The 53,727-nt window shown below is 64.9% G+C and carries 57 protein-coding genes and 1 tRNA gene (2 of these 58 cut by a window edge); 36 read left to right on the plus strand and 22 right to left on the minus strand.

The window, feature by feature from the left end:
- Together V6B08_RS09650 and gap are read right to left on the minus strand one after the other, a co-directional pair.
- On the minus strand, positions 1–647 hold the 5' portion of the coding sequence (locus V6B08_RS09650; protein WP_341980098.1) for a phosphoglycerate kinase. It extends 550 nt beyond the left edge of the window; the window shows 647 of its 1,197 coding nt (coding positions 1–647); the start codon lies at positions 645–647; the stop codon falls past the left edge of the window.
- A 13-nt stretch (positions 648–660) separates the two neighbouring features.
- Positions 661–1,665 (minus strand): type I glyceraldehyde-3-phosphate dehydrogenase, encoded by a 1,005-nt coding sequence (gap, locus tag V6B08_RS09655; protein WP_341980100.1) that lies wholly within the window; start codon positions 1,663–1,665, stop codon positions 661–663.
- A 216-nt stretch (positions 1,666–1,881) separates the two neighbouring features.
- Here gap and V6B08_RS09660 point away from each other — a divergent pair, with 216 nt between their 5' ends.
- On the plus strand, positions 1,882–2,502 hold the full coding sequence (locus V6B08_RS09660; RefSeq protein WP_341980102.1) for an acyloxyacyl hydrolase: 621 nt from the start codon (positions 1,882–1,884) through the stop codon (positions 2,500–2,502).
- Between the two features lie 137 nt (positions 2,503–2,639).
- On the plus strand, positions 2,640–3,443 hold the full coding sequence (locus tag V6B08_RS09665) for a hypothetical protein (protein ID WP_341980104.1): 804 nt from the start codon (positions 2,640–2,642) through the stop codon (positions 3,441–3,443).
- Here the strand turns inward: V6B08_RS09665 and gluQRS are convergent.
- Positions 3,440–4,342, minus strand: coding sequence for a tRNA glutamyl-Q(34) synthetase GluQRS (gluQRS, locus tag V6B08_RS09670; protein ID WP_341980106.1), 903 nt, complete (start codon positions 4,340–4,342; stop codon positions 3,440–3,442). The two genes, V6B08_RS09665 and gluQRS, sit on opposite strands and share 4 nt — an antisense overlap.
- Positions 4,343–4,405: 63 nt before the next feature.
- On the opposite strand from gluQRS, the gene V6B08_RS09675 reads away from it, so the two are divergent.
- The 3 genes from V6B08_RS09675 to V6B08_RS09685 all read left to right on the plus strand — a co-directional run bounded on the left by V6B08_RS09675 (position 4,406) and on the right by V6B08_RS09685 (position 6,490).
- On the plus strand, positions 4,406–5,080 hold the full coding sequence (locus V6B08_RS09675; RefSeq protein WP_341980108.1) for a DNA-3-methyladenine glycosylase family protein: 675 nt from the start codon (positions 4,406–4,408) through the stop codon (positions 5,078–5,080).
- Positions 5,077–5,805, plus strand: a complete 729-nt coding sequence (locus V6B08_RS09680) for an alpha/beta hydrolase (RefSeq protein ID WP_341980111.1) — start codon at positions 5,077–5,079, stop codon at positions 5,803–5,805. The genes V6B08_RS09675 and V6B08_RS09680 overlap by 4 nt, the downstream gene beginning before the upstream one ends.
- A 139-nt stretch (positions 5,806–5,944) precedes the next feature.
- Entirely contained in the window at positions 5,945–6,490 is a 546-nt protein-coding gene (locus V6B08_RS09685; protein ID WP_341980113.1) for an HNH endonuclease, read from the plus strand.
- Here V6B08_RS09685 and V6B08_RS09690 read toward each other — a convergent pair.
- Complete coding sequence (locus V6B08_RS09690) at positions 6,487–7,053, minus strand: demethoxyubiquinone hydroxylase family protein (RefSeq protein WP_341980115.1); 567 nt, start codon at positions 7,051–7,053, stop codon at positions 6,487–6,489. The two genes, V6B08_RS09685 and V6B08_RS09690, sit on opposite strands and share 4 nt — an antisense overlap.
- A complete protein-coding gene (locus tag V6B08_RS09695; protein ID WP_341980117.1) occupies positions 7,050–7,523 on the minus strand; it encodes a disulfide bond formation protein B in 474 nt (157 codons plus the stop codon). Before V6B08_RS09695 ends, V6B08_RS09690 begins: the two co-directional genes overlap by 4 nt.
- Positions 7,524–7,764: 241 nt before the next feature.
- On the opposite strand from V6B08_RS09695, the gene V6B08_RS09700 reads away from it, so the two are divergent.
- Positions 7,765–8,412, plus strand: coding sequence for an EF-hand domain-containing protein (locus V6B08_RS09700; RefSeq protein ID WP_341980119.1), 648 nt, complete (start codon positions 7,765–7,767; stop codon positions 8,410–8,412).
- A gap of 67 nt (positions 8,413–8,479) precedes the next feature.
- On the opposite strand, the gene V6B08_RS09705 is transcribed toward V6B08_RS09700, so the two are convergent.
- Together V6B08_RS09705 and V6B08_RS09710 are read right to left on the minus strand one after the other, a co-directional pair.
- Positions 8,480–10,042 carry a HAMP domain-containing sensor histidine kinase gene (locus tag V6B08_RS09705; RefSeq protein WP_341980121.1) on the minus strand — a complete coding sequence of 521 codons (1,563 nt, stop codon included), beginning with the start codon at positions 10,040–10,042 and terminating at the stop codon, positions 8,480–8,482.
- Positions 10,039–10,767: a response regulator gene (locus tag V6B08_RS09710; protein ID WP_341980123.1), complete on the minus strand. Its 729-nt coding sequence runs from the start codon at positions 10,765–10,767 to the stop codon at positions 10,039–10,041. The genes V6B08_RS09705 and V6B08_RS09710 overlap by 4 nt, the downstream gene beginning before the upstream one ends.
- Positions 10,768–10,957: 190 nt before the next feature.
- Between V6B08_RS09710 and V6B08_RS09715 the strand changes: the two genes are divergently transcribed.
- Complete coding sequence (locus tag V6B08_RS09715) at positions 10,958–11,518, plus strand: Spy/CpxP family protein refolding chaperone (protein WP_341980125.1); 561 nt, start codon at positions 10,958–10,960, stop codon at positions 11,516–11,518.
- A gap of 61 nt (positions 11,519–11,579) precedes the next feature.
- On the opposite strand, the gene V6B08_RS09720 is transcribed toward V6B08_RS09715, so the two are convergent.
- Positions 11,580–12,158, minus strand: coding sequence for a YqaA family protein (locus V6B08_RS09720; protein ID WP_341980127.1), 579 nt, complete (start codon positions 12,156–12,158; stop codon positions 11,580–11,582).
- Between the two features lie 159 nt (positions 12,159–12,317).
- Between V6B08_RS09720 and V6B08_RS09725 the strand changes: the two genes are divergently transcribed.
- From V6B08_RS09725 to V6B08_RS09805, 17 genes are all read left to right on the plus strand, one after another.
- Positions 12,318–12,404 (plus strand) — tRNA-Leu (locus V6B08_RS09725).
- 138 nt (positions 12,405–12,542) lie between these two features.
- A complete protein-coding gene (locus V6B08_RS09730; protein ID WP_341980129.1) occupies positions 12,543–13,778 on the plus strand; it encodes an acyl-CoA dehydrogenase family protein in 1,236 nt (411 codons plus the stop codon).
- Complete coding sequence (locus tag V6B08_RS09735; RefSeq protein WP_341980130.1) at positions 13,775–14,422, plus strand: TetR-type transcription factor C-terminal domain-containing protein; 648 nt, start codon at positions 13,775–13,777, stop codon at positions 14,420–14,422. The genes V6B08_RS09730 and V6B08_RS09735 overlap by 4 nt, the downstream gene beginning before the upstream one ends.
- Positions 14,415–15,749 (plus strand): phenylacetate--CoA ligase family protein, encoded by a 1,335-nt coding sequence (locus tag V6B08_RS09740; RefSeq protein ID WP_341980132.1) that lies wholly within the window; start codon positions 14,415–14,417, stop codon positions 15,747–15,749. The genes V6B08_RS09735 and V6B08_RS09740 overlap by 8 nt, the downstream gene beginning before the upstream one ends.
- Complete coding sequence (locus V6B08_RS09745; protein WP_341980134.1) at positions 15,746–16,534, plus strand: SDR family NAD(P)-dependent oxidoreductase; 789 nt, start codon at positions 15,746–15,748, stop codon at positions 16,532–16,534. The genes V6B08_RS09740 and V6B08_RS09745 overlap by 4 nt, the downstream gene beginning before the upstream one ends.
- Before the next feature lie 40 nt (positions 16,535–16,574).
- Complete coding sequence (locus V6B08_RS09750; protein ID WP_341980136.1) at positions 16,575–17,636, plus strand: ABC transporter substrate-binding protein; 1,062 nt, start codon at positions 16,575–16,577, stop codon at positions 17,634–17,636.
- A gap of 1 nt (position 17,637) precedes the next feature.
- Positions 17,638–18,528 (plus strand): isocitrate lyase/PEP mutase family protein, encoded by an 891-nt coding sequence (locus V6B08_RS09755; protein ID WP_341980138.1) that lies wholly within the window; start codon positions 17,638–17,640, stop codon positions 18,526–18,528.
- Positions 18,528–19,802, plus strand: coding sequence for a 3-isopropylmalate dehydratase large subunit (locus tag V6B08_RS09760; protein WP_341980140.1), 1,275 nt, complete (start codon positions 18,528–18,530; stop codon positions 19,800–19,802). The genes V6B08_RS09755 and V6B08_RS09760 overlap by 1 nt, the downstream gene beginning before the upstream one ends.
- Positions 19,799–20,308 carry a 3-isopropylmalate dehydratase small subunit gene (locus tag V6B08_RS09765; RefSeq protein ID WP_341980142.1) on the plus strand — a complete coding sequence of 170 codons (510 nt, stop codon included), beginning with the start codon at positions 19,799–19,801 and terminating at the stop codon, positions 20,306–20,308. Before V6B08_RS09760 ends, V6B08_RS09765 begins: the two co-directional genes overlap by 4 nt.
- Positions 20,305–21,069, plus strand: a complete 765-nt coding sequence (locus tag V6B08_RS09770) for an ABC transporter ATP-binding protein (protein WP_341980145.1) — start codon at positions 20,305–20,307, stop codon at positions 21,067–21,069. The genes V6B08_RS09765 and V6B08_RS09770 overlap by 4 nt, the downstream gene beginning before the upstream one ends.
- Positions 21,066–21,860, plus strand: a complete 795-nt coding sequence (locus V6B08_RS09775) for an ABC transporter permease (protein WP_341980147.1) — start codon at positions 21,066–21,068, stop codon at positions 21,858–21,860. Before V6B08_RS09770 ends, V6B08_RS09775 begins: the two co-directional genes overlap by 4 nt.
- A gap of 29 nt (positions 21,861–21,889) precedes the next feature.
- Positions 21,890–22,669: a glutaredoxin domain-containing protein gene (locus V6B08_RS09780; RefSeq protein WP_341980149.1), complete on the plus strand. Its 780-nt coding sequence runs from the start codon at positions 21,890–21,892 to the stop codon at positions 22,667–22,669.
- A 30-nt stretch (positions 22,670–22,699) separates the two neighbouring features.
- Positions 22,700–23,557: a TauD/TfdA dioxygenase family protein gene (locus tag V6B08_RS09785; RefSeq protein WP_341980151.1), complete on the plus strand. Its 858-nt coding sequence runs from the start codon at positions 22,700–22,702 to the stop codon at positions 23,555–23,557.
- 25 nt (positions 23,558–23,582) lie between these two features.
- Entirely contained in the window at positions 23,583–24,434 is an 852-nt protein-coding gene (locus V6B08_RS09790) for a TauD/TfdA dioxygenase family protein (RefSeq protein WP_341980153.1), read from the plus strand.
- Positions 24,434–25,789 (plus strand): MmgE/PrpD family protein, encoded by a 1,356-nt coding sequence (locus V6B08_RS09795; RefSeq protein ID WP_341980156.1) that lies wholly within the window; start codon positions 24,434–24,436, stop codon positions 25,787–25,789. The genes V6B08_RS09790 and V6B08_RS09795 overlap by 1 nt, the downstream gene beginning before the upstream one ends.
- On the plus strand, positions 25,786–26,577 hold the full coding sequence (locus V6B08_RS09800) for an HpcH/HpaI aldolase family protein (RefSeq protein ID WP_341980159.1): 792 nt from the start codon (positions 25,786–25,788) through the stop codon (positions 26,575–26,577). The genes V6B08_RS09795 and V6B08_RS09800 overlap by 4 nt, the downstream gene beginning before the upstream one ends.
- 51 nt (positions 26,578–26,628) lie before the next feature.
- A complete protein-coding gene (locus V6B08_RS09805; RefSeq protein WP_341980161.1) occupies positions 26,629–27,519 on the plus strand; it encodes a class I SAM-dependent methyltransferase in 891 nt (296 codons plus the stop codon).
- Here V6B08_RS09805 and V6B08_RS09810 read toward each other — a convergent pair.
- The 3 genes from V6B08_RS09810 to V6B08_RS09820 all read right to left on the minus strand — a co-directional run bounded on the left by V6B08_RS09810 (position 27,516) and on the right by V6B08_RS09820 (position 30,903).
- The gene (locus V6B08_RS09810) at positions 27,516–28,328 is read right to left on the minus strand and encodes a TrmH family RNA methyltransferase (RefSeq protein WP_341980162.1); all 813 of its coding nucleotides are present in this window, start codon (positions 28,326–28,328) and stop codon (positions 27,516–27,518) included. The two genes, V6B08_RS09805 and V6B08_RS09810, sit on opposite strands and share 4 nt — an antisense overlap.
- A gap of 89 nt (positions 28,329–28,417) precedes the next feature.
- Positions 28,418–29,875, minus strand: coding sequence for a DEAD/DEAH box helicase (locus tag V6B08_RS09815; RefSeq protein WP_341980164.1), 1,458 nt, complete (start codon positions 29,873–29,875; stop codon positions 28,418–28,420).
- 290 nt (positions 29,876–30,165) lie between these two features.
- On the minus strand, positions 30,166–30,903 hold the full coding sequence (locus V6B08_RS09820; protein ID WP_341980166.1) for an SDR family oxidoreductase: 738 nt from the start codon (positions 30,901–30,903) through the stop codon (positions 30,166–30,168).
- A 95-nt stretch (positions 30,904–30,998) separates the two neighbouring features.
- On the opposite strand from V6B08_RS09820, the gene V6B08_RS09825 reads away from it, so the two are divergent.
- The 9 genes from V6B08_RS09825 (at position 30,999) to V6B08_RS09865 (ending at position 40,306) form a co-directional block, all read left to right on the plus strand.
- Positions 30,999–31,487: a winged helix-turn-helix transcriptional regulator gene (locus V6B08_RS09825; RefSeq protein ID WP_341980168.1), complete on the plus strand. Its 489-nt coding sequence runs from the start codon at positions 30,999–31,001 to the stop codon at positions 31,485–31,487.
- A 24-nt stretch (positions 31,488–31,511) separates the two neighbouring features.
- On the plus strand, positions 31,512–32,099 hold the full coding sequence (locus V6B08_RS09830) for a 2-hydroxychromene-2-carboxylate isomerase (protein WP_341980170.1): 588 nt from the start codon (positions 31,512–31,514) through the stop codon (positions 32,097–32,099).
- A gap of 46 nt (positions 32,100–32,145) precedes the next feature.
- Positions 32,146–33,378 (plus strand): MFS transporter, encoded by a 1,233-nt coding sequence (locus V6B08_RS09835; protein ID WP_341980172.1) that lies wholly within the window; start codon positions 32,146–32,148, stop codon positions 33,376–33,378.
- Positions 33,379–33,421: 43 nt separating this feature from the next.
- Positions 33,422–34,807: a DHA2 family efflux MFS transporter permease subunit gene (locus V6B08_RS09840; protein WP_341980174.1), complete on the plus strand. Its 1,386-nt coding sequence runs from the start codon at positions 33,422–33,424 to the stop codon at positions 34,805–34,807.
- 87 nt (positions 34,808–34,894) lie between these two features.
- Complete coding sequence (locus V6B08_RS09845) at positions 34,895–35,332, plus strand: carboxymuconolactone decarboxylase family protein (protein WP_341980175.1); 438 nt, start codon at positions 34,895–34,897, stop codon at positions 35,330–35,332.
- Positions 35,333–35,401: 69 nt separating this feature from the next.
- Positions 35,402–36,295 carry a pirin family protein gene (locus tag V6B08_RS09850; RefSeq protein WP_341980177.1) on the plus strand — a complete coding sequence of 298 codons (894 nt, stop codon included), beginning with the start codon at positions 35,402–35,404 and terminating at the stop codon, positions 36,293–36,295.
- Between the two features lie 5 nt (positions 36,296–36,300).
- Positions 36,301–37,059, plus strand: coding sequence for a polyphosphate kinase 2 (gene ppk2 / locus V6B08_RS09855; protein ID WP_341980180.1), 759 nt, complete (start codon positions 36,301–36,303; stop codon positions 37,057–37,059).
- A 28-nt stretch (positions 37,060–37,087) separates the two neighbouring features.
- Complete coding sequence (locus V6B08_RS09860) at positions 37,088–38,221, plus strand: NAD(P)/FAD-dependent oxidoreductase (protein WP_341980182.1); 1,134 nt, start codon at positions 37,088–37,090, stop codon at positions 38,219–38,221.
- A 9-nt stretch (positions 38,222–38,230) separates the two neighbouring features.
- On the plus strand, positions 38,231–40,306 hold the full coding sequence (locus tag V6B08_RS09865; protein WP_341980184.1) for a molybdopterin oxidoreductase family protein: 2,076 nt from the start codon (positions 38,231–38,233) through the stop codon (positions 40,304–40,306).
- On the opposite strand, the gene V6B08_RS09870 is transcribed toward V6B08_RS09865, so the two are convergent.
- From V6B08_RS09870 to V6B08_RS09895, 6 genes are all read right to left on the minus strand, one after another.
- Complete coding sequence (locus V6B08_RS09870) at positions 40,303–41,097, minus strand: inositol monophosphatase family protein (RefSeq protein ID WP_341980186.1); 795 nt, start codon at positions 41,095–41,097, stop codon at positions 40,303–40,305. The two genes, V6B08_RS09865 and V6B08_RS09870, sit on opposite strands and share 4 nt — an antisense overlap.
- A gap of 2 nt (positions 41,098–41,099) precedes the next feature.
- Positions 41,100–42,455: a TldD/PmbA family protein gene (locus tag V6B08_RS09875; protein ID WP_341980188.1), complete on the minus strand. Its 1,356-nt coding sequence runs from the start codon at positions 42,453–42,455 to the stop codon at positions 41,100–41,102.
- Between the two features lie 10 nt (positions 42,456–42,465).
- Positions 42,466–42,747, minus strand: coding sequence for a hypothetical protein (locus V6B08_RS09880; RefSeq protein ID WP_341980191.1), 282 nt, complete (start codon positions 42,745–42,747; stop codon positions 42,466–42,468).
- Between the two features lie 4 nt (positions 42,748–42,751).
- Entirely contained in the window at positions 42,752–44,227 is a 1,476-nt protein-coding gene (locus V6B08_RS09885; RefSeq protein WP_341980193.1) for an adenylate/guanylate cyclase domain-containing protein, read from the minus strand.
- A gap of 64 nt (positions 44,228–44,291) precedes the next feature.
- On the minus strand, positions 44,292–45,803 hold the full coding sequence (locus V6B08_RS09890; RefSeq protein WP_341980195.1) for a UbiD family decarboxylase: 1,512 nt from the start codon (positions 45,801–45,803) through the stop codon (positions 44,292–44,294).
- Positions 45,803–46,726: a DMT family transporter gene (locus V6B08_RS09895; RefSeq protein WP_341980197.1), complete on the minus strand. Its 924-nt coding sequence runs from the start codon at positions 46,724–46,726 to the stop codon at positions 45,803–45,805. Before V6B08_RS09895 ends, V6B08_RS09890 begins: the two co-directional genes overlap by 1 nt.
- A gap of 55 nt (positions 46,727–46,781) precedes the next feature.
- On the opposite strand from V6B08_RS09895, the gene V6B08_RS09900 reads away from it, so the two are divergent.
- The gene (locus V6B08_RS09900; RefSeq protein ID WP_341980199.1) at positions 46,782–47,525 is read left to right on the plus strand and encodes a hypothetical protein; all 744 of its coding nucleotides are present in this window, start codon (positions 46,782–46,784) and stop codon (positions 47,523–47,525) included.
- Here the strand turns inward: V6B08_RS09900 and V6B08_RS09905 are convergent, their stop codons facing one another.
- Together V6B08_RS09905 and ubiA are read right to left on the minus strand one after the other, a co-directional pair.
- Entirely contained in the window at positions 47,526–48,275 is a 750-nt protein-coding gene (locus V6B08_RS09905; protein ID WP_341980202.1) for a hypothetical protein, read from the minus strand.
- A 20-nt stretch (positions 48,276–48,295) separates the two neighbouring features.
- Positions 48,296–49,234, minus strand: a complete 939-nt coding sequence (ubiA, locus tag V6B08_RS09910) for a 4-hydroxybenzoate octaprenyltransferase (RefSeq protein WP_341980204.1) — start codon at positions 49,232–49,234, stop codon at positions 48,296–48,298.
- A gap of 44 nt (positions 49,235–49,278) precedes the next feature.
- Between ubiA and V6B08_RS09915 the strand changes: the two genes are divergently transcribed.
- On the plus strand, positions 49,279–49,995 hold the full coding sequence (locus V6B08_RS09915; RefSeq protein WP_341980206.1) for a 16S rRNA (uracil(1498)-N(3))-methyltransferase: 717 nt from the start codon (positions 49,279–49,281) through the stop codon (positions 49,993–49,995).
- Between the two features lie 141 nt (positions 49,996–50,136).
- Positions 50,137–51,501 carry a glutamate--cysteine ligase gene (locus tag V6B08_RS09920; protein ID WP_341980208.1) on the plus strand — a complete coding sequence of 455 codons (1,365 nt, stop codon included), beginning with the start codon at positions 50,137–50,139 and terminating at the stop codon, positions 51,499–51,501.
- Here the strand turns inward: V6B08_RS09920 and V6B08_RS09925 are convergent.
- The 3 genes from V6B08_RS09925 to tldD all read right to left on the minus strand — a co-directional run.
- Positions 51,482–52,390, minus strand: a complete 909-nt coding sequence (locus V6B08_RS09925) for a hypothetical protein (protein WP_341980210.1) — start codon at positions 52,388–52,390, stop codon at positions 51,482–51,484. The genes V6B08_RS09920 and V6B08_RS09925 overlap by 20 nt on opposite strands.
- 52 nt (positions 52,391–52,442) lie before the next feature.
- Positions 52,443–53,255 (minus strand): serine O-acetyltransferase, encoded by an 813-nt coding sequence (gene cysE, locus V6B08_RS09930; RefSeq protein ID WP_341980212.1) that lies wholly within the window; start codon positions 53,253–53,255, stop codon positions 52,443–52,445.
- Between the two features lie 72 nt (positions 53,256–53,327).
- A protein-coding gene (gene tldD / locus V6B08_RS09935; protein WP_341980214.1) for a metalloprotease TldD crosses the window boundary here: on the minus strand, positions 53,328–53,727 show its 3' portion. The gene runs 1,037 nt beyond the window's last position; the window shows 400 of its 1,437 coding nt (coding positions 1,038–1,437); the start codon falls outside the window, past its right edge; it ends in the stop codon at positions 53,328–53,330.

Here is a 53,727-nt window from a genome sequence, read left to right on the forward strand (position 1 = left end):
AGCTTGTCGACCTTGCCGAGCAGATTGCCGAGCAGTTCGAGCTTGGTGGAGACCTTGGCGCCGCCGATCACGGCGGCCACCGGATGCTCCGGCTTTTCCAGCGCGGCGGAGAGGTGCTTCAGTTCCACTTCCATGTTGCGGCCGGCATAGGCCGGCAGCAGATGCGCCAAGGCTTCGGTGGAGACATGGGCGCGATGGGCGCAGGAGAAGGCGTCGTTGACGTAGATGTCGCCGAGATCGGCCATCATCTTCGCAAACGCGCTGTCGTTCTTCTCTTCCGCCGCGTGGAAGCGGGTATTCTCCAGCAGCACGATGCCGCCCTTGCGCAGCTTCTCGATCGCCGCCTTGGCGGCATCGCCGACGCAATCCTCGGCGAAGCCGACAGCCGAGCCGAGCGCGGTGGCAAGCGCTGCCGCCACCGGCTTGAGGCTCATCTCGGGCACCACCTTGCCGTCGGGACGGCCAAAATGCGACAGCACCACCACCTTGGCATCCTTGCGCGACAATTCGTGCAAGGTGGGCAGGATGCGGCTGATGCGCAGATCGTCGGTGATGCGCCCGTCCTTCATCGGGACGTTGAGATCGACGCGGACGAGCACGGTCTTGCCGGCAACGTCCACGTCATCCAGGGTGTGGAAATGAGCCATGGGGCTTACGGCCTCAGAGCTTCGCCATGGCGATGGCGGTATCCGACATGCGGTTGGAGAAGCCCCACTCGTTGTCGTACCAGCTCACCACGCGCACCAGATTGCCTTCCATCACCTGGGTCTGCTTCAGGTCGAAGGTGGAGCTGGCCGGGTTGTGGTTGAAGTCGCTGGAAACCAGCGGCTGGTCGTTGACGCCGAGGATGCCCTTCAGCTTGCCATTGGCGGCAGCAACGATGGCGGCGTTGATTTCCTCGGCGGTGGTGTTCTTCTTCGAGATGAACTTGAAGTCGATCAGCGACACATTCGGGGTCGGCACGCGGATCGAGGAGCCGTCCAGCTTGCCCTTCAGGTTCGGCAGCACCAGGCCGACAGCCTTGGCGGCACCGGTGGTGGTCGGGATCATGGAGAGCGCGGCGGCGCGGGCGCGGTAGAGATCCTTGTGCATGGTGTCCAGCGTCGGCTGGTCACCGGTATAGGCATGGATCGTGGTCATGTAGCCCTTCTCGATACCCACGGCGGCATCGAGGATGAAGGCGACCGGCGCCAGGCAGTTGGTGGTGCAGGAGGCGTTCGACACCACGGTATGCTCAGCCTTGAGCTGGTCGTGGTTCACGCCATAGACCACGGTGAGGTCGGCGCCGGTGGCCGGCGCGGAGACCAGCACCTTGCGGGCGCCGGCGGTGAGATGCAGCGCGGCCTTCTCCTTGTCGGTGAAGATGCCGGTGCATTCCATCGCGATATCGACCTTCAGCTCCTTCCACGGCAGCTTGGCCGGGTCGCGCTCGGCGGTCACCTTGATCGGGCCGCGACCGACATCGATGCTGTCGCCGTTGACGGTCACGGTGCCGGGGAAGCGGCCATGCACGCTGTCATAGCGGAACAGATGTGCGTTGGTCTCGACCGGGCCGAGATCGTTGATGCCGACAACCTCGATATCCGTGCGGCCGGACTCGATAATGGCGCGCAGCACATTGCGCCCGATGCGACCAAAACCATTGATGGCAACGCGAACCGTCATCTTTCGTCTCCAGGAGAGCTGACGCGGGCCGCAGGACTGGACCCGCAAAGGGGTGGTACCCGCAAGGTGAGCGGGTTTTCGGGCCTGGATGTAGCGGCTTTGGCCCCCCTTATCAAGGCGGCTAAGCCCGATAAACAGGCAACCGCTTCAAATCCGCGCGGAAGCCGGCTAGAGTTCCCGTTAGTGGGGTTAAGTACATGAAGTTGGGGGAATAATATGGTGGCGTCGATCCGGCAGGCGTGGCTTGCCGCTTTTCTGGTGCTGGGCTTCGGATTCGTCGGCGCTGCCCAGGCGCAACAGCAGCCGCGTGCGCCCTATCCGGGCCAGGCCCCTTCAGGCCAGGTCTATGCCCAGTCGACCCAGGCGATGGCGCCGGCCGGCACCAGCACCGCCAAGGCCGATGATCCGGCCTTCTGGGCTTTCTCGGCCGGCTGGTTTGATATCAACAAGCAGAAGAATGAGGCTTTCGAGGGCCGCATCGAGTATCGCGGTGCCGAAAAATATTGGATTTTCAAGCCTTTTGGCGGCATCATGGCCACCTCTGACCGTGCCGTGCATGGCTTTGCCGGCGTGCTGGTCGATCTCTATTTCGGCCGCCGCTGGGTGCTGACGCCGAGCTTCGCGCCCGGCCTCTACTACGAGGGCGACGGCAAGCATATCTCCAACGGCATCCAATTCCGCTCGCAGCTCGAATTGAGCTACCGCTTCGACGACCGCTCGCGACTCGGCATCAGCTTCAACCACATCTCCAATGCCGGCATCCGCGACCCGAATCCGGGCTCCGAGACCCTGGCCATCACCTACGCCATCCCGACCGACAAGCTGTTCAAGTGGTAGGGGCGTGATCCGGTGCCGCGCTCGATGCGGGCGCGGCATTTTATTTGATTTGAATGTTCTGTTTTTATTCGATTCTTGGCTTGGCAGGCCGGTACGGCCTAGAGTTTGGCTGCGGATAACGTGCCACCAGGGAGATCATGCGCCCCCTTTACATAATGCTGCTGTTGCTCTTGCTGCCGGGCTGGGCTCGGGCGGCTGAGCCGCTGCTGTGGCTGAAGGCGCAGTGGGTGCCGGTCTTCGTGGAGCAGGAAACCGGCTTCGGCGATGCGGCGCTGGACTGGCTGAAGCAGCGGCTGCCGGATTACCGACATGATACCCGCTTCCTGCCGTTGCCACGCCTGGAGCGGCTGCTGGCCGAGCAGCCGCAGGCCTGCACCGCCAGCCTGGCGCGTAATCCCGCCCGCGAGGCGCGCTTCCTGTTCTCGCGTGACTTCCTACGTCTGCCCGGCCTGGCCGTGGTGGTGCGTGAGGACAGCCTGAAGGCAGTGAAGGCGCATGGCGATGCTCAAGCTGGCATCGATATGGCGGCTTTGCTCAGCGATGCCGCGCTGGATGGCGTGATCAACGAAAACCGCAGCTATGGCACGGCGCTGGATGCGGTGTTGCAGCCGGTGCCGCCAGAGCGGCTGCTGCGGCTGCCGCGTGCCAGCACCATGGTGGCGATGCTGGGCGCCGACCGCGTTGACTGGCTGCTGCTCTATCCCTTCGAGGCCAATGCCCAGGCCCGACTGCTCAAGCCACCGCCCGTGCTGCATATGCTGCCGATCCGCGGCCAGCGGCCGGTGACCGCCAGCGGCATCGCCTGCGCCCGCAGCGCCTTCGGCCAGCGTGTTGTCGATCAGGTCAACGCGCTGATTGATGCCCATCCTGGTGCGCCCTGGCAGGCCGCTCTCGACGCTTTGCTGGATGACGAGACCCGGGTGCGCATGGGGGCGCGCTAGAAACCAAATACTCCCGGATCGAAGCCGAGGCGGCGCCAGAGATCGGCGGGATGCTCGCCGCCTTGGCGGCGCTCGCGCAAACTCGGCGCGTTATGCCGCTTGGCCAGGCGTTCGCCGGCAGTATCGAACAGCAGCGGGTGATGCGCGTAGTCCGGCACCGGTAGGCCGAACAGCGCCTGCAGCAGCCGGTGCAGCGGCGTGGCATTGCGCAGATCGACGGCACGGGTGACCAGCGTGATGCCTTGCAGGGCATCATCCAGCGTGACGCAGAGATGGTAGCTCGCCGGGGTTTCCTTGCGCGCCAGCACGGCATCGCCATGCAGGCGGTGCAACGTATCAAACGTCACCACCTGTTCGCCCAGCTCGGCGTCATGCCAGGAAAGCGCGGGATGTAGCGCACAGGCAGCGGCGATGTCGAGCCGCAGCGCATAGCTTTCGCCGGCCGCGATCCGCGATGCGCGCTCGTCATCGGAAAGATGGCGGCAGGTGCCGGGATAGATCGCCGTGCCGTCTTCCGCATGCGGGGCGCCGCCGATGCGGGCGATTTCGGCCAGCACCTGTTTGCGGGTGCAGAAGCAGGGATAGAGCAGGCGGCGCGCGGCAAGCTTATCCAGCGCCGCGCCATACTCGGCGAAATGCTGTGATTGCCGCCGCACCGGTTCTGCCCAGCGCAAACCCAGCCAGGCGAGGTCTTCCAGCAAGCCAGCATCGAATTCCGCCCGGCAGCGGGTGCGGTCGATATCCTCGATGCGCAACAGGAAGCGGCCGCCTTGAGTATTGGGGGCAGCTTCATGCGCCTTGGTCCAGGCGAAGCCGGCGGAATAGGCATGGCCCTCATGCAGCCAACCGGTCGGGCTCGGTGCGAAGCGAGTGACCATGGAAGGGATGACAGGGTTCATGGAAGGGATGACAGGGGCGCCGGGCATCGGCAAGCTGGCTCCAGAAGCGACTCCGAGCAAGCTATGACAAAGCCCGCTGCCAAAGGGAAGCCACTCAATGCCGCGAAACCGGACCAGCGCGCCCGCACGCTGAAGGCGCTCGCGGAGCTTTGCGTCCGTGAACCGCGCTTTGCCCAGGCGCTCGAGGTCTGCGGCCATGTGCATGACCGCCGCCGACCCGCCGATCTTGCCAATCTCTGCCGCATCATTGTCGAGCAGCAGGTTTCAGTGGCCGCCGCCGCGACGATCTGGGCCCGTGTCGAAGCCATGGTGGTGCCGTTCACGGCGGAAAATATTCTCGGCCATGACGAGGCCGCCTTGCTTAGGTGCGGCCTCAGCCGGCCGAAGTTGCGCTACTTGCGCGAGATTGCCCTGGCGGTTTCAAACGGTAGCCTCGATCTCGGCAGCCTGGCGGCGCTGGAGGATGCGGAAGTATTCGCCCGGCTCACGGCAGTGAAGGGCATCGGCCGCTGGACGGCGGAAATCTTCCTGCTGTTCGCCCTAGACCGCACCGATATCTGGCCGGCGCATGACGTGGCGTTGCAGGAAGCGGCGAAACGCCTGTTCAACATGCGCAAGCGGCCGGATGTGAAGCGGATGGACAAGATCGCCGCCCGCTGGAAACCGCATCGCGGGGTCGCCGCGCGGCTGCTCTGGCGCTATTATAGTGTTTCCAAGCAGCAACCGGTGACACCATGAGCCAGACGCCCTCCCAATTCCCCGGACGTCTCATCGATGGCCCCCGCCTGCCGCCCACCAAAGGCCCGGCGCGGCAGCTTATCGTGCTGCTGCATGGCTATGGCGCCGATGGCAATGACCTGATCGAACTCGCTTCGCATTGGCGGCGTGAATTACCTGGCGCGGCTTTCGTGGCGCCGAATGCGCCGAGCCTGATTCCGGGCACGCCGCAAGGCCCCGGCTTCGGCGGCCGGCAATGGTTCGGGCTGAATGATTACGATCCGAACATGCTGCGCCGCGACCCGCACCGCGCCGGCGGCATTTACGAAGCCTTGTATGCCGGTGCCGAACAGGCAGCCCCGGTGATCGAGGCGTTTCTCGATGCCGAACTGGCGCGGCATAACCTGCCGGCGGCCAGGCTTGGCCTGGTCGGTTTCAGCCAGGGCACCATGATGGCGCTGCATGTCGGCCTGCGCCGGGCTGCGGCACCCGGCGCCATCCTCGGCTATTCCGGCGTGCTGGTTGGCGCCGCCAAGCTGCCGGAACAAGCGCGAGGTAAGCCACCGATTCTGCTGGTGCATGGCTCGGCCGATGATGTGGTGCCGATGGAAGCCCTGTTCGACACGCTGAACGGCCTCGGCGCCGCCGATATTCCGGCGCGCTGGCATCTCAGCCTCGGCGTGCCGCATGCGATTGACCCGGAAGGGTTGCGCCTGGGCGGCCATTTCCTGGCCCAGAGCTTGTGACGTGCCGGGTTTGTGAGGCAACGGGCTTGTGATGCGACAAAATAAGGTAGTTGTCACCGGGGCGTAACGCAGCATATTGTATTGTCTAGGCATTCAGTTGGCGTTCCCCCTTGTCGTTAGCAGTGGGAGTGATCACAGGATGAGGCCAGACAATTGTCCGGCATTGGTGCTTAACGCGGATTATCAGCCGCTGTCTTACTTCCCCTTGTCCGTCTGGCCCTGGCAGGAAGTGGTCAAGGCGGTATGCATGGACCGCGTCACGATTCTCTCGGAATACGATCAGGAAATCCGCAGTCCCAGCTTCCGCATGCGGCTGCCTTCCGTGGTGGCGCTGAAACGCTATATCCAGCCGGCGCGGCGCCCGGCCTTCACCCGGTTCAATCTTTTCCTGCGCGACCGCTTCGCCTGCCAATATTGCGGCAGCCGCCACGAACTCACCTTCGATCATGTGATCCCGCGCTCGCGCGGCGGCCTCACCCGCTGGGACAACGTGGTGGCGGCCTGCGCACCGTGCAATCTGCGCAAGGGCGGTCGCATGCCGCGCGAATGCCGCATGTTCCCGCGCACCGCGCCGCATGTGCCGAGCGTGACCGAATTGCAGCAGAATGGCCGCGCCTTCCCGCCCAACTACCTGCACCAGAGCTGGCGCGACTATCTCTACTGGGATAGCGAGCTGGAACCTTAAATCCGCTCGGACAGCCAGATGGCGGCGCGGGTGGCGGCTTTCACCCCTTGGCTCAGCGCCGGATAGGCCGGGGCCTCCTGGGCGCCGGCCTCGCGCGCGGTGTCGCGGTGCTCGATTTCCTCGGCGCGGAACTGCTCGATCAGCGCGGCAAGCTCTGGCTCCGCCTTGCCCTCGGCGGCCAGCGTCTCAAGTGTTTCGAGCTGGCGCGAATAATGCGCGTCGATAACTTCTTCGACAGCCTCCGTGCAGGCCATCGCGGCCTTCTCGCCGAGCATCGCGGTGGCGGCGCCGAGCGCGAAGCCGGCGACATGCCATAGCGGCCCGAGCAGGGTGGGGCGTGCACGGCGCTCCGGCAGCAGCTTGTCGAAAGCCGCGAGATGCTTCATCTCCTGTTCCGCCATGTGGCGGATGGTCGGCGTCGAGGGCGCGTTTTTCAGCACCGCAAGCTGGCCTTCGTAAATTCGCTTGGCGCCGTATTCACCGGCATGGTCGACACGCAGGATGCGCTCGATGACCTCGGCTGGCTTGAGGTCGCCGGGTAGACGCGGCTTGGTATTGGTCATGCCTGCCTCGCTTTGATCGCGGCCAGGATGGCGAGCAGCGCACCCCACAGCGCGTTCCAAGCTGCCATGCTGAGGCCGAGGAAGGAGAAGGCGGCTTCGTCGCAGCGCACGATCGGCGCCGAAAGCACTTGCGCGCGCAAGGCTTCCAGCGTGGTGGCGGTGTTGCCGCCGCCGCAGCTCTCAAGGCCCGCCCACCATTTCTGCTCGACGCCGGTATGGAACAGGCCGATGCCAGCGGTGATCGCGAAGCTGAGTGCCACCAGCCACAGCAGCAGCGGGCGGAAACGCTCCAGCCGCCACGCGGCGAGTCCGAGAAGAATCGCGGCGGCATAGGGCCAGCGCTGCCACAGGCAGAGCTGGCAGGGCGCGAGGCCGAAGCCGTATTGCGCCACGAAGGCGGCGCCGAGAGTGAGGGCGCTCAAGCCGGCGAACAGCAGGCCGGCGAGCTGTGCGGAGAGACGGTCGAACATGGCGGCATTTTAGGCCCTGACGGGCGGCTCCGGAAGTCCCGGGAAACACTGTGACGATATGTTGCAGGCGGCATCACGGTAACAATTCCGGCAAGAGCTGCCGGGGCGAATCTGCCGGGGCATTTTCCTGCAACACTATTACATCGCCGAATCAACGCGCTGCGAAATGCCTGTGGCTGGCATGCGGCTTGAAATTCATGCGCTGGGGGCAAGCCGCCCTCATCAGCCATAGGAGACCGACATGGTTACAAGTGTCAGCAGTGCGAGCGGCTTCAATCCGCTCGAAATGATGAAGCAGATGCGGCAGAAAATGTTCGAGGAGGCCGATAGCGACGGCGATGGCTCCTTGAGCAAGGCCGAGCTGGAAGCGCAGATCAGCAAGATGGAAGAGCAGCGCAAGGCCGAGGGTGTTTCCGGCCCGCGCGGCGGCAAGGGCCCTTCCGCCGACCAGATGCTTAAGGATTTCGACAGCGACGGCGATGGCAACATCTCGCAGACCGAGTATGACAGCGGCTTCGCCAAGCTGGACGAGCAGATGCAGTCACAGCTTGTTGCCATGCAGGGCCAGGGCTTCGGGCCGCCGCCACCGCCGCCGGGCGAAGGCGCTGCCGCCTATGGCCGTGCCGCTGGGCAGGTGCAGGGCGGGGGAGGCGGCGGGCAGTCGCTGATCGACCTGTTGAATTCGCTGAGCGAAGAGGATGACGACGACAGCGACAGCAGCAGCGATGACAGCGCCAGCACCAGCGCGTCCAGCAGCGACAACCTGAAGCTCTTCCTCGATGAGCTGAAGCGCTACACGGAAGCGTCGGATGGCAGCACCAATCCGCGCGATATCGAGCAGCATATGGCAGGCTTCATCGCCGGCCTGAAGCAGGCCCAGGCGGCGTGATGCTGGCAGCGTAAGCGAGACAGCCCCGCGACGCTGGTGTTGCGGGGCTGTTCACCGCCTGAATGGTTCATCGCTTGAGTGGCAGTGTCACCACGGTGTCGAAGCCGCCGGCGCTGGGATACTCGAAGGCAAGCTGCCCGGCATGGGCGCGCAGGATCGAGGCCGCCACCGCCAGGCCCATGCCGAGCCCGCCGGTTTCCTGGCCGCGCGCCGCGTCCAGGCGATAGAACGGCGCCAGCACATTCTCCTGCTCGGCTTCCGGGATGCCGGGGCCGGCATCGTGGATACGGATGGCGATGCTGCCCTGCTGCATCTGCAGCGACACATGTGCCTGGCCGCCATATTTGATCGCGTTGTCGATCAGGTTCATCAACGCGCGCTTGATCGCGGTGGGGCGGCACAAAGTCACCACATGCAGCGGGCCATCGTAGCGTGCATCATGGCCGGCGTCGGCGGCGTCGTCGCAGAGGCTGGCCAGCAGCACGGCCACGTCGAGCCGCTGTTCCGGCTCGCCGCGCGCATCCAGCGCCGCGAAGCCAAGCAACTGATCGGTCAGCCGTTCCATGAAGCCGAGGTCTTCCAGCATGCGCTGGCGGCGTTCGGGGCTGTCCGGGCTTTCCAGCCGCAGCCGCAGGCGGGTCAGTGGTGTGCGCAGATCATGCGACAGGGCGGCGACCAGGGCAGCGCGGTCGGCAACGAAGCGGTGGATGCGGCCCTGCATGCCGTTCAGTGCCTGGGCGATGGCGCGGAATTCCATCGGTCCGGTCTCGGGCAGCATTTGCGGCGGCGCCTCGGCCTGCCAGTCGCGGGCCGCATCGGCCATGCCACGCAACGGACGCAGCAGGCGTGCCGTGGTCCACAGCGTAAGCCCGGCGATGATCGCCGCCGTGGTCAGCAGCCACAACGTAGTGAACAGCCAGCGCGGCACCAGCGGCTCCACCTGGCGCGGCCGCACCGTGTACCATTGCCCATTGGCATCGCGCAGCCCGACGGCAAAGACCGGCGGCAGCCGCAATTCACCGCTGGCCAGTTCCTCGGCGCGCAACTGCGCCGCTTCGCCCGGTGATGACGGCGGCGGCGGTGGCGATTGCAGTGGAATCACAATGCTCAAGCCGGGGCCGATATCGAGGCCGGCCTGGGGCCGCCGGGGCCGCCAGGGCCGCACCTGCAGTTCGGGGTAATCCGCTTCCGAGATCGCCTCGCGCAATTCGCGTTCAAGTTCGGAGAAGGGCCAGGGCGGACGCGGCGGGCCGCCACGCTCTAAATCGCGAGGGCCCATGTCGCGCGGCGCCATATCCTTGGGGCCCTTGTCGCGGTCACGCGGACCCATTTCGCGCGGCCCGGGTTCACGCGGCCCGGGTTCGCGTGGGCCACGCCCGCGTTCCCAGGTGAATTCACCGCCATCCTCGCCCTTGGCAATCGCTGCCTGCGGGTCGCGGCTGGCGGCACTGATTTCGGCGACAATGCTGCTCATGGCATGGCGCGGCGCTTCGCCGGGCAATACCAGATAGATCAGCAGAATGGTGGCGATCTGGGTGCCGATGATGCCGAGCAAAACCGTAATGGCGATGCGCCAGGCAATGCGGTCGCCGCCCAGACGCCGGGCCAGCGCCGTGAACGGGTTGATCATGCGGCGGCGAAACTCTTGACGGCAGGCGTGAAGATATAGCCGCCGCTGCGCACGGTCTTGATCACCTCCGGCATGTTCGGGTCGATCTCGATCTTGCGCCGCAGGCGGCTCACCTGCACATCGACGCTGCGGTCGAACAGCAGGGTCGAGCGGCCGCGCGTGATGTCGAGCAACTGTTCGCGGCTCAGGATGCGCTGCGGGTGTTCGACGAAGGCCAGCAGCAGGTCGAATTCGCCCGAGGTGAGGGGTAGCAGCGTGCCTTCCGCCGAGCGCAGATGGCGCTTGCCGATTTCCAGCGTCCAGCCCTCGAAGCCATAGGCGGTGGGGCGTTCGGCCTCGCTGCTGGCAGCGCCGGGGCCGACGCGGCGCAGGATCGCCTTGATCCGCGCCACCAGTTCGCGCGGGCTGAACGGTTTGGTGAGATAGTCGTCGGCGCCGAGTTCCAGGCCGAGGATGCGGTCGGTCTCGCCCGACATCGCGGTGAGCATCAGCACCGGCAGCGAAGTTTCCTGGCGCAGCTTGCGGCAGAGCGACAGGCCATCCTCGCCGGGCAACATGAGATCCAGCACCACCAGATCGAAACGGCCATTCTTCAGCGCCGCCATCATGCCCTTGCCATCGCTGGCGGGCGTGACGCGGAAGCCATGCTCGGTGAGGAAATGCTGCAGCAGGCTGCGGATTTCGCGGTCGTCGTCGACGATGAGGATATGCGGGCTACGGGCCATGGCGGATCGGTTTTCAGTAGGGGAGGAAATCGTGGCCTTATCATGGCGCGCTGCCGGCGCTGGGCAAGGATTCCTTTGTAACAGCCCGTTACCAACCGTAGCGCTGCCGTCATCCTGCCAGGGTTGGGCTGTTTTAGATTGACCCCAGATGCCACTCCCCCCGTGGCATCCTTAGCACTGGAGGTTGATCATGCTCACCCGTTCCCGAACCCTTGCTGCCGGCCTGATGGCGGTCAGCCTGCTCTCTCTGCCGGCGCTGGCCGCCGGCCCGCGCGATGGCGGCGCCCGCGATGGCGTGGACCGTCCGAACCGCGCCGAGCGCATGGAGATGCATCGCCAGCGTGCCTGCGCCGATGCGCCGGCCTGGCTTGCCGGCTGGCTCGGCTTTGCCGAAACCAAGCTCGGCATAACCGCGACGCAACGCACGGCGTGGGACAATTTCGCCCGCGAGCTGCGTGCCAGCCAGGGTCCGATGCAGGCCTTGTGCAACACGCAGCCGCAGCCGGCCAAGGCGGAAGGCACCGCGCCGGTGAAGCCTGATCCGGTAGAACGCCTGCGCGGCCAGGAAGCCCGGCTCAGTGCCGAGCTTGAAAGTGTGAAGCTGCGGCGTGGTGCCATCGAGCAGTTGCTGCCGCAGCTTTCCGCCGAGCAGCGTGACCGCTTCGCGGAATTGCCGCCGATGGTGATGCTGGGTCGTCCCGGTCCGCATGGCGGTCCGCAGGGTGGGCCGCACCGGGCGCCAGGCCGCTAACGTCTAGGCTTTGGTGAAAAGAGCCCCGGGCCGGGCAGCCGGCCCGGGGTTTTTTGGTGCTCTAGAGAATGAAGCGCACGACGACGAAGCCGCCGATCAGGCCGATGAAGAAGATCCAGGTCAGGATCGTCAGGCGCTTCTCGATGAAGTCCTTGATCGGCGGGCCGAAGCGCCACAGCAGCGCGGCAATCAGGAAAAAGCGCAGGCCGCGCGTGACGATGGAAGCCAGCGTGAAGGACAGCAGGCTGAAATGCGCCGCGCCGCTGGCGATAGTCACCAGCTTGTAGGGGATCGGGGTGAGGCCCTTCACCAGGATGATCCAGACGCCCCATTCCTGATAGGCCTCCTGGAAGGCATGCAGCTTTTCGCCGTAGCCATAGGCGCGGATGATCAGGTCGCCCAGCGTCTCGATCAGGAAATAGCCGATGGCATAGCCGAACAGGCCGCCGATAACCGAGGCGATGGTGCAGATCAGTGCGTAGCGGAAGGCGTTCTCGCGCTGCGCCAGGCACATCGGCACCAGCATCACATCGGGCGGGATTGGGAAGACCGAGCTTTCCAGGAAGGAAATGAAACCCAGCCAGCGGCCAGCCTTGGGGCTGGCGGCCTGGCGCATGGTCCAGTCGTAGAGCTTTTTCATTGGCCCTGGCTGTAGCGGTTGGGGCCTTGGCAGTAGCCGCTGGCCGCGGCTTTGTCCATGGCCGGCTGCAGGGGCAGGGGACAAATCCCGGCCTGAAAATCTGCCGCTGGGCGAGGATTGCGAAACAGGGGCGCTTCGCTAATATCCGCCCGCTCTGATGCCCCAGTGGTGGAATCGGTAGACGCGACGGACTCAAAATCCGTTGTCCGCAAGGACGTGCCCGTTCAAGTCGGGCCTGGGGCACCACCACATCTTCCACACAATCACATAACCCTTCGCGGTTTTCCGCCTTGGAAAGCCGCGCGCGGATCGTTTTGAAATAAATGCCAGATTCCGCTTGCAGATAAACATACTACCTAGTAGGTTTTTCTCAGGAGGAAACAAATGTCAGAAGCACAAGGCTATTCCCGCTGGAATGGCGAGCCGTCTTATGCGGCCGCTGCCACCCCTATTATCTGGGAGCCCCAGCTAGACGCCGATTCAGCCAAGTGGCGCGCCAAGGCCCGCCAGCTCTCGCTCGATCACTTTTCCGACCTCGCCCCGGTGATCGACCGCGAGCAGCGTTTCCCATACGAGAACGTGGCCCTGCTGCGCCAGGCCGGCATCAGCACCATGTTTCTGCCCAAGACTTATGGCGGCGCCGGTGCCTCGCTCACCTCGCTCAGCGCCGTGATCGAGGAAATCGCCGCCCATTGCGCTTCCACCAGCGGCATCATCGCCACCTTGCAGCTTGGCGCGCACCCGCTGCTGCTTGGCGCCAGCGACGCCCAGCGCCAGGAACATCTCACCGCCCTGGTGCGTGACGATATCTATATTTCCTTTGCCTTGAGCGAGCCCGGCGCCGGTTCCGACCCGGCCAACATGGCCACCACCGCCACGCGCGAGGGCAGCGGCTGGCGCCTGCGCGGCACCAAATGCTGGATCGGCAATGGCGGTATCGCCCAGAAATACCTGCTGTTCGCCCAGACCCGACCGGGCAGCGGCCGCGCCGGCATCGCCGCCTATATGGTGCGGGCCGATGCAGCGGGCGTGAAGGTGCATCCCAAGGAAGACAAGATGGGCATGCGCGGCACCGCCACCACGGTGATCGATTTCGATACCCTGGTGGATGATGCGGCCGTGATCGCCGCGCCCGGCGCCGCTTTGCGCCTGGCATTGGAAACCCTGAATGTTGGCCGCATCACTGTGGCGGCGCAGTCGGTCGGCATCGGCCTCGGCGCCTATCGCGAGATGACCGCCTATGCGGTGTCGCGCCAGACTTTCGGCCAGTCGATCCTCAGCCATCAGGGCCTCGGCTTCCAGATTGCCGATACGGCGATGCAGCTCTCGGCGGCGCGCATGATGGTCTACGAGGCGGCGCGGCAATTCGATGCCGGCCAGGATATCGCCAATCTCGGCGCCATGACCAAGCTGTTCGCCACCGAAGTGGCGCATCAGGCGGTCGATCTCGGCGTGCAGGTATTCGGCGGCCGCGGCTATGTGCGCCCGACACCGGTTGAGCGTTTCTACCGCGACCAGCGCGCCACCGAAATCTATGAAGGCACCTCGGAAATCCAGCGCCTGGTGCTGATGCGCGCGATCCAATCGGCTGCCGCTGCCGCCTTGGGAGACGATAAATGACCGTTGCCGCCATCCGCTCCGGCACCAACGCCGAAGAACAGAATCGCGCCGAAATCCTCAAGGCCGCGGCTATCGCCTTCATGCGCAAGGGCTACTCGGCGGCGAGCATCGACGACGTGGCGGACCTGATGAACGCCACCAAGGGGCGTGTCTATCACTATTACCGCAGCAAGGCGGATCTGTTCTTCGATGTGCATTTCGAGGCGATGCGGCTGGATCTCGACGTGGTGCGCCCGTTGGCGGCGAGCGGCGGCGATCCCTTGCAGCGCCTGCATGCCATGGCGGTGGCGCATATCCTGATCATCATGACGCAGCTTCCCTTCCAGCGCGTGGCGGTGCAGGGCCTGGAGATGCATCTGGCCGGCCAGACCACGCCGGAGCAGCGCTCGCTGCTCGCCCGCATCCTGGAGCTGCGCGATGAATATCAGGCATTGTTTGCCGGTCCGATCGAGGAGGCGCTGCAGGCCGGCCTGATTCCGCCGCAGGATACCCGCACGGTGGTCAAGGCCTTCTTCGGTGCGCTGAACTGGACCACGATCTGGTATCGCCCCGGCCCGGAAGAAACACCGGAACGCCAGCAGGCAATGGCGGAAGAGATTGCCACCTTTGCCATCCGTGGATTGGGCAGCAAGAGCCATGGCTGAAGCGCGTCCGTTTTCCGACAAGTTCTGGGATGAGCGCGAAACCTGGTCGCGCGACCGCCTGGAATCCGAACAGCTTGCAGCGCTGAAGCGCCAACTCGCCTATGTTGGCGCCAACAGCATCTACTACAAGCGCGCCTTCAAGGAAGTCGGCTTCGATCCCGCCGGCCTCAAGAGTTTCGCGGATCTGTCGCGCCTGCCGCTGACCAAGAAGGCTGATTATGTCGCCTCCGTGCAGCGTCAGCCGCCCTGGGGCGAATTCGTCGCCGCGCCGCGCGAGCAGGTGCGCCGCGTGCATTTCTCGTCCGGCACTACCGCCAAGCCGGCGCCGCAATTCTGGACCGAGGCGGATCTCACCCGCTGGGCCGATAATTACGCGCGCGGCGCCTGGTCGCAGGGCGTGCGGCCGGGCCAGGTCTTCCAGTGCCTGTTCACTTACACTTGGTTCGTCGGCGGCCTTGGTGCCACGGCGGGTTATCAGCGCGCCGGCGCCATCTGCATTCCCGCCGGCAGCGGCGAGACCGAGCGCCAGGTGCATTCGATCTATGAATTCGGCACCGAGATCATCTGCGGCACGCCGTCCTTCATGCTGCATCTGGCCGAAACGGCGGCCAAGCTTGGCTATGACAGTGCGGCTTCGCCGGTGAAACGCATCATGGTTGGCGGCGAGCCGGGCGCCAGCATTCCGGCGACGCGCAAGCGCATCGAGGAATTGTGGGGCGCGAAATGCTACGACGCCTATGGCTCGCTGGAATTCCAGACCATCGGCTGGGATTGCGAGGCACAGACCGGCCCGCATCTGCTGGAAGACTTCGCCTATGCCGAGATCGTCGATCCCGAGACCGGCAAGGCGGTGAATGATGGCCAGCGCGGCGTGCTGGTGCTGACGCATCTGGACAAGCAAGCCGGCCCGCTGGTGCGCTGGTGGACTGGCGACATCGTGTCGCGCCGGCGTGAGACCTGCGCCTGCGGCCGCACCCATGCCCGCCTGATCAATGGCGTGCTGGGCCGTGGCGACGACATGCTGGTGATCCGGGGCGTCAATCTTTTCCCCTCGGCGGTGGAAGAACTGATCCGCTCCACCAGCGGCACCACCGATGAATACCGCATCATTGTCGGCGGCAAGCTGACCGATGCCGGCGGCTTCCCCACCGGCATCCGTTTGCAGGTCGAGGCGCTTTCCGACGCCCCGGCGGATCTCGGTCAGCGCCTGAGCGTTCTGATCAAGGAGAGGCTGCAGGTACGGGCGGAAGTGGAATTGCTGGCGCCCGATACGCTGGCGCGTTCCAGCCACAAGTCGAAGCGCGTGATCCAGGAGCCGGCAGGATGAGCGATGCCGTGCTGAAAGACGGCTGCCTGAAAGCCGAGACCGTGGTGGTCACCGGCGCCGGTTCCGGGCTTGGCCGCGCCATCGCGCTGCGGCTGCTCGGCCTTGGTGCCCGCGTCATCGGCATCGGCCGTCGCGCGGAGCGGCTCGAGGAAACCGGCGCGTTGGCTGGCAACCATAGCGGTCGCTATGCTGTGCAGGCATTGGATGTCCGCGATGAAGCGGCGATCACCGAAGCCGCCAAGGCCATTGGCGAAAAGCATGACGTGACCGCGCTGGTGAACAATGCCGGTGGCCAGTTCGTGGCGCCGGCCACCGAGATTTCGCGGCGCGGCTGGAACTCGGTGATCGATCTCAATCTCACCGCTGTGTTCCGGCTTTGCCAGCTTTTCCAGCCGGCCCTGGCGAAAAGCGGCGGCGCCATCGTCAATATTTCGCTGAGCCCGATCGAGCGCGGCGCCATCGGCATGGCGCATGGCGTGGCGGCGCGCGCCGGCGTGCTGGGCCTGACCAAGTCGCTGGCGCTGGAATGGGCCGAGCAAGGCATCCGGGTCAATTGCATCGGGCCGGGTTCTGTCGCCACCGCCGGCCTGGATGATGAAGTGAGTGCCGAGACGCGGCCGCGTCTGGTCGCCGGCATCCCGCTCGGGCGTCTCACGCGGCCGGAGGAAGTGGCGGAATTCGTTGGTTACCTGATCAGTCCGGCAGGCCGCATGATTTCCGGGCAGATGCTGCAGATAGATGGCTTGGCGCATTTGGGTGCGCCGGTCGATCTGCTGCCAAGATGAACAGCAAAAACTAGAGTATAACCAAGCGGAGGAAACAAAGATGAAGACCAAGATCAAAATGGTGGCCGGCCTCGCCGGCGCGGTGCTGGCATTCGCCGGCAGCCAGGCCATGGCGGCCGAGAAGGTGATCATTGCCATCGGCACCAGCGTGTTCGATGCCTCGCAGGCCAACAACACCTCCTATCCGATTTTCAGCAAGTGCTGGGAAAAGGAAGGGCTGAATGTCGAATTGCAACCGACCAGCTCCACCGCCGCGATGCAGGCCGTGCTTTCCGGCCAGGCGCAGATGGTGAATATGGGCCCCGCCGCCGGTGTCATCGCGCGCGGCAAGGGTGCGCCGCTCACCGCCGTCTATGTCAACATGCGCAAGAACTTCCAGTTCCCAGTGGTGCTGGAAAGCAGCCCGATCAAGACCATTGCCGATTTCAAGGGCAAGACCATGGGCGTTTTCTCCTATGGCGCGCAGATGGTGAAGGTGTTCCGTGGCATGGCCTCGGAAGCCGGCCTCAACCCGGACAAGGATCTCAACATCGTCGAGACCGGCGTCGGTGCTCAGGCCATCACCGCGCTGCAGACCGGCCGTGTCGATATCTGGGGCACCTGGGATTCGCAGATCGCCACCGCCGAGAATGCCGGCCTGAAGCTGCGCCGCTTCACCACGCCGGCAGCCGAGAAGCTGACCTGGGGCGGTTCCTACTTCGTCCGTGACGATTATGTGAAGAGCAACCCACAGGCGATTGAGAAGACGCTGCGCTGCATCGCGCAAGGCTCGGTTGCCGCCATCGCCAATCCGCAGGGCGCGGTGAAGGCGCATTGGCAGGTCTATCCGGCCACCAAGCCGAGCGGCATCGAGGAATCGAAGGCCTTCGAACAGGCGCTGCATCTGCTCAACACCCGCATCGAGTTCCTGAAGCTCAATCCGGGCGAGCGCTGGGGCGAATTCCCGCATGAGATGGTTGCCGAGACCGTCAAGTTTATGCGCGAGACCGGCGAGCTGCAGAACGACATCGACCCGCGGACGCTCTACACGAACCAGTTCGTGGAAGGCATCAACCGTTTCGACGCCAAGGCGGTCGAGGCGGCAGCCAAGGCGATCAAGTAAGATGGGCAGCGCCACTGCATCCGGTTCGGCCGGCAGCCGCTTGAAGCGACTGCTGGAAGCCCGCTCGATGGCCCTGATCCCCGGCTGCCATGACGCCCTCGGCGCCAGGCTGATCGAGGATGCCGGTTTCGAGGCGGTCTACATGTCCGGCTTTTCGGTGGCGGCCAGCTTTGGCCGCCCCGATCTCGGCATCCTGACCATGACCGATGTGGTGGCGCGTTCCATCCAGATTGCCGAAGCCGTGTCGGTGCCGCTGCTGGTGGATGCCGATACCGGCTATGGCGGGCCGCTGAATATCGCCGAGACCGTGCGCCGCCTGGAGCAGGGCGGCGTCGCTGGGCTGCATCTGGAAGACCAGAAGACGCCGAAGAAATGCGGCGCGCTCGCCGGCAAGGAACTGGTGCCGGTGGAAGAAATGTGTGCCCGCATCATCATCGCCAAGCGGGCGCGGCGCGGCGAAGATTTCGTCATCGTCGGGCGCACCGATGCCGTCACCGTGGCCGGCCTGGATGAAACCATCCGGCGCTGCAAGGCGATGGCCGAGGCCGGCGCCGATGCCATCATGGTGCCGTCGCTGGAAACGCCGGAGCAGCTTCGCGCCGTTGCCACCTGCGTGTCCAAGCCGGTGCTGTATGTCGCCGCCGAAACCGTGCGGACGATGTATGACGCCAAGCAGCTTGGCGAATTCGGCTTCGCGGCTTCGCTCTATCCGCTGTCGCTGATCATGGCCAGCGTGGCGGCGCAGCGTACCGTGCTGCGCGACCTGCGCAGCACCGGCAACACGGCACAGCATATTCCGAACATGACGCCCTTCCGCGAAGTCGGCGCCCTGGTGGGCACGCCGGCGGCGGGCGAAGAAGAAGCCGCCCTGGTGGCGGGGACGGGTACCTGATGGCTGGTGCAACGGCGGCACAGAAAATCCTGGCCCGCGCTGCAGGGCGCGATCAGGTGGCAGTGGGCGAGGTGATCTGGGCCGAGCCGGATCTAGTCACCACGCCGGAAGTGTCGTTTCCGGCCTATGTGAAGCGGCTGGACAGTATCGGCGTGCGCAAGTTCCGTTACCCGGAACGCGTTGTTGTTGCCATCGACCATGAAGTGCCGGTGCATAGCCGCGATGGTGCCGAGCGCAACCGGCTGACCCGCCGGCTGGCGGAGGAATTCAAGGTCGGCCATTTCTACGATGGCGATGGCATCACCCATCCGCTGGTGGTGGAGCAGGGTCTGGTGCGACCGGGCATGTTTTGCGCCGGCGCTGATTCCCATGCCCCGGGTCTTGGCGGCGTTGGCGCGCTGTCCATGCCGTTCGGTTTCGAGCTGACCATGATCCTGGCATTGGGCCGCATCTGGCTGCCGGTGCCGGCCAGTGTGCGCGTGGTGCTGGAAGGCCGCTTGAGCCCCGGCCTCGCGGCGCGTGATATCATTCTGCAGGTATTCCGCCAGCTTGGCGCCGAGCGCGCCCATGACAAGGTGATCGAATTCACCGGGCCCGGCATCGCTTCCCTGAGCGTGCGCGAACGCATGACGCTCTGCGGTCTCTGCGTCGATCTCGGCGGCGTCACCGGCCTGGCGCCGGCCGACGCGGTGGCGCTGCAGTATCTGTGCGATATCGGCATGGCGGACGCAGAAGCCGTGACATCCGATGCCGATGCCGTCTTCGCCGATGAAATCCGCATCGATCTGGCGAGGCTGGAACCGCAGGTTTCGGTTCCGCCGTCGCCGCTGGATGTGCAGACCGTGGCCGAACTCGGTCCGGTGCCGATCCAGCACGCCTATATCGGTTCCTGCGTTTCCGGCAGCCTTGCCGAATTGCGCAGCGTGGCGGATTTCCTGAAATCCCGCAAAGTGCATAACGGCGTGCAGATGCTGGTGATTCCGGCCACCCGCAGCGTCTATCGCCAGGCAATGGCGGAAGGGCTGCTCGATACCATCCTGGCGGCCGGCGCACAGGTGGCGCCACCCACCTGCGGCCCGTGTTTCGGCGGCTTGGCGCAACTGGCGCCGGGCGAGGTGCGCATTTCCACCAGCACGCGCAACGATCCTGGCCGCATGGGCAGCAAGGAAGCATCGATCTACCTGGGCAGCGCGCTCACGGTGGCGGCGTCGGCGGTGGCCGGCCATATCGCCGATCCGCGCGCTGTTTTCGGGCAGGAGGGAGGTCGGCGATGAGCATCATCCACAGCGGGCGCTGCTGGAAACTGCCCGATGAAGTGTCGAGCGATCAGTTGATCGGCTCGCATCTGGCCTTTGAATTCGATCCACAGATCCTGCGCCAGCATCTGCTGGAAGAGTTGCGGCCCGAACTGGTGCGCGAGGCGCAGCCGGGCGATTGCATCGTTGCGGGGCGTAATTTCGCCCATGGCAGCGTGCATAGCCATCCCTTCCTGGCGATGCAGGCGATGGGTCTGGGGTTGATTGCCCGCTCCATGCCGCGCGGTGGTTTCCGCCTCGCGGTGTTCATGGGCATCCCCATGCTCACCGCCGACGATACGCTCTATGACGGCGTCAACGATGGCGACAGCCTGGAAATCGATTACAGCCTGGGCAAGCTGCGCAATGCGACCACGGGTCTCGAATTCACGGTCGCGCCGCTAGCCCCGTTCCTGCAGGACATCGTCGCTTCCGGCGGCGGCCTCAACTATGTGCAGCGTTTGGTGAAAGAGCAGCCGGCATGATCAGTATCCGCGATGTAACCAAGGTCTACGCGACCCATTCCGGCGAGCGCATCGGCGCGCTGGGGCCGATCTCCCTCGATATCCGCGAAGGCGAGCTGATCTGCATTGTCGGGCCCTCGGGCTGCGGCAAGTCGACCTTGCTGAAGCTGCTGGCCGGACTGATGAACCGCTCCGGCGGCGACATCACTTTCCGGGGACGGCCGATGAACGGGCCGCAGAAGGATATCGGCGTGGTGTTCCAGAGCCCGGTTTTGCTGCCGTGGAAAACCGTGCTGCAGAATGTGCTGCTGCCGGCGGAAGTGCTGGGGCTGGACATGAAGGCGGCGACCAAGCGCGGCCATGACCTGCTCGCCATGGTCGATCTTGAAGGCTTCGCCGGCAAGTATCCGAACGAGCTTTCCGGCGGTATGCAGCAGCGCGTCGCCATTGCTCGCGCCCTGCTGCACGATCCGGCCCTGTTGCTGATGGACGAGCCGTTCGGCGCGCTGGACGCCATGACGCGCGAGACGATGAATCTGGAATTGCTGCGCATCTGGCGGGAATCGCGCAAGACCATCCTGTTCGTCACCCACTCGATCCCGGAAGCCGTGTTCCTCGGCGGCCGCGTGGTGGTGATGACCCAGCGCCCCGGCACCATCGCCGACCTGGTTGAAACCAATCTGCCCGAGGATCGCGACCTCGACATCATGACCACCGAACGTTTCGGTACCCATACCAAGCGTATCCGGCAGCAATTCAACGCGCGCGGAGGCATCGAATGAGCGACATGACCGAACAGCCGCAGAAGCGGCCCGAGCGTTATCTGGTGCCGGGCGTTTTCGTCCTGGTGGTGGGGAGCTGGGAACTGGGTATCCGCTGGGGCAACGTGGCGGAATATATCGTCCCGGCGCCCTCGGCGATTGTGAAGGCGCTGTATAACGGCCTCAAGGACGGCACCTATATCAGCAACAGCCTCACCACCCTGGGCGAGGCGATGGCCGGCTTCCTCATCGCCACCTGCCTTGGCCTGATCATCGGCACGCTGATCGCGCAGTCGCGCACGGTGGAAAAGACGCTGTATCCCTACCTGATCACCATCCAGACCACGCCAAAGGTGGCCATCGCGCCGCTTTTCATCATCTGGTTCGGTTTCGGCATCGCGTCCAAGATCATCATTGCCGCCACGGTGGCGTTCTTCCCGATCCTGGTGAACGTGATCGCCGGTCTGCGCTCCACCGACCAGCAGCGTATCGACCTGCTGCGCTCGCTGCATGCCACGCCCTGGCAGATTTTCCGCATGGTGCGGCTGCCCAGCGCGGCGCCGATGATCTTCGCCGGCCTCAATGTGGCGGTGATCTTCGCCATCCTCGGCGCCATTGTCGGCGAATTCGTCGGTTCCAAGCATGGCCTGGGCAACCTGATAGTACAGAAGAACTTCAATCTCGATACCGCTGGCGTCTTTGCCGCCCTGGCCTGCCTTTCGGCCATGGGTGTCAGCCTGCATCTGATCATGCATTGGCTGCAGCGCCGCCTGCTGTTCTGGGCCGACAGTACGCAGACACCAAACGTTTAATGGCACCGAACGTCTAAGAGGGCGAAACCATGCAGACCGCCGCCGTTAGCGAAGCACCGTATCAGGTTTTCTGGGCGCCGGGCTGCACAAGTTGCCTGCGCACCAAGGAATACCTGAAGCGCCAGGGTATTCCTTTTGAGTCGATCAATGTGCGCACCGATCCGCAGGGCATGGCCAAGCTGCAGGCCATCGGCGCCAGCAGCGTGCCGATCGTGGCGCGCGGCGAGCGCTTCATCTATGCCCAGTCGCTGGAAGACCTGAAGGCTTTTCTCGGCCTAGATGCCGAAGCCGAGCAGAAGCTGGCGCCGGCCGAACTGATCCGCCGCGCCGATATCGTGCTGGCCGCCGCCGCGCGCTACATGCGGCAGATGTCGACGGAACAGCTCGATGGCCCGTTCCGCAATAGCTGGGCGCCGCCGCGCGGCATCGGGCACCATGTTTTCCGCATTGCCGAAGCCTTTCTCGAAGCAGTCGAGACGCCCTGCGAGCTGACCTATGAAATGACCATGCGCGGCACTTACGAGGTGAAGCCGGGCGACGACGTGATCAGCTATGGCGAGGGTATCCGTGCCCGCCTGAACGCCTGGTGGCAGGCCAATGCCGGTCGAGACTTCAGCGTCATGGTGCCGACCTATTACGGCGAGCAGACTTTGCATGAAGTGCTGGAGCGCACCACCTGGCATTCGGCGCAGCACACGCGGCAGCTGATCGTGATGGTGGAGAGTTTCGGCCTGGCACCGGACCAGCCGCTGACCCCGGCGGACCTGGCCGGATTGCCGCTGCCGGAGAAAGCCTGGGACACGGACTAGAGCACAGAGTTACGAACTAGGGCGGGAACCATGGATATAAAACCGATTGCGGCGGGCCTGGGCGCCGAAGTCACTGGTATCGATCTGGCGCAGCCGCTGGATGCGGCCACAGTCAAGGCATTGCGGCAGGCCTGGCTAAAATATCTGGTGCTGCTGTTCCGTGGCCAGACCCTGACGCCGCAGCAGTTGATCGATTTCAGTGCCGGGTTTGCCCCGCTCGAGACGCATGAGAGCTATCAGCCCGAACTGCGCCATCCCGATCACCCGGAATTGCTGGTGGTGAAGGCCAGCGAAGTTGGTGGCCGCCGCATCGTGTTCGGCCAGCAATGGCATTCCGATCTTTCTTACACCACGCGCCCCTCCCTCGGCTCCTGCCTCTATTGCCGCAAGCTGCCGAGCGTCGGCGGCGATACGCTGTTCGCCAATATGTACATGGCCTATGACGAGCTTTCGCCAGCGATGCAGCGGATGCTGGAACGCCTGGAAGTGGTGCATGACCTCTGCAATGGCCGCTCTTTACGCAATGCCAGTCATGAAGCGCGCGAGGGCGCCCGGCGGCGTAATCCGCCGGTGGCGCAGCCGGCGGTGCGGGTGCACTCGGAAACCGGCCGCAAGGCGCTTTATATCAGCGAATGGATGTGCCCGCGCTTTGTTGGCATGAGCGAGGAAGAAAGCGCCGGCCTGCTGCGCTTCCTGTTCGATCATTCCGTGCAGGAGCCTTTCACCATGCGCCAGCGCTGGCGGGTGGATGATGTGCTGATGTGGGACAACCGCGCCACGATACACATGGCACTGGCGGATTATGCCATCGGCGAGCCGCGCGAATTGCTGCGCACGTCGATGATGGGTGAGGATTGCGGCCGGCTTCTGCAGGAAGCGGCTGAATAGAGTAGGCAGGGTAAGGGAGAGGAACATGGCAATCGAAATCAAGCGGCTGGCAGCCGGCATCGGCGCGGAAATTTCCGGCGTTGACCTCACCCGTCCGGTGAGCAACGCCGACATGGAAGCGATCAAGCAGGCCTGGCGCGACCATCTGATCCTGCTGTTCCGTGGCCAGCAATTGACCCATGAGCAGCATATCGAGTTCAGCCGCCGCTTTGGCGACCTGGATGATCACGATGCGATCCCGAAATTCCGCGACCCGCAGTATCACGAGATCCTGCCGGTGACGAACCAGGAGATCGATGGCCGTAAGCAGCCGGTGGGCCGCCAGTGGCATTCCGATCTTTCCACCACCTTGCGCCCGGCACGTGCCTCGCTGCTGCGTTGCGAGGTGATCCCGCCGGTGGGCGGCGACACCATGTTCGCCAACATGTATCTCGCCTATGAAACGCTTTCGGAGAAGATGAAGGAGATCATCGATGATCTCTGGGGCATTCATGACATGACGGTGGCCAAGGCCTCCCAGGGCCGCGACCTTTCGGAAGTGCGCAAGCGCAATCCGCCAGTGGCGCAGCCGGTGGTGCGGGTGCATCCGGAAACCGGCCGCAAGGCGATCTATGTCAGCGAAATGACCACCACCGGCATTGTCGGCATGAGCGACGAAGAGGCGCGGCCGATCCTGGAATACCTGTTCCGCCATTCGGTGCGGCCGGAATTCACCTACCGCCATCGCTGGCAGGTGCATGACATGATCGCCTGGGACAATCGCTGCGCCATGCATCTGGCGCTGGACGATTACGATATCAACGTGCCGCGCAAGCTCTACCGCACCACTCTGTTGGGTGAGCCCTCGGGGTATATCGTGCAGAGCAACGCCGCCTGATGTCGCTGACGCGCCGGTTCGTCGCGCAATCGCTGGCGATCTCGGCGCGTCATGACCCGGCGCTGCCGGACAAACTGAAGCTTTGCCTCGCCGATCATATCGGCTGCGTGCTAGCCGGTGCTGCCATGCCTTGGGCAAAGCAGACGCTCACGGCTCTGGCCAGATGGCCAGTCAGCAATGGCAGCCCGGTGCTGGGGCAGGGGCTTGCCCTGGCGCCGGCGGAAGCAGCTTTCGCCAATGCGGTGCTGGCGTCGTCTTCCTCGCGCACTGACACGCATCCGCCAACCAATTCGCATCCCGGCGCCGTGCTGTTCCCGGTGCTACTGGCGCTGGCGGCACAGCGCCGGGCCAGCGGCGCCGATCTACTGGATGCGGCTTTTGCCGGCTATCAGGCGATGGGGCGGCTTGGCCGCGTCATGGTCGATGATGCTTTCCGCAAGCGTTTCCGCACCACGCCGGTGATCGGCACCGTGGGCGGCGCCATTGCCGCCGCGCATCTGCTGAAATTGGATACCGAGCGTGCCATTCATGCCGTGGCGCTGGCGGCCAATGCCGCCGGCGGCCTGATGCAATGGGCCCATAGCGGCGGGCTGGACCTGATCTACCATGCTGGCCAGGCAGCGCGCGCCGTGGTGCATGGCGCCCTGCTGGCGGAAGCCGGCTGCACGGCTTCCGAAGCCATCCTCGAAGGCGAGGGCGGCCTGCTGATGGCCTTCGGCGGCCGCGAGCGGGCAGAAGCATTGCTTGCCCACCAGGAACCGGCCTGGGAATTGGAGGTTATCGAGTTCAAGCCGGTGCCGGCCTGTGTTTTCGTGCAAGCGGCGGCCTATGCGGCGCTGAAGCTGGTCACGGCACATGCCCTTGAGCCTGCGCGTATCCGGGCCGTGGCCGTCACCAGCTTCCACACCGCCTTGCGCTTTCCCGGCTGCGACAATCCGGGGCCGCTGGCCGATATCCAGGCGGCGCGCATGAGCCTGAAGCATAGTGTCGCCGCCGTGCTGGCGCGTGGCGAACTGACTGACGCCAATTACCTGGCGCTGGATGATGCGGCGATCCAGCGGCTGTGCCGTGTGATGACGCTGCATGAGGATGCGGCGATGACGGCGGCCTTTCCCGCTCGCCAGTCGGCGCATGTGGCGGTCACGCTGGATGATGGTCGGTCCCTCGAAGCGGCTGTTGATGATATTCCGGTATTTGGTCCGGCGCAGGTGATGGCGCGGTTTCGCGCAGTGGCCTCGGCTGCATTGGGCGGGCAGCGGGCGAAGCTTCTCGAAGCCGCGTGTATTGCTGTCGAGGCCTGCGACGACATGCGGGATTTCCTTACCTCTTTGACTCAGGAAAGGCGGGCGGCATGAGGCTGCATCTGCGCGACAAGCTGCGGCCTGATGCGCCGCTCACCGGCATGGCCTGCTTTTCCGCCAGCCCGGTGCTGATCGAGATCATGGCGGCCGGTGGTCTCGATTTTGTCACCATCGACATGGAGCATTGCCCGACAGGGCTCGAAACCGTGGCGCATCTGCTGCGCGCCGCCGATGCCGGTGGCCTGTCGCCCTTGGTGCGCGTACCGGATCTCGATCCGGGCCTGATCGGCCGCGTGCTCGATCTTGGTGCCGATGGCATTGTGCTGCCGATGGCGACAGCTGAGCGCACGCGGGCCGCCGTGCAGGCCGCGCGCTATGCACCGGAAGGCATGCGCGGCGCCTGTCCCGCTGTGCGCGCCGCCGGCTATCTGCCGCGCGACTGGGCTGCCTATCAGCGCGAGCAGAACCAGCGGGCGCTCGTCGTGCCGCTGATCGAGGATCGTGCCGGGCTGGAACAGGCCGAGGAAATCTGCGCCGTCGATGGCGCCGATGTATTGTTTCTCGGCCCCTTCGACCTCGCTGCCTCTCTGGGGCTGGATGGCACCGATTTCCGCCACCCCGTGCTGCGCGCGGCCTTGGACCGGCTGCTGGCCGCCGCCCGGCGCCATGGCAAGCATGTGCTGACCACTATGGGCAGTTCCGTCGATGCCGATTACGCCCGGCAATTGCTCGGCCTCGGTGTGGCGATGCTGAGCTTCAGCGCCGATGTGGTGGTGTTCGCCGCTGCCTGCCGGCGCATCGGCGACCTGGCCGGCAGCCTGCGGCCAGTGCCGCCTGCTTGATAGATAAGGGGGGGCTTGATAGACAGGGCGGACCGATCCCGGAGACCGCCCTTGCCGCTGCCCGACCCCATTCCCACCACGCTGATTGCCGATGGCTGGCAGGATTACCGCCTGCTGGATAGCGGCCATGGCCGCCGGCTGGAGCAGCTTGGCCGTGTCCGCGTCATCCGCCCGGAGCCGCAGGCGATGTGGTCGCCGAAGCTGCCGGAGGCAGAATGGGATCGCGCCGATGCCAGTTTCGGGCCGAACGAGAAAAGCGAGGAGGATGCCGGCAACTGGCGTTTCCGCCGCGAATTGCCGGAAACCTGGCCGGTCAGCTACCGCGACCTGCGCTTCTATGGCCGCTTCACGCCGTTCCGCCATCTCGGCTTCTTCCCGGAGCAGATGACGCAATGGGATTGGGTGGCCGATTGCGTCACCAAAGCTGGCAATGCGCCGCGCGTACTCAATCTCTTCGGCTATACCGGCGTGATCTCGCTGATCGCGGCGCGTGCCGGGGCGAAAGTCACCCATGTCGATGCCTCGAAGAAGGCGATCACTTACGCCCGCGAGAATCAGGAGCTAGCCGGCCTGGGCCAGGCGCCGATCCGCTGGATCCTGGATGACGCACGCAAGTTCATCGCCCGAGAGGCACGGCGCGGCAGCCATTACGAAGGCATTATCTTGGACCCGCCGAAATTCGGCCGTGGCCCCAAGGGCGAAATCTGGAAAGTGTTCGAGCATCTGCCGCTGCTGCTGAGCGAATGCCGCGCGGTGCTTTCGGATAAGCCGCTTTTCGTCATCCTCACGGCCTATGCCGCGCGGCTCTCGCCGTTTTCGCTGCATGCGCTGCTCGAGGAGCATATCGGCAAGGGCCGCATCGAATGCGGCGAGATCGCGCTGCGCGAGGAATCCGGCAACCGGCTGGTTTCCACCGCGCTGCATGCGCGCTGGACGCCCTAAAGGCTCTTTCTATTGATTTCGTAGAGCACGATGGCGGTAGCCACCGCCACGTTGAGCGAATCCGCGCTGCCGCGCATAGGGATGCGCACACGGGCGTCGCAGGCATCTTCGTATTCCGCCGGCAGGCCGGCCTGTTCGTTGCCCATCAACAGGCAGACCGGGCCCTTGTAGTCGACCTTGCGGTAGTCTTCCGAGGCCCGCAGCGAGGTGCCGACCAGCATGGCGCCCTGCTTGCGTCGCCAAGCATCGAAATCGGCGAAACGGGCGCGGGCCAGCTTCACGGCGAAGATCGAACCCATCGAGGCGCGCACCGCCTCGATGGAAAACGGATCGCAGCACTCGTCGATCAGCACGATGCCCTCGGCGCCAACGGCATCGGCGGTGCGCATGATGGTGCCGAGATTGCCGGGATCGCGGATCATCTGCAAAGCGATCAGGCAGGATTGCGGTTTGGGTGCCAAATCCTCCAGCTTCTGCCAGCCAATGCGGTAGATGCCGATCACCCCTTGGGGATTGTCGCGCCGGGCAATCTTTTCCATCGCCTGGCGGCCGGCCTCGATGCATTCGATGCCGCGCTTCAGGCAGCGACCGAGATATTCCTTGAGTTTGGGATGGTCCTTCAGTTCGGCACTGAAGATCAGGGTTTCTGGATAGACGCCCTGTTCCTCGGCGGTGAGCGCCGTACGCAAACCTTCCGCGACATAGAGGCCGCTTTCGCGCCGCTGTTTCTTGTCATCCAGCGCGCGCACCAGCTTGATCGTCGCATTGGCGGCGCTGGTGACGATTTTCACGCTATTGGCTTCTGACATGACTGTTGCTTAGCAAGGCGGCGGGCGGCGGGCAAGAAAAAGCCCAGGGCGAACCTGGGCTTTTCCTCGAACGTGATTGGAGTGGCGCGTTAAGCGCGCTGACCCGAACGCTGTCCGGAATGTTGGTTGCCGCCGCTGCGCTGGCCACCCTGATTGCGGCCCTGGCCGGTACGCTGGCCCTGGCCGGCAGCCTGCTTCGGGCGCTGCCCTTGACCCTGGCCCTGATGTGCCCGCTGGCCATCGGCACGCTGGCCCTCATGCCGTTGCCCGTCATGGCGCTGGCCTTGCGGACGTGCCTGGCCTTGCGGGCGGCCCTGGCTCTGGGGCCGGCCGGAATGCTGGCCGCCACGGCCATGCTGTGGGCGGGGGCCGCGCGGCGCTTCGGCCTCGGCAGCCACCTTGATGGTGCCGGTGCGGTCCTCGGCCGGAATCTTCTGGCGGATCAGCCGCTCGATATCGCGCAGGTAGGCGCGTTCCTCATGATCGCACAGCGAGATCGCGATGCCGGCGCGGCCGGCGCGCGCGGTGCGGCCGATGCGATGGACATAGGATTCCGGGATATTCGGCAATTCGTAGTTGATGACGTGGGTCACTTCCGGAATGTCGATGCCGCGCGCCGCGATATCGGTGGCGACCAGGGCGCGCACCTTGCCTTCGCGGAAGCCGGCCAATGCGCGTTCGCGCTGGCCCTGCGACTTGTTGCCATGGATGGCAGCCGCTTCGACGCCGCTGACTTCCAGATGCTTGGCCACGCGGTCGGCGCCGCGCTTGGTGCGGGTGAAGATCAGCGTGCGGTAGATCGAGTCATCTTTCAGCAATTCGCTGAGGATGGCGCGCTTGGCCGGGCCCTCGATATGGATCACGCGCTGCTCAACGCGGTCGGCGGTGGCGGCTACCGGCGTTACGGCCACGCGCACCGGATCGCTGAGGAAGTTATGCGCCAGCTTGGCGATATCGTCCGGCATGGTGGCGGAGAAGAACAGGCTCTGGCGCTTGGCCGGCAACTGGCCGACGATCTTGCGGATCGGCTGAATGAAGCCCATGTCGAACATCTGGTCGGCTTCGTCCAGCACCACGATCTCGGTGAGGTCGAGGCGCAGGTTGCGGCTGCCCGTATGGTCGAGCAGGCGGCCCGGCGTGGCGACGAGCACGTCGACTCCCTGGCCAAGCTGCTTGATCTGCGGGCCGGCGGAAACGCCGCCGAACACGATGGCGACGCTGACGCCCATCTTGTGGCCGTAGAAGCGGAAACGCTCGGCGATCTGGCTGGCCAGTTCGCGGGTCGGGCTCAGCACCAGCACGCGGCAGGATTTCGGCTGCGCCTTGGGGCGGCGGCCATCGGGGCCGGGCTGCATCAGGCGGTGCAGGATCGGCAGCGCGAAGGCGGCGGTCTTGCCGGTGCCGGTCTGGGCAATGCCGAGCAGGTCGCGGCCCTGCATCACATGCGGGATGGCCTGGGCCTGGATCGGGGTCGGGGTCTGGTAGGGGCCGGTGGCGAGCGCCTGCAACAGCGGCGCGGCGAGGCCAAGGTCATTGAAACTGGTCAAAACGGAATCCTTTGAACTAGCCAGGCGCATAGGCGCATGGCGTCGCTTTTCCGCGACAGGCGGAAAGCGGGGGGTGAAAACGCCCCGCGTGACCTGGGTCGTAAGATGGAGATGAAGGGCACCCGGCAGGATGATCCTGGGCTGAAAGCCTGGTCAGGGATCGTTCACGCGGCCAGTGGCGCCGATAGTCGCGGGGCGGAACCCTCAAGCGACGGCGCTGATATGACAGCTTCGGCCGCAATAGTCAAGTTAACCTTTTTGCACCGCGGCAAAAAGATCGGGCAGCGTAATCACCAGGGTTCCATCCAGGGGCGCAGGTCGGTTTCGAAGGTCCAGGCGCTGCGCGGCTGGCTGTGCATTTGCCAGTAGACTTCGGCAATGGCATCGGGATCGAGGATGCCGTCCTTGTCTTTCAGCGCATAGCGTTCGGGAAACATGTCCTGGATGAACTTGGTGTCGATGGCGCCATCGATCACCACATGGCCGACATGGATGCCCTGCGGCCCCAATTCGCGCGCCATGCTCTGCGCCAGGGCGCGCAGCGCATGCTTGGCGCCGGCGAAGGCGGCAAAGCCGGCGCCGCCACGCAGCGAGGCGGTGGCGCCGGTGAACAGGATGCTGCCTTTGCCGCGCGGCACCATGTGTTTCGCCGCCTCGCGCCCGGCCAGGAAACCGGCGAAGGCGCCCATTTCCCACACCTTGCGGTAGACGCGGGACGTCATGTCGCGGATCGGGAAGCGCACATTGGCACCGATATTGAAGACGACGACTTCCAGCGGCCCGACTTCGCGCTCGATGGTTTCGAACAACGCCATCACCTGGTCTTCCTCGCGGGCATCGGAGCCGAAGGCGCGGACCTTGCCGCCATCGGCGGTGATGCGCTGCACCAGGGCTTCGAGTTTCGCGGCCTCGCGGCGGGTGACGCAGGCGGTGTAGCCCTCGCGGGCAAAGCGCCGCGCAATGGCACCGCCGGTGGCGTCGCCAGCACCGATCACCAGGGCGGCCTTGCCGCTGCCGAGTTTGTTCATATCGCTTCCTCCAGTTTCCGCTTCTCTCAAGCATCATTGCATTGTAAGTTCTAAAAGGGAACTTAATCTTTGCATGGGAGCATTGCGGCAAGGTCATGCGGTGGCAGGAACTGGATCGCGAAGCCTGTTCGGTGGCGCGCTGCGTGGCGGTGGTGGGCGACCGCTGGAGCCTGCTGGTGCTGCGCGACTGCTTCCTCGGCGTGCGCCGCTTCGATGATTTCCATGCGCGCCTCGCCATCACCCGGCATGTGCTGGCGGATCGTCTGAAGGGTCTAGTGGAGGAGGGTGTGCTGAAGCGTGTTGCCTATCAGCAGCGCCCGGAGCGGTTTGAATACCGGCTGACGGAAGCCGGCCGCGACCTCTATCCGGTGATCATGGGGCTGGTGGCCTGGGGCAACAAGCACCGTGCCGGTACCCGTGGGCGCCCTGTGCTGCATCGGCACAAGGCCTGCCAGCATCATTTCGATGCGGTGATGATCTGCTCCGAATGCAACGAGCCGCTGGATCCGCGCCAGGTGGAAGTCGAGCCGGGGCCCGGCCTGCCGCGCAGCCAGCAGCTCAGGCATCTGCCGCCAGCTTCGTAGAACGAAAAAATGAGGGAGGGAAACATGAAGCAAGTGGAATTCCTGTTCGATTATGGCAGCCCGACCTGCTATCTCGCCTATACGCAATTGCCGGTGCTGGCGGCCAAGTACAATGCCGAGATCCTGTGGAAGCCGATCCTGCTTGGCGGCGTGCACAAGGCCACCGGCAACCGCTCGCCGGTGGAAGTGCCGGCCAAGGGCCTATGGATGTTCCAGGACCTGCAGCGTTTCGCCAAACGCTATGGCGTGCCCTTCAAGATGAATACGCATTTCCCGATCAACACCCTGCTGCTGATGCGCGGCGCCGTGGCGATGCAGCGCGAGGGCCGCCTGCTGCCCTATAGCGACGCCATCTTCAAGGCGATGTGGGTGGATGGCCTGAATCTCAATGACCCCCAGGTGATCGGCGGCGTGCTGCACAAGGCCGGCTTCGATCCGCAGGCCTTGCTGAGCGCAGCGAATGACGAGGCGGTGAAGCAGCAGCTTAAATCCGAGACCGAGGCGGCGGTGGCGCGCGGCGTGTTCGGCGCCCCGGTTTTCTTCGTCGGCGAGGCGATGTTCTTCGGCCAGGACCGGCTGGATTTCGTTGCCGAGGAGCTGGCGGCAGCTTGACGCGGCGGCTTGACGTGGGGGCGTTAAAGTTTTCCGATAGCGGGTAATGACCGAGTCAAAGCCCGCCGGGAAGCCTTCCAGCCAACGCCTGCTCTGGACGCTCTGCATCGCCGAGGTGCTGAGCATGGCCGGCTTCTCGGCCTTTCCCGCCTTGCAGCCTCATTTAAGCGCCGCCTGGCAGTTGAGCGCGGCGGAGGCCGGCTGGATCAACGGCCTGTATTTCGCCGGCTACACCCTGGCGGTGCCGTTCCTGGTCGCCTTCACCGATCGCAGCGACCCGCGCCAGGTAATGCTGGTGGGCCTGGTGCTGGCGGTGGTGGGCAATCTCGGCTTCGCGCTTCTAGCCGAGGGCTTTGTCAGCGCCGCCTTGCTGCGCTTCATTGCCGGTGCGGCTTTGGCCGGCACCTATATGCCCGGCTTGGTGCTGCTCACCGATCATGTGCAGGGCCCGATGCAGTCGCGCTCTGTGGCCTTCTACACCTCCACCTTCGGCATCGGCAGCGCCGGCTCCTTCCTGGTGGCCGGCGAACTAGGCGAATTGTTCCCCTGGCCGGTGGCTTTCGCCGCTGCCGGCCTGTTGGCCGCGCTGGGCCTGCTGCTGGTGCTGTTCGGCCTGCCGCGGCGTCCGCTTGAGCAACGCCCGCTGGTTCCGGTGCCGCTGCGCCGCGTGCTGGATTTCCGGCCCGTCTTCGCCAATGGCAATGCCATGCGCTATGTGCTCGGCTACACGCTGCATTGCTGGGAATTGTTCACCGTGCGCTCCTGGATCGTCGCCTTCCTGGCGGCACGCGAAGCGGCAGGTGCCGATGCGTTGTGGCGGCCCTCCACTGTCGCGATGATCGTGGTGTTGGTCGGCGTGCCGGGCAGTATCCTGGGCAATGAACTGGCGCTGCGGGTCGGCCGCGTGCGCGCCATTGTCGGTGTGGCCATTGTCACCGCCTGCCTCGCCGCCCTGGTCGGCTGGTCCGGTGCCTGGCCGGCCTGGCTGCTGGGCAGTGCGTTGGTGGTCTACAAATTCATGATCATGGCCGATTCCGGGGCGCTGACCGCCGGGGCGGTGGCGGCTGCAGAGCCGGAGCGCCGGGGTGCCACCATGGCAGTGCATTCCACGCTCGGGTTCCTTGGCGCCTTCCTCGGGCCGGTTGTATTCGGCCTCACCCTGGATGGCTTAGGGGGAGCCAGGGAACCGATGGCCTGGGGCATTGCCTTCACATCCCTGGCTGCCATCGGCTTGCTGTCGCCGCTGGTCCTGCTTACCCTGGGGCGTACCCGCCCCTGAGTCCCGCCCCTGGGGCCCCGTCAGGGGTCAACCGAGTTCCCCTATGCTTATCCCGCTCATCGTCGCCTGTGCGCTGTTCATGGAGAATCTCGACTCCACGGTGCTGGCCACGTCGCTGCCCGCCATCGCCCATGCCTTCGGCGAGAGTCCGCTGAAGCTCAACCTGGCGATCACCTCCTATCTTTTCGCGCTCGCCGTCTTTATCCCGATCAGCGGCTGGATGGCCGACCGCTTCGGCACCCGCACGGTATTCCGCGCCGCCATCATCGTCTTCACCTTCGGTTCGATCCTTTGCGGCATCAGCGAATCCTTCTGGGAGTTGGTCGGTGCCCGCGTGCTGCAGGGCATGGGCGGCGCCATGATGGCGCCGGTAGGCCGCCTGCTGGTGATCCGCTCCACCAGCAAGTCCGAACTGGTGCGCGCCATGGCTTTCCTGATGCTGCCGGCGTTGCTTGGGCCAGTGATAGGGCCGCCGCTCGGCGGTTTCCTCACCACCTACCTCTCCTGGCGCTGGATCTTCTGGATCAATGTGCCGATCGGCATTATCGGTGTCATCCTGGTCAGCATCTATATCCCGAATACCCGCGCCGCCTCGGTGCCGCCGCTGGATTACAGCGGCTTCCTGCTTTCGAGCCTCAGCCTGCTCGGCCTGGTCTTCGGCTTCGAGACCATTGGCCGTGACCTGATGCCGGCCTGGATTTCATCAGGGTTGATGGTGGGTGGCGCCATCGGCCTGTGGCTTTACTTGCGCCATGCCCGCCGCACCGAATATCCGGTGCTGGATTTCCGGCTGCTGCAGGTGCAGACCTTCCGCGTCAGCGTCACCGCCGGCACGTTGTTCCGCATCGGCGTCGGCGCCATACCCTTCCTGCTGCCGCTGATGCTGCAGGTCGGCTTCGGCCTCTCGGCCTTCCAGTCTGGCATGCTCACCTTCGCCAGCGCCGTCGGCGCATTGGCGATGAAAACCACCGCCGCGCCGATTCTGCGCCGCTTCGGCTTCCGCCGCGTGTTGCTGGCCAATGCCGTGATCAGCGGCAGCTTCATCGCTATCCTCGGCTTCTTCCGGCCGGACTGGCCGGCCTGGGTGATCCTCGGGCTGTTGCTGGTCGGCGGCTTTTTCCGCTCGCTGCAATTCACCGCCATGAACACCATTGTCTATGCCGATATACCGCCTGAGCGGATGAGTGCGGCCACCAGCTTCTACGCCATGGCGCAGCAGGTTACACTCAGTGCCGGCGTCGCGGTCGGCGCCATGGTGCTGCATATTACCGCCACGCTGGCCGGCGACCGTGCCCTGGTGCCGGGCGATTTCACCCCGGCCTTTGTTGCCGTCGGCCTCGCTGCCATGTGTTCGGTGCTGCTGCTGCGGCCGCTGCCGAAAAATGCCGGCGAGGAATTGAGCGGTCACAGGCTGCCGCCGCCGAAATAATTCCCCAATGCTGTCACAGCCGGGTGGGCAGGGCCGTCTTTAAGGGCGTTACTCCCCTTGGAGACCCTTGTTTGGAGAGCTTGTGTCATGCAACCCCGTATCGCGTTTTCCGAAGTTCCCGCCGATCATCGCAGCCCGCTGATGGCAGTCCACAAGACGCTGGAGGCGTCCAGCCTTGGCAAGACCCTGGTCGAACTGGTCTATCTGCGTGTTTCGCAGATCAATGGCTGCACCTACTGCATCGATATGCACACCACGGCCCTGCTCAAGGCCGGCGTCGACAACCGCAAGCTGGCGACCTTGATGCATTGGCGCGAAACCGCCTGGTTCGATGGCCGCGAAGCCGCCGCTCTGGCCTGGGCCGAGGCAGTTACGCTTTGTGCCGATGGCTGGCCCGATCCGGCACTCTATGCCGACCTGGAGCGGCAATTCAGCCGGGCCGAGATCATTGATCTGGTCTATGCCATCGGCCTGATGAATGCGCTCAACCGCACCGCCATCGCGTTTGGCCAAGGTCCTGCCTGAGGAATGCTTCGGCCTTGACCGGGCGGGACACCTGGGATACCCGGGAGGTAGCCAGCAGGGAGCCCCGCCATGAGTGACGCATCGGAAGCCAATACCGTTGTTGAGATGCAGATCCAGCCGCGCAGCCAGGATCTTGGCGACGGCTTCATGGTGCGCCGCGTGCTGCCCTATATGAAGCGGCGCCATATCGGCCCCTTCGTCTTTCTCGACCATATGGGGCCGGCGCGGTTCGAGCCCGGCCACGGCCTGGATGTGCGGCCGCATCCGCATATCGGGTTGGCGACCGTCACCTACCTGTTCGAAGGCGAGATCATGCATCGCGATTCGCTCGGCTATCACCAGCCGATCCGGCCCGGCGACGTGAACTGGATGACCGCCGGTTCCGGTATCGCGCATTCCGAGCGTACCCGCGCCGAATTGCGCTCCAGCGGCCAGTCGCTGCATGGCGTGCAGGCCTGGGTGGCTTTGCCGCTGGAAGCCGAGGAGGTGGATCCGAGTTTCCAGCATCATCCGGCGGCGAGCCTGCCGGAACGCAGCGCGCCGGGCGTCACCTGGCGCCTGATCGCCGGCAGCTATGACGGCGTGACCTCGCCAGCGCAATGCCTGTCGCCGATGTTCTATATCGACCTGCAGCTTGCGGCTGGAGCGCGTTTCGTGCTGCGGCCGGAATACGCCGAGCGCGCTGTGCATATGTCGATTGGCGGCGCGGTGATTGGCGGTCAGGCCTTCGCGGAGGGCAGCATGGCGGTGTTGCGCGAGGGCGGCGATGTGGTGATCGAGGCGCCGACGCCTTGCCGCCTGATGCTGCTGGGCGGTGCGCCGCTGGATGCGCCGCGCTTCATGTGGTGGAATTTCGTGTCCAGTTCGAAGGAGCGGATCGAGCAGGCCAAGGCGGATTGGCGCGAAGGCCGCTTCGCCAAAGTGCCAGGCGAAACTGAGTTCATTCCACTGCCGCCGGGCTGAGCGCCATGCAGGGCAACGGCAGCTACGAGGACGAACTGCGCCGGCTGCAGATCGAACTGGTGAAGCTGCAGCACCATCTGATTGCGCGTGGCGAGAAAGTGTTGATCCTGCTGGAGGGCCGCGATGCCGCCGGCAAGGATGGCAGCATCAAGCGCCTGGTGGAGCACATGAGTCCGCGCGAGACCCGCGTGGTGGCTTTGGCCAAGCCAAGCCAGCGCGACGAGGCAAGCTGGTATTTCCAGCGCTGGGTATCGCATCTGCCGGCGGCCGGCGAATTCGTGCTGTTCAATCGCTCCTGGTATAACCGCGCCGGCGTCGAGCATGTCATGGGTTTTTGCTCAAAGGCCGAATACAAGGAATTTCTCGCCAGCGTGCCGGAATTCGAGAAGCTGCTGCTGCGCGGCGGCATCCACTTGAGCAAATACTATCTCGATATTTCCAGGGCCGAGCAAAAGCAGCGGCTGGCCGAACGGCGTCAGGATCCGCTGGCGCAATGGAAAACCAGCCCGATCGACGACGTGGCTTTGCGGCGTTACGACGCTTACACCAAGGCGCGCGATGCCATGTTGCTCAAGACCAGCAGCCGCCACGCGCCCTGGTACATCATTGCCGCCGACCGCAAGAAACAGGCCCGGTTGGCACTGATCCGACACATTCTTTCGTGTTGGGATTATCCGGGGAAAGGAAAGCACCTGGAGCCGGATGCGAAGCTCGTTTTTACCTTTGCGCCGCGCTATTTGAAGCAGGGACGGCTCCAATCCTAGGGGAGCCATTGCAAGCGGCGAGGATGGCATGAGCAGCGAAGCAGCCGATATCGTCATCATCGGCGGCGGCATGGCCGGTGCCGGCGCTGCCTATGCCCTGGCGCCGCAGCGCCGCGTCATCCTGCTCGAGCGCGAAAGCCAACCCGGCTATCACACCACCGGGCGTTCGGCGGCATTGTTTTCCGAAACCTATGGCAATGGGCCGATCCGGGCGTTGACGGTGGCGAGCCGCGATTTCCTGATGCAGCCGCCTCGGGGCTTCAGCGATACGCCGATCCTCACCCCGCGCGGCGTGCTGCAGGTTGGTGGGGCGGACAAGGCCGCCCAGCTTGATGCCGCCTATGCGGAGATGCGCCGCCTGGTGCCCTCGGTGCAGCGGCTGGATGCCGCCGCCGTATTGGCCCAGGTGCCGGTGCTGCGGCCCGAGATTGTGGCCGGTGGCGCAGTGGCCGAGCCGCATGCCATGGATATCGATGTGCATGCCCTGCATCGCGGCTTCCTGCGTGGTGCGGCGGCGGCTGGTGCGCGCATCCTCAGTGATGCCGGCGTCACTGGTATTGGCCGGGCGGGCGGCGATTGGCTGGTCGAGACCACACAGGGCAGCTTCCGCGCCGCCGTGGTGATCAATGCCGCCGGTGCCTGGTGCGATGCGGTTGCCGCGCTGGCGGGTATCAAGCCGATCGGCCTGGAACCGATGCGGCGCACGGCGCTCACCGCCGACATGCCGGCGGGAACCGACTTCCAGCATTGGCCGATGGTGATCGATGCCGACGAGGACATCTACTTCAAGCCCGATGCCGGCCGGCTGCTGATCAGCCCGGCGGACGAGACGCCGTCCGAGCCCTGTGATGCCCAGCCGGACGAGATGGATGTGGCGATTGCCATTGACCGTTTCGAAACCCTGACCAGCCTGACCGTGCGGCGGGTGGCGGCAAAATGGGCGGGGCTGCGCAGCTTTGTGGCCGACCGGACTATCGTGGCTGGTTTCGATCCCGCAGCGCCCGGCTTTTTCTGGCTGGCCGGGCAGGGTGGCTACGGGATTCAGACTTCCGGCGCCATGAGCCGGGTTGCCGGGGCGCTCGCCTTGGGTCAAGCTCTGCCCAGCGATATCCAGGCCCTCGGTCTTTCAGCGGCGGATATCGGACCTAGCCGCCTGAGGTAACTTGCCCCAATGAATGCCCTCTCGCCAGCCAAGCCGATTATTGCGCGCAGCGCCTGCCCGCATGACTGCCCCTCGACCTGTGCGCTGGAAATCGAGAAGCTGGATCAGTTCCGCATTGGCCGCGTGCGCGGCGCCGAGGCCAACAGCTACACCGCCGGCGTGATCTGCGCCAAGGTGGCGCGCTATGCCGAGCGGGCGCAGCACCCGGACCGCTTGTTGAAACCGCTGCGCCGCACCGGGCCGAAGGGTTCGAACCAGTTCACCGAAATTTCCTGGGCCGAAGCGCTGGACCGCACAGCGGAGGCCTTCCTGGCCGCCGAGCGCAAATTCGGCAGCGAAACCGTGTGGCCCTATTACTATGCCGGCACCATGGGGCTGGTGCAGCGCGACGGTATCCATCGCCTGCGCCATGCCAAGCGCTATTCCGGTTTCCATTCCACCATCTGCGTCACGCTGGCCTGGAGCGGCTATATCGCCGGCACCGGCAATCTGCGCGGCCCCGATCCGCGCGAGATGGCGAAAAGCGACTGCGTGGTAATCTGGGGCACCAATGCGGTGCACACGCAAGTCAACGTGATGACCCATGCGGTGCGGGCACGCAAGGAGCGCGGCGCCAAGATCGTGGTGATCGATCCCTACCGCAATGCCACCGCCAAGCAGGCGGACATGCACCTGATGCTGCGGCCCGGCACCGATGGCGCGCTCGCCTGCGCGGTGATGCATGTGCTGTTCCGCGATGGCTTTGCGGATCGTGACTACCTGGCGCGCTATACCGACGTGCCGGCTGAACTCGAAGCGCATCTGCAATCGCGTGGCCCGGCCTGGGCGGCGGCGATCACCGGCTTGAGCATCGCGGAGATCGAGGCTTTCGCGCATCTGCTGGGCGAACGCAAGCGGCATTACCTGCGGCTTGGCTATGGTTTCTCGCGCAGCCGCAATGGCTCGTCCAACATGCATGCGGCGGCCAGCATTGCCGCTGTCACCGGGGCCTGGCAGCTCGAAGGCGGTGGCGCCTTCCACAATAACGGCGCGATTTTCCACTGGGACAAGTCGCTGATCGAAGGCCATGACCTGCGCGATCCGGCGATCCGCATGCTGGATCAGTCACGCATCGGCCCGGTGCTGGTGGGCGAGGCGGAAGCCTTGAAAAACGGCCCGCCGGTGACGGCGCTGCTGATCCAGAATACCAATCCAGTGGATGTGGCGCCGGAACTGGCCAAGGTGCATAAGGGCTTCGCGCGCGAGGATCTGTTCACCTGCGTGCATGAGCAGTTCATGACCAATACCGCCAAGATGGCGGATATCGTGCTGCCGGCCACCATGTTCACCGAGCATGACGACATCTACCAGGCCGGCGGCCAGCAGCATATCCTGCTTGGGCCGAAGATCGTCGAGGCGCCGGGCGAGGCGCGCGAGAATCATTACGTGATCTGCGAATTGGCCAAGCGGCTTGGCGCCGAGCATCGCGGCTTCCAGATGACAGCGCGCGAGATCGCTGATTGGACGCTCACGGCTTCCGGCTGGTCCGATGTCGAGACGCTGGAGCGCGAATTCTGGATCGATTGCCAGCCGGATTTCCGCAGCAGTCATTTCCTTGATGGCTTTGGCCATCCCGATGGCAAATTCCGCTTCGCGCCGGATTGGTCGGCAATGGGGCCGGATGGCTATAAGCTGCCCAAACTGCCGGACCATGCGGCGCTGATCGAGGAAGCGACAGCAGAGACGCCGTTCCGCATGGTGACGGCGCCGGCCCGCAACTTCCTCAATTCCAGCTTCACCGAAACACCGACCTCGGCCAGAAGCGAGGGTCGCCCCAGTGTGATGCTGCACAGCCAGGATGCGGCTGCACTCGGCGTTGCCGAAGGCGATGTGGTGCGGCTCGGCAATGCGCGCGGCGACCTCGCCATCCATGTCCGGCTGTTCGATGGCGTGCAGCCCGGCGTGGTGATCGTGGAAGGCATCTGGCCGAGCCACACCTTCATCGAAGGCATCGGCATCAACCTGCTGGTCGGCGCCGATGCCGCCCCGCCCAATGGCGGCGCCGCGTTCCATGATACGGCGGTGTGGATACGCAAAAGCGCCTAGTCGTGGCCGTCGCGCTTGCGCGTTTTCAGCAGATCGACCAATTCATCATGCAGCCATGGGCCGGTGGCGATCACGCTGGGATGGCGGTGGCGCGGGGCGTCGTAGCGCAGGGGTGCGCCATCGGCGGTGCTGATGCGGCCCCCGGCCTCGCGCACCACCAGGTCGGCGGCGGCGATATCCCAGTCGCTCTTCTCGCTTAAAGAGAGCGCGGCATCGAAGCGGCCGGCTGCCACCAAAGCCATGCGGTAGGCGATGGAATTGCGGTGCTCGAACTCCGCCTTGCCGGTGCGGGCGAGCCAGCCATGGCGGTCGAAGGTGCGGCGGCTGGCCAGCAGGCGGGCTTCCGCCAGCGTCCCATGGCCGGAGGCGCGGATCGTCTTGCCGTTCAGCTTGGCGCCATCGCCGGTGGCGGCCTCAAAGAATTCATCGGTGGCAGGATTGAAGATCGCCGCCAGCACCGGCTGGCCTTCCGCCATCAGCGCAACACTGACGGCGAATTCCGGCTTGGCGGCAATGAAGGCGCGGGTGCCGTCGATCGGATCGACCACCCAGGTGGCGGCATCGCCCACCGCTGCCGCCGAGGCGCTTTCCTCTGACAGCCAGCCATAGCCGGGCCGGGTATCCACCAGCCGCGCGCGCAGCAGCTTGTCGATAGCGATATCGGCTTCCGAGACCGGATCGTTCGGCTGCTTGTTCCAGGATTTCACGCCATCGCGGAAATACTTCAACGCCACCGCGCCGGCTTCGCGCACGGCATCGAGCAGCAGCGGGCGGTCTTCCAGATGGCGCATGATCAGCGCCCGGCGATGGTCATGCCTTCCACCAGCACGGTGGGGGCATCGGTGCCATAGCGGAATACCAGATCGCTGGCCGGAGTGATGCGCTTGAACATCTCCTTGAGATTGCCGGCAATGGTGATCTCGGAAACCGGATCGGTCAGCTTGCCGTTCTCGATCAGGAAGCCGGCGGCGCCACGGCTGTAATCACCGGTCAGCGGATTGACCGACGAACCCATCATTTCGATCACATAGAGCCCGCGCGCGATGCCGCCGAGCAATTCCTCGACGCTTTGCTTGCCGGCGGCGAGGTAGAGGTTGGTAGCGCCAGGCGAAGGCGGCGAGGAAGTGCCGCGCGAGGCATGGCCGGTGCTCTTGAGGCCAAGCTGCCGCGCCGTGGCGCAATCCATCAGCCAGGTGGTGAGGCGGCCCTGGTCGATCAGCTTGCGGCGCTGGCGTGCCACGCCCTCCATGTCGAACCAGCGCGAACGGAAGCCGCGCGGCCTGAGCGGATCGTCGATCACATCAAGGCCGGGGGCGAAGATTTCTTCGCCCATCTTGTCTTTCAGGAAAGAGGTGCCGCGCGCCACCGCCGCGCCATTGATGGCGCCGGAAAGATGGCCGATCAGGCTGTTGGCAACGCGGTTGTCGTAGACCACCGGCAGGGCCTGGCTCTCGATCTTGCGCGGATTGAGCCGGCGCACGGCGCGCTCGCCGGCTGAGCGGCCGATCACTTCGGGCGCGGCAAGATCGGCGAAATGCAGCGCGGCGCTGTAATCATAGTCCCGCTCCATGCCGGTATCCTTTCCGGCAATGGCGACGGCTGAAAGGCTGTGCGAGCCGCTGAAACCGGCGCCGCTGAAGCCGTTGGAGGCGGCATAGGCCGTGAGGCCCAGGCTGCGCGAGGCCGAGGCGCCTTCGGAATTGGTCACGCCGCTGACGGCAAGGGCGGCGGCCTCACAGGTCTTGGCGCGCTCCAGCAACTGCGCCATGTCGAGTTCGACGCCATCGAGCTGGTCGAGGTCAACGGCGGTGGTGGCGAGTTCGGACGGATCGGCAAGGCCGCAGAATTTGTCTTCCGGCGCCAGTTTGGCCATCGCCACGCCGCGCTCGATCAGGGCCGCCACGGCGTCCTTGCCGAAATCGGTGGTGGAGACGCAGGCTTGGCGCTGGCCGATCAGCACCCGCAGGCCGATCTCGCGGCTCTCCGAGCTTTCCACATCCTCGGGCTGGCCCAGCCTGACGCCGGCGGAAAGCGAGCGGCTTTCATGGTAGACGGCATCGGCGGCATCGGCGCCGGCCTTGCGTGCAGCGGCGATCAGGTCGCCCAGCAGGGACTTGGCTTCATTAGCGCGTGCATTGAAATCAGTCATGATTATCCACTTACTCTGGTGCGTCTTCCATACGATAAGCCATATAGCTGACGAAGGCGACAAAACAACCCACAACCCAGCCAAGCCAGTGCAGTTGGTCGGTCCAATAGCGCCAGTCTTCGCTGCTGAAATGAGCCAGGATCTGGGCCAGGAATTCGACGCTCAAGAAACCGATGCCGGCGCCAAGCGCGGCGGAAAAGGCCAGGTTCCAGGCGCCGCGCATCAGTGCCCAAGGATGCCACCAGGGCAGCAGGTCGCGCTCATCCGCGCGGCGGAGCTTGAACAGCGGCATGGCGTTAATGGATCGTCGGCGGGGTTTCGGGTTGCAGCGTGGTGCCGGCCTCATGCGTCGGCGTTCCCGGCTGCACGGCGCCTTCTCGCGGCAGCATCCACACCACCATGCGCTCGCGCAGGCCACGGATCGCCTGTGGCCGCATCTCGGTGAGATCGCGCAAGGGGGCGAGATCGCCGCGCGTCTCCTGCTTCAGCCGTTCCACGAAGGCCTCGCTGATGCAGAGTGAGGCATTGATGCTGCGCGTCATCTGCTCCAGGCGGTGCGCCACATTCACGGTTTCGCCAACCAGCGCGTATTCGACGCGGTGCTCGTCGCCGATATTGCCAAGCGTCAGCGGTCCGAAATGCAGGCCGACGGCAAGCTGCAGCGGCGGCTGGCGCAAGGGTGCGCGCTGGCGGTTCAGTTGCTCGATGGCCTGTTGCATGGCGCGGGCGGCGAGTAGGGCGGAGGAAGCGTCGCGCAGGCCGGCGCGCGGCGTGCCGAAGGAGGCCATGATGCCATCGCCGAGATACTTGTCGAGCGTGCCCTGCTGCTCGGCCACGGCATGGGCCAGGCGGCGGTGCACTTCGCGCAGCAGGGCGATGGTCTGGGCCGGCGACATGTCATCGGAAAGCCGGGTGAAGCCGACCAGGTCAGCGAACAGCACGGCGGCATCGATCTGGGTCACGGCACCGAGCGGATCATCCATGCGCTGCAATTCCTCGGCGATATGCGGCGAGAAATGACGTGCCAGATTGCGCCGGCCGCGTTCGCTCTCGATCTGGCGCGCCACCAGATGGCGGGCGCGCACAGCCGCCACCATCAGGATCACGCCGATCAGCCCGATCAGCACGATGCGGCGGATCATGTCGCCATAGGAAACCCGCCAGGGGTCAAGCAGGAAGGCGAGGCGATCCAGGGCCGAGATATTGGCGACATTCATCGGCAGCAGCATGGTGTCGACGCCCGGCTGCATCGCGATGCTGACGGTGACCACGGCCCAGGTGATCATTGCCGCTATCGTGGTGAACAACACCGTGCGTGCCGATTGGCCCAGCGCCGCCAGCGCCAGGAACAGCGGCAGATACAGCACGGTATCGAAGCTGAGCATCATCGGCGGCGGCAGCGGGTTCGGATCGAACGGGTTCGGCAGCGCAATGGCGGCGCCGATGAAGGCCATGTCGATGAACGGGAACAGCCAGTGCATCCAGGGGCGGTCGATGCCGGGCTTGCGCACCAGAAGCTGGATATAGGCGGATAATGCCAGCGCCAGCAGCCAGGGATAATAGTTCAGCGCCAACGGCCAGCGCATCTCGGTGGTGAGCAGCGTGGCAACGATGGCGAGCGCAACGAAGCGCAGGTTGATGGCGAGCTTCAGGCCTTCGTATTCTTCGGCCTGGAAAGCCTGCCCCAGGCGGCGCTGTTCGGCATCAACGAGCTGATCGCAGCCTTGGCCGCAGATCGCATCATGCATGCGCTGCCAGAGGGTGGATTTCATCGTAACCGGCCTCCAAAAACCGGCAAAAGCCAGGATACTCTTCCGGGTCAACGGGCGCGAGGGGCTATTTCCAGATCGGCTTGCCGGAACCAGGAAGCCCGAGTTTCGGCCATTTCTCTGTGACGGTGCGCACCACATCGGCATCCATTGCCAGCTTCTCGCCCCATTCCCGCTTGGTCTCGGGCGGCCATTTATTGGTGGCATCCAGGCCGATCTTGCTGCCCAGGCCTGATTCCGGCGAGGCGAAATCCAGGTAGTCGATCGGGGTATTCTCGATCAGGGTGATGTCGCGCGCCGGGTCCATGCGGGTGGACATGGCCCAGACCACGTCCTTCCAGTTCCGGGCGTCGATGTCGTCGTCCACCACGATCACCCATTTGGTGTACATGAACTGGCGCAGATAGGACCACACCGCCATCATCATGCGCTTGGCATGGCCGGGATACGCCTTCTTGATGCTGACCACCGCGACGCGGTAGGAGCAGCCTTCCGGTGGCAACCAGAAATCGACGATCTCGGGGAATTGCTGGCGGATCAGTGGCACGAACACATCGTTCAGCGCCTCGCCCAGCACGCTCGGCTCATCCGGCGGGCGGCCGGTGAAGGTGCTCAGATATATGGGTTTCCGCCGCCTGGTGATCGCCGTGACGGTAAAGACCGGGAATTGCTCCACCGAATTGTAATAGCCGGTATGGTCGCCATAGGGGCCTTCGTCGCCATATTCATCCAGCGACACATAGCCTTCCAGCACGACCTCGGCTTCCGCCGGCACCTTCAGCGGCACAGTGCGGCAATTCACCAGCTCCACCTTCTTGCCGCGCAACAGGCCGGCGAACTGGTATTCCGACAGCGTTTCCGGCACCGGCGTCACGGCGGCCAGGATCACGCCGGGATCGGCGCCGATCACCACGGCAGCGGGGAAGGGCTCGCGCTTGCCGGCCTGTTTCCAGCGCTGGTGCTGCTGCGCGCCGCCGCGATGCTTCAGCCAGCGCATCAGGGTCTGCTTCTTGTTCAGCACCTGCATGCGGTAGATGCCGAGATTGAAGCTGTCCTCGCGCGCGTCGCTCGGGCCTTTGGTGACCACCAGCGGCCAGGTGATCAGCGGTGCCGGCTCACCCGGCCAGCAGGTCTGGATCGGCAATGCCGTAAGGTCGATGTCGTCGCCCTGCAGCACCACTTCATGCACCGGGCCGCTGCTCACGGTCTTGGGCGCCATGGCCAGCACGTTCTTCACCAGCGGCAGCAGGCCGAAAGCCTCGCGCAGGCCCGCCGGCGGCTCCGGCTGACGCAGGAAGGCCAGGGTCTCGCCGATCTCGCGCAGCTGCCCCGGCTCACGGTCCATGCCCCAGGCGACGCGCTCGACGGTGCCGAACAGGTTCACCAGGACGGGAATGTCGCTCAACGAGCCATCGGCCTTGAGCGGCTTCTCGAACAGCACCGCCGGGCCATTCTCGGCCAGCAAGCGGGTCTGGATCTCGGTCATTTCCAGCACAGTGGAGACCGGCTCGGTGACGCGCACCAGGCGGCCCTTGGCTTCGAGCTGGGAAATGAAGTCGCGCAGCGAGGCATAGGCCATCAGGCAGTCTCCTGTTGCGGCTTGTGGGTGGCGAGATACAAGCCAGGCAGCACCAGGGCGCTGCCGATCCAGTGATAGAAGGCAAAACTCTCGCCGAGCAAGGCCCAGGCCATCAAAGCCGTGTAGATCGGCGACAGGTAGAGCATCAGCCCGGTCTTGCTGGGGCCGAGATGCTTGGTCATGTAGCCATAGGTGCCGTAGGCGCCGATGCCGGGCACGATCACCAGGGTGATGATCGCCAGCAGGGTGCGACCATCCAGCGCCGGTGGCCCGGCCAGGGCGGTTTCCGCTGCCAGAAGCGGCAGCAGCAGCAAGGCGCCGGCGCCGGTAATGCAGGCCAGCCGGGCATTGATGCTCAAGCGGCTGGGCCAGCGCTTGAGCAGCACGGCATACACCGCCCAGGCCGCCGAGGCCGCCAGGATCAGCAGGTCGCCGAGCGAGAAGGAGAGGCTGAACATCAGGCCGATATCACCGCGCAGCACGATCACCAGCACGCCGATCAGGGCCAGTGCCGTGCCGAGCCCCTGGCGCAGGCTCATCGCCTCGCCGAACCAGATGCGCGAGAGGAGAATGATGATCACCGGTGAGGTGGCATAGATCAGGCCGATATTGGTGGCCGTGGTGCTGGCCGCGCCCCAATAGACGCCGGCACCACAGATCACCATGCCGAGGAAGCCGAGCATCAGGCATTGCCCTGCCTCGGCACGGATGGCGCTGCGCAGGCGCCACAATTCGCGGCCATAGAGTAGGGCGAGGACCAGGAACACGCCGCTCCAGCGCCAAAAGGCCAGCGCCACTGGCGGGATGAAATCGGCGGTGGCGCGCGCCATCACCATGTTGGTGGTGAACATGGCGGGCGTAATGAACAGCAGAATCTGCGCCAGTTGCTGTTCGCGGGCGGTGGCAGCCGGGGGAGGGGTCATGGCGGCGGAGAATAGGCCGGGTGGCGGGTGCTTTCCAGGCTTCGGGAATATTGCTATGCCAGCCGCCATGCGCCGCTTTCCCGCCGAATTCGCCGATCTGCTGAGCCGCCAGGGCCAGGCCCTGCTGCTGGGCCGCCATGCGGCTGCCGGCAAGCTCGCCGAGCCGCGCACCCGGTTCCTGGCCCTGGCCGGCCTGATCGATGCCCGCCAGGCCAAGGGTGCCGCCGCTTTGCTGGAGACGGCGCTGGCGCCGCATCTGCGGCTGATGGCGCAACCGATCCCGCCGGAAAGCATCTGGGAGATGCGCGAGAACTACGCCGAGCAACTGCCCAAGGTGATGCGCCAGCGCACGCTGCACCTGGATGGCGGCAAGGGCATCGGCCTGAAGGCGGCGACCGATATCGGCCTGATCGCCATGCTGCGCTCGGCCAGCTACCGCGCCTTCGCCGAGGCACTGGCGGGCCGGAAGCTGCGGCGCAAGTATGGCCTGCAGGCCATTGCCTATCATCCCGGCGACTATGCCGGGCCGCATAACGACCATCACCCGGAAGAACCGCTGGCGCGTCAGGGCTATGTCGACATGCATATCGGCTTTTGCACGCCCGGCGCCAAAAGCCAGCTATTGGTCTATGCCAAGGCCGGGCATTTCAGCGAAGCCGTGGAAGTGGTCGGCAACGGGCTGGTGAATGCCTACCGGCTGCCGTTCTGGCATTACACCACGCCGCTTATCCCAAAGCGCGGCCAGGCGGACACCGCCCGGCGCTGGATCCTGCTCGGCACGTTCCTGTACGGAACGTGATTACGGCGCCAGATAGCCACCTTTCGGTTCCGGCCCCAGGCTGCCGCCGGCTTCCTTCACGGCCTTCTTATAGGCGGCTTCGGACTTGTAGGCGCCACGCGGCTTGAAATCCGCCATGGTGGCCGGGCGCAGTTCATGGGTGCGCGGCATCACCTTGAAGATGCCGCCATCGCGGCCCAGGATCGGGATCGGGCGGTTCCAGCGCGAATAGACCCGGCGCGTCGAGGCGCCATGACTCTTCATGCTTTCCCATTCCTCGGGATCGAAGGCGAAAATCTTCTCAAACGAGGCCACCATCTCCTTGATGAAGGCCTGCTCTGCCAGGTCCATGCGGGCGATCATCCAGCAGCGGTCCTCGAAGATCCAGTAGACCGAAAGCCCGATGAATTCGCCCTTGGCGGTGATGTAGGGGAAGAACGGGAAGGCGCGGCAGGCGATGGTGCGGTTGTCGCGTTCGCAGAAGGCGGCGCCCTTGCATTCGATGGCGCAGGTCGAAGCCGGCAGTTCCTTCACGATCTTGCGCGAGGTGGCGTCCTTGGCCTTGAAGCTGGACCAGAGATCGGTGCGGCTTTTCAGCAAGGCGAATTCCGCCTTGTGTACCACCGGAATGGCATTGCCGGTGGTACAGCAGACCGGCTGGCCGCCATTCAGCGGGGCGCATTTTCGACCGCAATCGTATTTCGAGATCGAGGCGTTGAATTGCTTGTAGACGTCGCCGAAATGCTCCGGCGTGATTCGGGTCTTGGTCATGCCCGTACTATAAAGAACAATCAGCCGATCAGGAAACCGAGAAACACGATCAGGCCGGCATCGCGGTTTGCCCTGAATTTGATCAGGCAATCGGCGGGATCGTCAGGTTGCAAGGTCAGCACCTGCCACGCCATATGGCCAGCCAGGGCGGCAAGGCAGAGCCAGAAGCCAATGCCCATGCCGGCAAGGGCGCCGCAAAGCCCGATGCCGAGCCAGGCGAGGGCGAAGAAACCGGCGATCCATTGCCTTGATTGCTGCCCGAACAGCCGCGCGGTGGATTTCACACCGATCAGCGCGTCATCTTCCTTGTCCTGCAGCGCATAGATCGTGTCGTAGCCGAGCGTCCAGATGATGCCGGCGGCATAGAGCACCAGCGGCGCAAGGTCGAGCCGGCCGGCGACAGCGGCATAGCCCAGCACCGCGCCCCAGTTGAAGGCGAGGCCAAGGAAGAATTGCGGCCACCAGGTGACGCGTTTCATGAACGGGTAGATCGCCACCAGCAGCAGTGAGGCGACGCCGAGGCCGATGGCCAGCCGGTTCATGCTGACCAGGATGACAAAGCCGAGCAGCGACTGCGCCACCAGCCAGGCCCAGGCCTGCCATGGTTTCACCTGGCCCGATGGCAGTGGGCGGTTGCGGGTGCGCTCAACCCGTGCATCGAAATCGCGGTCGACGATATCGTTGAAGGTGCAGCCGGCACCGCGCATGGTCAGGGCGCCGATGCCGAACAGCAGGATCAGCCCGATATCCAGGCTGCTTCCTGGCGGGCGGGCCAGGGCGATGGACCACCAGCCCGGCAGCAGCAGCAGCCAGGTACCGATTGGGCGGTCGAGACGCGAAAGCCGGGCATAGGGCCGCCAGGACGCCGGCAGCCAGCGCCCGACCCAATGATTGTCGAGGGCATCGGCAGGGGCCGTATCAGGGGCGGCAGACGTGACTTCCGGGTCGGGCTTTGCCATAACGCTTCTCCGATAGTCCAAAACCGCGAGGCGGCACAAGCGCCATGGCCAGTGTGGCCCGACTTTACGTTACCGCCGATCTCAAGGCCGGCGCCGATCTGGCGCTGGATGAGGCGGCGGCGCATTACCTGCGCCATGTGCTGCGGCTGGAACCCGGCGCGGGTGTCGCGTTGTTCAATGGCCGCGATGGCGAATTCGCTGCCGAACTCACTATTGCTGCCAAGCGCGAGACGCGCGTTACGGTGGGAGAGTGCCTGCGGCCATTCCAGGCACCGCGCGATATCTGGCTCTGCTTCGCGCCGATCCGCCAGGGCCGTATCGAATTCATCATCGAGAAGGCGACTGAACTTGGCGCCGCCCGGCTGCTGCCGGTGCTGACCAAGCGCTGCCAGGTGCGGCAGATCAACGCACAACGCCTCGAGGCGCATGCGCGCGAAGCCGCCGAGCAATGCGAACGGCTGGATGTGCCGCCGCTCTCGCCTTTGCAAAGCCTGGAGGCGTTGCTTGCCGCTTGGCCGCAGGAACGGCGATTATTCGCCTGCCTGGAGCGCGAGGCGGCAACGCCCTTGCTTGTCGCCTTGCAGGCCTTGCCGACCGGTGCGCCATTGGCGATGCTGGTGGGGCCGGAAGGTGGCTTCGCACCGGAGGAAGCCGCCTTGCTGAAGGCCCGGGCCTTCGTCACGCCGGTGTCGCTTGGGGCGGGTATATTGCGGGCGGAAACTGCGGCCCTGGCTGCCCTTGCGGTGGCGGCGGCCCTCTAAGGGCGGCCCCTGGACTTTCCGGGATTTCTGCGCCATATGCGCAAAGCCCCAGGCGTCCTCCGGGAAGCCCAATGAATGTCCTGGTGGAAGCCGCGATTTCTGGCGAAGTTTGGAACGAGAACAAGAAGCAACGAGGTTTTTATGTCCGGACCGGCACAAGCCCCCGAGACCCCGGTTACCGATATTTCCCAGCTCGTTGCCTATGTTGCCGAGGGCTCGAAGCCGAAAGAGGCGTGGCGGATTGGCACCGAACACGAAAAGCTTGGCTACAACACCCAGGATTTCCGCCCGCTGCCCTATGAGGGCCCCGCGGGCATCCAGCGGCTGCTCACCGAATTGCAGCGTTTCGGCTGGCAGCCGGTGGAAGAGGCCGGCAAGGTCATTGCCCTGACCCTGGACAACCAGTCGATCACGCTGGAGCCGGGCGGCCAGTTCGAACTTTCCGGCGCGCCGCTGGAGACGATTCATCAGACCTGTATCGAGGTCAGCACCCATCTGCGCCAGGTGCGCGAAGTGGGGCAGGAGCTTGGCATCGCCATGGCCGGCCTTGGCATGCAGCCGAAATGGCGCCGCGCCGACATCCCGATGATGCCGAAGGGCCGCTACAAGATCATGACCGAGTATATGCCGAAGAAGGGCAATCTTGGCCTCGACATGATGTATCGCACCTGTACCGTGCAGGTGAATCTGGACTACGCCTCCGAAGCCGACATGGTGAAGAAATTCCGCGTCGGCTTGGCCTTGCAGCCGGCAGCGACGGCGATGTTCGCCAATTCGCCGTTCACCGAAGGCAAGCCGAACGGCTTCTTGAGTTTCCGCAGCCATATCTGGACCGACACCGACCCCGACCGCAGCGGCATGCTGCCATTCGTGTTTGAGGACGGCATGGGCTTCGAGCGCTATGTGCAGCACGCGCTCGATGTGCCGATGTATTTCGTCTACCGCGATGGCCAGTATATCGATGCCACCGGCCAGAGTTTCCGCGATTTCCTGGCCGGCAGGTTGCCCGCCGCGCCCGGTGAAATCCCCACGCTGCGGCACTGGGCGGATCATCTCACCACGTTGTTCCCAGAAGTGCGCATGAAGCGTTTCCTGGAAATGCGCGGCGCCGATGGCGGCCCGTGGTCCAGGCTTTGCGCACTGCCCGCTCTCTGGGTCGGCCTGCTCTATGACCAGACCGCGCTGGATGCGGCCTGGGATCTCTGCAAGGACTGGACGCACGAAGAACGCGCCCGCCTGCGTGTCGAGGCGCCGAAATACGGCCTGCATACGCCGTTCCGCAACGGTACGCTCCAGGATGTGGCGCGCGAAGTGGTGAAGATTGCCCAGGCCGGTCTGCGTGCCCGCAAGCGCATCTCGCCGGCTGGCGAGGACGAGACGCATTTCCTGGCGCCGCTGCAAGCCATCGTGGAAAGCGGCGAGACGCCGGCGGAAGCCTTGCTCAAGCTCTATAACGGTCGCTGGAACCGTTCGGTCGATCCGGTCTTTACCGAACTGGCTTACTAAGCCAAGTACGGAGTCTTTCAGGATCATAGAGCGAGCGCGCCGCCGCTGCCGTCAGGGCGGCGGGCGGCTGCACGGCTTGGCGCTGTAGGGCATTGTGCTTCTCGCGTGCCTCGGGCCAGCGGCCCGCATCGGCCAGAGCCACGACGCCGCGCAATTCCTGCGACCAGCTTTCCAGAATCTGTTGCGGCGCCGCCGCCTCGAAGCGTTCATGCATGAAGCCGACCTGGCTGCGCAGCATGGTGGCGATGCGCTCGGTGAGCGGTGCGTTCTCTTCCGCCAGCGGCAGGCGCAATGCGCCGAGGGCACGGGCGAAATCGCCGAGATCATCTTCGAAACGCAAGGGCTGCTCCGGCGCCTGACCGGGGGCAAGGGTCTGCTGATAGGCCACCAGGGCATCGAGCAGCAGCGGATCCGGCTCGGCGCCATCGAATTCCAGCACAATGACATTGCGGGTGAATTCGCGCAGTGAACCGAGGCGGCGGTCGAAGCCGAGGCGCGGCTTGTCCTTGACGCCGCGCAGCGACGGAATCTGCAGCGGATTGGCGCGGCCATCCTCGGCCTTCGCCGACCACAGCGAATGAGTGACATCGATATGGCCGGGGCGGTCTGACAGGCCGGGAATGAAGAAATGCCGGTTGGCGTCGCCATTGGGATGGCAGGCGTGGCAGGAGAGGCCGGCCTTGCGCGCGTTGCCGCCCAGCACATCGGGGCTGCGGAAGGCGAGCCGGCCATATTCGGCGAAGAAGCTCTGCTGCGTGCCGCCGGTCTGGATTTCCTGCGGTCGCCGGGTCAGTTCCTCGAGATTGAGCGAACCCGGCGGCAGCCAGTCGAGCGCGCCGCGCAGGGATTGCGCCGCTGCCGCCTGAACAAATAAGGCCTGGGCAAACAAGCAAAGGGCCAGCAGCAAAGCCGCTGGCCCGCAATGCCTGATCAGGAAAGCCTCAGCCCGGCGCATCCGGCAGATTATGGTTCATCTCGCGCGCCGGCTGCTCGCATTCGCAATCGCCCATCAGCTTGGCCGGCACGCCGGCCGCCGTGCAATGCGGTGGCACCGGGATCAGCACCACGCTGCCGGCGCCGATCTTGGCGCCTTCGCCGATCTCGATATTGCCTAGGATGTTGGCGCCGGCGCCGATCAGCACGCCGCGCCGGATCTTCGGATGGCGGTCGCCGGTTTCCTTGCCGGTGCCGCCCAGCGTCACATTCTGCAGCAGCGACACGTTATCCTCGATCACGGCGGTCTCGCCGATCACCACGCCGGTGCCATGGTCGATCAGGATGCCGCGACCGAACTTGGTCGCCGGATGAATGTCGACGCCGAACACTTCCGAACAGCGGCTCTGGATCAGGAAGGCCATGGTCTCGCGGCCCTGATGCCACAGCCAATGCGCCACGCGGTGGCTCTGGATGGCAAGGAAGCCCTTGAAGAACAGCAGCGGCTTCATGTAGCTGCGGCAGGCCGGGTCGCGCTCGTTCACCGCCACCAGATCGGCGCGCACGGCATTGCCGATATCCGGATCGGCGGTCAGCGCCTCGTTGATCACTTCGCGCATCACCAGCGCGGACACGTCGGTGTTGCCGAGCCGCTGCGCGAGCTGATAGCTCAGCGCATCTTCCAGCCGCTGGTGATGCAGCACGGAGGCATGCACCAGGCTGGCGAGCAGCGGTTCCTGGGTCACGGCTTCCGCCGCTTCAGTGCGGATGCGGGTCCACACCGGATCGTGGGTGGCAATCTTGGTTACACTGGCAGGCATGTGGGGCTCCCCCTGCTTGGCATGCGCTAAAATTATAACACCGGGCGGGTTAACCGCCCATGATTGTTTGGTTCAGGCGGCGGCGGTGCCGCCAACCGTGAGGCCTTCGATCAGCAAGGTCGGCTGGCCGACGCCGACCGGCACGCCCTGGCCGTTCTTGCCACAGGTACCGATGCCGTCATCCAGCTTCAGATCGTTGCCCACCGCGCGCACCTTGGTCAGCACGTCGGCACCGGCGCCGATCAGCGTCGCGCCCTTGATCGGGGCGCCGACCTTGCCGTTCTCGATCAGGTAGGCCTCGGTACACGAGAACACGAATTTGCCCGAGGTGATATCGACCTGGCCGCCGCCGAAATTCACCGCATAGACGCCCTTCTTCACGCCGGAGAGAATCTCCGCCGGATCGCGGTCGCCGCCTAGCATGTAGGTGTTGGTCATGCGCGGCATCGGGCTATGGGCGAAGCTCTGGCGC

The sequence above is a fragment of the Ferrovibrio sp. MS7 genome (genome assembly GCF_038404985.1).
Lineage (GTDB): Bacteria > Pseudomonadota > Alphaproteobacteria > Ferrovibrionales > Ferrovibrionaceae > Ferrovibrio > Ferrovibrio plantarum.

What these genes read in the sequence shown, in the direction of transcription:
- V6B08_RS09750 (WP_341980136.1), top strand. Translation starts at nt 16,575, where the DNA reads ATGAAGACCAAGATCAAAATGGTGGCCGGCCTCGCCGGCGCGGTGCTG.
- V6B08_RS09700 (WP_341980119.1), top strand. Translation starts at nt 7,765, where the DNA reads ATGGTTACAAGTGTCAGCAGTGCGAGCGGCTTCAATCCGCTCGAAATG.
- V6B08_RS09695 (WP_341980117.1), bottom strand. Translation starts at nt 7,523, where the DNA reads ATGTTCGACCGTCTCTCCGCACAGCTCGCCGGCCTGCTGTTCGCCGGC.
- V6B08_RS09840 (WP_341980174.1), top strand. Translation starts at nt 33,422, where the DNA reads ATGCTTATCCCGCTCATCGTCGCCTGTGCGCTGTTCATGGAGAATCTC.
- V6B08_RS09860 (WP_341980182.1), top strand. Translation starts at nt 37,088, where the DNA reads ATGAGCAGCGAAGCAGCCGATATCGTCATCATCGGCGGCGGCATGGCC.
- V6B08_RS09770 (WP_341980145.1), top strand. Translation starts at nt 20,305, where the DNA reads ATGATCAGTATCCGCGATGTAACCAAGGTCTACGCGACCCATTCCGGC.
- V6B08_RS09890 (WP_341980195.1), bottom strand. Translation starts at nt 45,803, where the DNA reads ATGGCCTATGCCTCGCTGCGCGACTTCATTTCCCAGCTCGAAGCCAAG.
- V6B08_RS09675 (WP_341980108.1), top strand. Translation starts at nt 4,406, where the DNA reads ATGACAAAGCCCGCTGCCAAAGGGAAGCCACTCAATGCCGCGAAACCG.
- V6B08_RS09900 (WP_341980199.1), top strand. Translation starts at nt 46,782, where the DNA reads ATGCCAGCCGCCATGCGCCGCTTTCCCGCCGAATTCGCCGATCTGCTG.
- V6B08_RS09785 (WP_341980151.1), top strand. Translation starts at nt 22,700, where the DNA reads ATGGATATAAAACCGATTGCGGCGGGCCTGGGCGCCGAAGTCACTGGT.
- V6B08_RS09895 (WP_341980197.1), bottom strand. Translation starts at nt 46,726, where the DNA reads ATGACCCCTCCCCCGGCTGCCACCGCCCGCGAACAGCAACTGGCGCAG.
- V6B08_RS09765 (WP_341980142.1), top strand. Translation starts at nt 19,799, where the DNA reads ATGAGCATCATCCACAGCGGGCGCTGCTGGAAACTGCCCGATGAAGTG.
- V6B08_RS09665 (WP_341980104.1), top strand. Translation starts at nt 2,640, where the DNA reads ATGCGCCCCCTTTACATAATGCTGCTGTTGCTCTTGCTGCCGGGCTGG.
- V6B08_RS09780 (WP_341980149.1), top strand. Translation starts at nt 21,890, where the DNA reads ATGCAGACCGCCGCCGTTAGCGAAGCACCGTATCAGGTTTTCTGGGCG.
- V6B08_RS09715 (WP_341980125.1), top strand. Translation starts at nt 10,958, where the DNA reads ATGCTCACCCGTTCCCGAACCCTTGCTGCCGGCCTGATGGCGGTCAGC.
- V6B08_RS09730 (WP_341980129.1), top strand. Translation starts at nt 12,543, where the DNA reads ATGTCAGAAGCACAAGGCTATTCCCGCTGGAATGGCGAGCCGTCTTAT.
- V6B08_RS09835 (WP_341980172.1), top strand. Translation starts at nt 32,146, where the DNA reads ATGACCGAGTCAAAGCCCGCCGGGAAGCCTTCCAGCCAACGCCTGCTC.
- V6B08_RS09685 (WP_341980113.1), top strand. Translation starts at nt 5,945, where the DNA reads ATGAGGCCAGACAATTGTCCGGCATTGGTGCTTAACGCGGATTATCAG.
- V6B08_RS09745 (WP_341980134.1), top strand. Translation starts at nt 15,746, where the DNA reads ATGAGCGATGCCGTGCTGAAAGACGGCTGCCTGAAAGCCGAGACCGTG.
- ppk2 (WP_341980180.1), top strand. Translation starts at nt 36,301, where the DNA reads ATGCAGGGCAACGGCAGCTACGAGGACGAACTGCGCCGGCTGCAGATC.
- V6B08_RS09680 (WP_341980111.1), top strand. Translation starts at nt 5,077, where the DNA reads ATGAGCCAGACGCCCTCCCAATTCCCCGGACGTCTCATCGATGGCCCC.
- V6B08_RS09760 (WP_341980140.1), top strand. Translation starts at nt 18,528, where the DNA reads ATGGCTGGTGCAACGGCGGCACAGAAAATCCTGGCCCGCGCTGCAGGG.
- V6B08_RS09920 (WP_341980208.1), top strand. Translation starts at nt 50,137, where the DNA reads ATGTCCGGACCGGCACAAGCCCCCGAGACCCCGGTTACCGATATTTCC.
- V6B08_RS09820 (WP_341980166.1), bottom strand. Translation starts at nt 30,903, where the DNA reads ATGAACAAACTCGGCAGCGGCAAGGCCGCCCTGGTGATCGGTGCTGGC.
- V6B08_RS09880 (WP_341980191.1), bottom strand. Translation starts at nt 42,747, where the DNA reads ATGCCGCTGTTCAAGCTCCGCCGCGCGGATGAGCGCGACCTGCTGCCC.
- V6B08_RS09690 (WP_341980115.1), bottom strand. Translation starts at nt 7,053, where the DNA reads ATGACCAATACCAAGCCGCGTCTACCCGGCGACCTCAAGCCAGCCGAG.
- V6B08_RS09810 (WP_341980162.1), bottom strand. Translation starts at nt 28,328, where the DNA reads ATGTCAGAAGCCAATAGCGTGAAAATCGTCACCAGCGCCGCCAATGCG.
- V6B08_RS09755 (WP_341980138.1), top strand. Translation starts at nt 17,638, where the DNA reads ATGGGCAGCGCCACTGCATCCGGTTCGGCCGGCAGCCGCTTGAAGCGA.
- V6B08_RS09775 (WP_341980147.1), top strand. Translation starts at nt 21,066, where the DNA reads ATGAGCGACATGACCGAACAGCCGCAGAAGCGGCCCGAGCGTTATCTG.
- V6B08_RS09865 (WP_341980184.1), top strand. Translation starts at nt 38,231, where the DNA reads ATGAATGCCCTCTCGCCAGCCAAGCCGATTATTGCGCGCAGCGCCTGC.
- V6B08_RS09740 (WP_341980132.1), top strand. Translation starts at nt 14,415, where the DNA reads ATGGCTGAAGCGCGTCCGTTTTCCGACAAGTTCTGGGATGAGCGCGAA.
- V6B08_RS09825 (WP_341980168.1), top strand. Translation starts at nt 30,999, where the DNA reads ATGCGGTGGCAGGAACTGGATCGCGAAGCCTGTTCGGTGGCGCGCTGC.
- cysE (WP_341980212.1), bottom strand. Translation starts at nt 53,255, where the DNA reads ATGCCTGCCAGTGTAACCAAGATTGCCACCCACGATCCGGTGTGGACC.
- V6B08_RS09875 (WP_341980188.1), bottom strand. Translation starts at nt 42,455, where the DNA reads ATGACTGATTTCAATGCACGCGCTAATGAAGCCAAGTCCCTGCTGGGC.
- gap (WP_341980100.1), bottom strand. Translation starts at nt 1,665, where the DNA reads ATGACGGTTCGCGTTGCCATCAATGGTTTTGGTCGCATCGGGCGCAAT.
- V6B08_RS09705 (WP_341980121.1), bottom strand. Translation starts at nt 10,042, where the DNA reads ATGATCAACCCGTTCACGGCGCTGGCCCGGCGTCTGGGCGGCGACCGC.
- V6B08_RS09720 (WP_341980127.1), bottom strand. Translation starts at nt 12,158, where the DNA reads ATGAAAAAGCTCTACGACTGGACCATGCGCCAGGCCGCCAGCCCCAAG.
- V6B08_RS09870 (WP_341980186.1), bottom strand. Translation starts at nt 41,097, where the DNA reads ATGCGCCATCTGGAAGACCGCCCGCTGCTGCTCGATGCCGTGCGCGAA.
- V6B08_RS09905 (WP_341980202.1), bottom strand. Translation starts at nt 48,275, where the DNA reads ATGACCAAGACCCGAATCACGCCGGAGCATTTCGGCGACGTCTACAAG.
- gluQRS (WP_341980106.1), bottom strand. Translation starts at nt 4,342, where the DNA reads ATGAACCCTGTCATCCCTTCCATGGTCACTCGCTTCGCACCGAGCCCG.
- V6B08_RS09660 (WP_341980102.1), top strand. Translation starts at nt 1,882, where the DNA reads ATGGTGGCGTCGATCCGGCAGGCGTGGCTTGCCGCTTTTCTGGTGCTG.
- V6B08_RS09915 (WP_341980206.1), top strand. Translation starts at nt 49,279, where the DNA reads ATGGCCAGTGTGGCCCGACTTTACGTTACCGCCGATCTCAAGGCCGGC.
- V6B08_RS09850 (WP_341980177.1), top strand. Translation starts at nt 35,402, where the DNA reads ATGAGTGACGCATCGGAAGCCAATACCGTTGTTGAGATGCAGATCCAG.
- V6B08_RS09790 (WP_341980153.1), top strand. Translation starts at nt 23,583, where the DNA reads ATGGCAATCGAAATCAAGCGGCTGGCAGCCGGCATCGGCGCGGAAATT.
- V6B08_RS09885 (WP_341980193.1), bottom strand. Translation starts at nt 44,227, where the DNA reads ATGAAATCCACCCTCTGGCAGCGCATGCATGATGCGATCTGCGGCCAA.
- V6B08_RS09735 (WP_341980130.1), top strand. Translation starts at nt 13,775, where the DNA reads ATGACCGTTGCCGCCATCCGCTCCGGCACCAACGCCGAAGAACAGAAT.
- V6B08_RS09830 (WP_341980170.1), top strand. Translation starts at nt 31,512, where the DNA reads ATGAAGCAAGTGGAATTCCTGTTCGATTATGGCAGCCCGACCTGCTAT.
- V6B08_RS09845 (WP_341980175.1), top strand. Translation starts at nt 34,895, where the DNA reads ATGCAACCCCGTATCGCGTTTTCCGAAGTTCCCGCCGATCATCGCAGC.
- V6B08_RS09710 (WP_341980123.1), bottom strand. Translation starts at nt 10,767, where the DNA reads ATGGCCCGTAGCCCGCATATCCTCATCGTCGACGACGACCGCGAAATC.
- V6B08_RS09800 (WP_341980159.1), top strand. Translation starts at nt 25,786, where the DNA reads ATGAGGCTGCATCTGCGCGACAAGCTGCGGCCTGATGCGCCGCTCACC.
- V6B08_RS09795 (WP_341980156.1), top strand. Translation starts at nt 24,434, where the DNA reads ATGTCGCTGACGCGCCGGTTCGTCGCGCAATCGCTGGCGATCTCGGCG.
- ubiA (WP_341980204.1), bottom strand. Translation starts at nt 49,234, where the DNA reads ATGGCAAAGCCCGACCCGGAAGTCACGTCTGCCGCCCCTGATACGGCC.